At 66.6% G+C, this 55,296-nt stretch carries 51 protein-coding genes and 2 pseudogenes (2 of these 53 running past the window's edge); 24 read left to right on the top strand and 29 right to left on the bottom strand.

Annotated elements, in window-relative coordinates; translation table 11 throughout:
• Both ASE66_RS07830 and ASE66_RS07825 read right to left on the bottom strand, forming a co-directional pair.
• Window positions 1-882, bottom strand: partial view of an esterase-like activity of phytase family protein gene (locus ASE66_RS07830; protein WP_057189057.1) — the 5' portion only. The gene continues 477 nt to the left of window position 1, outside the view; 882 of the gene's 1,359 nt are visible here — the first part of the coding sequence; its start codon is at window positions 880-882; the stop codon falls past the left edge of the window.
• 96 nt (window positions 883-978) lie between these two features.
• Complete coding sequence (locus tag ASE66_RS07825; protein WP_057189056.1) at window positions 979-1,428, bottom strand: tetratricopeptide repeat protein; 450 nt, start codon at window positions 1,426-1,428, stop codon at window positions 979-981.
• Window positions 1,429-1,508: 80 nt separating this feature from the next.
• Here ASE66_RS07825 and ASE66_RS07820 point away from each other — a divergent pair, with 80 nt between their 5' ends.
• On the top strand, window positions 1,509-1,727 hold the full coding sequence (locus tag ASE66_RS07820; RefSeq protein ID WP_057189055.1) for a DUF2945 domain-containing protein: 219 nt from the start codon (window positions 1,509-1,511) through the stop codon (window positions 1,725-1,727).
• Entirely contained in the window at window positions 1,705-2,007 is a 303-nt protein-coding gene (locus ASE66_RS07815) for a hypothetical protein (RefSeq protein ID WP_057189054.1), read from the top strand. The genes ASE66_RS07820 and ASE66_RS07815 overlap by 23 nt, the downstream gene beginning before the upstream one ends.
• Window positions 2,008-2,010: 3 nt before the next feature.
• Here ASE66_RS07815 and ASE66_RS07810 read toward each other — a convergent pair whose 3' ends face one another.
• Window positions 2,011-5,448 (bottom strand): class I SAM-dependent DNA methyltransferase, encoded by a 3,438-nt coding sequence (locus tag ASE66_RS07810; protein WP_057189053.1) that lies wholly within the window; start codon window positions 5,446-5,448, stop codon window positions 2,011-2,013.
• Window positions 5,449-5,589: 141 nt separating this feature from the next.
• Between ASE66_RS07810 and uvrB the strand changes: the two genes are divergently transcribed.
• On the top strand, window positions 5,590-8,268 hold the full coding sequence (uvrB, locus tag ASE66_RS07805) for an excinuclease ABC subunit UvrB (protein WP_057189244.1): 2,679 nt from the start codon (window positions 5,590-5,592) through the stop codon (window positions 8,266-8,268).
• A gap of 3 nt (window positions 8,269-8,271) precedes the next feature.
• Here the strand turns inward: uvrB and ASE66_RS31975 are convergent, their stop codons facing one another.
• The 4 genes from ASE66_RS31975 to ASE66_RS07785 form a co-directional block, all read right to left on the bottom strand.
• The gene (locus tag ASE66_RS31975) at window positions 8,272-9,570 is read right to left on the bottom strand and encodes a hypothetical protein (protein WP_156412060.1); all 1,299 of its coding nucleotides are present in this window, start codon (window positions 9,568-9,570) and stop codon (window positions 8,272-8,274) included.
• A gap of 492 nt (window positions 9,571-10,062) precedes the next feature.
• Window positions 10,063-10,440, bottom strand: a complete 378-nt coding sequence (locus tag ASE66_RS07795) for a GIY-YIG nuclease family protein (RefSeq protein WP_413814252.1) — start codon at window positions 10,438-10,440, stop codon at window positions 10,063-10,065.
• Window positions 10,441-11,315: 875 nt separating this feature from the next.
• Window positions 11,316-11,612, bottom strand: coding sequence for a hypothetical protein (locus ASE66_RS07790; protein ID WP_057189050.1), 297 nt, complete (start codon window positions 11,610-11,612; stop codon window positions 11,316-11,318).
• A 95-nt stretch (window positions 11,613-11,707) separates the two neighbouring features.
• Window positions 11,708-12,094, bottom strand: coding sequence for an STAS/SEC14 domain-containing protein (locus ASE66_RS07785; protein ID WP_057189049.1), 387 nt, complete (start codon window positions 12,092-12,094; stop codon window positions 11,708-11,710).
• On the opposite strand from ASE66_RS07785, the gene ASE66_RS33150 reads away from it, so the two are divergent.
• Window positions 12,093-12,431 carry a hypothetical protein gene (locus tag ASE66_RS33150; protein ID WP_244494833.1) on the top strand — a complete coding sequence of 113 codons (339 nt, stop codon included), beginning with the start codon at window positions 12,093-12,095 and terminating at the stop codon, window positions 12,429-12,431. The two genes, ASE66_RS07785 and ASE66_RS33150, sit on opposite strands and share 2 nt — an antisense overlap.
• A gap of 3 nt (window positions 12,432-12,434) precedes the next feature.
• Here the strand turns inward: ASE66_RS33150 and ASE66_RS07775 are convergent, their stop codons facing one another.
• Window positions 12,435-13,154, bottom strand: coding sequence for a hypothetical protein (locus ASE66_RS07775; protein WP_057189047.1), 720 nt, complete (start codon window positions 13,152-13,154; stop codon window positions 12,435-12,437).
• Window positions 13,155-13,622: 468 nt separating this feature from the next.
• Here ASE66_RS07775 and ASE66_RS07770 point away from each other — a divergent pair, with 468 nt between their 5' ends.
• From ASE66_RS07770 to ASE66_RS07745, 6 genes are read left to right on the top strand one after another with little or no spacing between them, the layout of a single operon-like run.
• Window positions 13,623-13,868: a hypothetical protein gene (locus ASE66_RS07770; protein WP_057189046.1), complete on the top strand. Its 246-nt coding sequence runs from the start codon at window positions 13,623-13,625 to the stop codon at window positions 13,866-13,868.
• A gap of 11 nt (window positions 13,869-13,879) precedes the next feature.
• On the top strand, window positions 13,880-14,074 hold the full coding sequence (locus tag ASE66_RS07765) for a hypothetical protein (protein WP_057189045.1): 195 nt from the start codon (window positions 13,880-13,882) through the stop codon (window positions 14,072-14,074).
• Window positions 14,075-14,081: 7 nt separating this feature from the next.
• A complete protein-coding gene (locus tag ASE66_RS07760) occupies window positions 14,082-15,191 on the top strand; it encodes a methionine ABC transporter ATP-binding protein (RefSeq protein WP_057189044.1) in 1,110 nt (369 codons plus the stop codon).
• The gene (locus ASE66_RS07755; RefSeq protein WP_057189043.1) at window positions 15,181-15,846 is read left to right on the top strand and encodes a methionine ABC transporter permease; all 666 of its coding nucleotides are present in this window, start codon (window positions 15,181-15,183) and stop codon (window positions 15,844-15,846) included. Before ASE66_RS07760 ends, ASE66_RS07755 begins: the two co-directional genes overlap by 11 nt.
• Before the next feature lie 38 nt (window positions 15,847-15,884).
• Window positions 15,885-16,685 (top strand): MetQ/NlpA family ABC transporter substrate-binding protein, encoded by an 801-nt coding sequence (locus ASE66_RS07750; RefSeq protein ID WP_057189042.1) that lies wholly within the window; start codon window positions 15,885-15,887, stop codon window positions 16,683-16,685.
• A 47-nt stretch (window positions 16,686-16,732) separates the two neighbouring features.
• The gene (locus ASE66_RS07745; protein WP_057189041.1) at window positions 16,733-17,524 is read left to right on the top strand and encodes a MetQ/NlpA family ABC transporter substrate-binding protein; all 792 of its coding nucleotides are present in this window, start codon (window positions 16,733-16,735) and stop codon (window positions 17,522-17,524) included.
• A gap of 221 nt (window positions 17,525-17,745) precedes the next feature.
• Here ASE66_RS07745 and ASE66_RS07740 read toward each other — a convergent pair whose 3' ends face one another.
• The 10 genes from ASE66_RS07740 to ASE66_RS07695 form a co-directional block, all read right to left on the bottom strand.
• Complete coding sequence (locus tag ASE66_RS07740) at window positions 17,746-18,450, bottom strand: ABC transporter ATP-binding protein (RefSeq protein ID WP_200964568.1); 705 nt, start codon at window positions 18,448-18,450, stop codon at window positions 17,746-17,748.
• Window positions 18,447-19,208, bottom strand: a complete 762-nt coding sequence (locus ASE66_RS07735) for an ABC transporter ATP-binding protein (RefSeq protein WP_057189039.1) — start codon at window positions 19,206-19,208, stop codon at window positions 18,447-18,449. Before ASE66_RS07735 ends, ASE66_RS07740 begins: the two co-directional genes overlap by 4 nt.
• Complete coding sequence (locus ASE66_RS07730) at window positions 19,205-21,097, bottom strand: ABC transporter permease (protein WP_057189038.1); 1,893 nt, start codon at window positions 21,095-21,097, stop codon at window positions 19,205-19,207. Before ASE66_RS07730 ends, ASE66_RS07735 begins: the two co-directional genes overlap by 4 nt.
• Window positions 21,098-21,202: 105 nt before the next feature.
• Window positions 21,203-22,411, bottom strand: a complete 1,209-nt coding sequence (locus ASE66_RS07725) for an ABC transporter substrate-binding protein (RefSeq protein ID WP_057189037.1) — start codon at window positions 22,409-22,411, stop codon at window positions 21,203-21,205.
• 233 nt (window positions 22,412-22,644) lie between these two features.
• Window positions 22,645-23,769, bottom strand: coding sequence for a TIGR03364 family FAD-dependent oxidoreductase (locus tag ASE66_RS07720; RefSeq protein ID WP_057189036.1), 1,125 nt, complete (start codon window positions 23,767-23,769; stop codon window positions 22,645-22,647).
• Window positions 23,770-23,868: 99 nt separating this feature from the next.
• Entirely contained in the window at window positions 23,869-24,624 is a 756-nt protein-coding gene (locus ASE66_RS07715; protein ID WP_057189035.1) for an SDR family NAD(P)-dependent oxidoreductase, read from the bottom strand.
• Complete coding sequence (locus ASE66_RS07710) at window positions 24,597-25,637, bottom strand: ketopantoate reductase family protein (RefSeq protein ID WP_057189034.1); 1,041 nt, start codon at window positions 25,635-25,637, stop codon at window positions 24,597-24,599. The genes ASE66_RS07715 and ASE66_RS07710 overlap by 28 nt, the downstream gene beginning before the upstream one ends.
• On the bottom strand, window positions 25,634-26,581 hold the full coding sequence (locus ASE66_RS07705; protein WP_057189033.1) for an isoaspartyl peptidase/L-asparaginase family protein: 948 nt from the start codon (window positions 26,579-26,581) through the stop codon (window positions 25,634-25,636). Before ASE66_RS07705 ends, ASE66_RS07710 begins: the two co-directional genes overlap by 4 nt.
• A gap of 157 nt (window positions 26,582-26,738) precedes the next feature.
• Window positions 26,739-28,343 carry an ABC transporter substrate-binding protein gene (locus ASE66_RS07700; RefSeq protein WP_057189032.1) on the bottom strand — a complete coding sequence of 535 codons (1,605 nt, stop codon included), beginning with the start codon at window positions 28,341-28,343 and terminating at the stop codon, window positions 26,739-26,741.
• Window positions 28,340-28,891 carry a MarR family winged helix-turn-helix transcriptional regulator gene (locus ASE66_RS07695; RefSeq protein ID WP_057189243.1) on the bottom strand — a complete coding sequence of 184 codons (552 nt, stop codon included), beginning with the start codon at window positions 28,889-28,891 and terminating at the stop codon, window positions 28,340-28,342. The genes ASE66_RS07700 and ASE66_RS07695 overlap by 4 nt, the downstream gene beginning before the upstream one ends.
• Before the next feature lie 94 nt (window positions 28,892-28,985).
• Here ASE66_RS07695 and ASE66_RS07690 point away from each other — a divergent pair, with 94 nt between their 5' ends.
• The 5 genes and pseudogenes from ASE66_RS07690 to ASE66_RS07670 all read left to right on the top strand — a co-directional run.
• Entirely contained in the window at window positions 28,986-29,687 is a 702-nt protein-coding gene (locus ASE66_RS07690; RefSeq protein WP_057189242.1) for a creatininase family protein, read from the top strand.
• Window positions 29,688-29,709: 22 nt separating this feature from the next.
• The gene (locus tag ASE66_RS07685) at window positions 29,710-30,684 is read left to right on the top strand and encodes an ABC transporter permease (RefSeq protein WP_057189031.1); all 975 of its coding nucleotides are present in this window, start codon (window positions 29,710-29,712) and stop codon (window positions 30,682-30,684) included.
• Entirely contained in the window at window positions 30,681-31,559 is an 879-nt protein-coding gene (locus ASE66_RS07680; RefSeq protein ID WP_057189030.1) for an ABC transporter permease, read from the top strand. The genes ASE66_RS07685 and ASE66_RS07680 overlap by 4 nt, the downstream gene beginning before the upstream one ends.
• The gene (locus ASE66_RS07675) at window positions 31,556-33,277 is read left to right on the top strand and encodes a dipeptide ABC transporter ATP-binding protein (protein ID WP_057189029.1); all 1,722 of its coding nucleotides are present in this window, start codon (window positions 31,556-31,558) and stop codon (window positions 33,275-33,277) included. The genes ASE66_RS07680 and ASE66_RS07675 overlap by 4 nt, the downstream gene beginning before the upstream one ends.
• Window positions 33,278-33,297: 20 nt before the next feature.
• Window positions 33,298-34,117 (top strand): annotated as a pseudogene (locus ASE66_RS07670) (polysaccharide deacetylase family protein); the annotation flags it as partial.
• Between the two features lie 2,423 nt (window positions 34,118-36,540).
• Here ASE66_RS07670 and ASE66_RS07665 read toward each other — a convergent pair.
• The 4 genes and pseudogenes from ASE66_RS07665 to ASE66_RS07655 all read right to left on the bottom strand — a co-directional run.
• Entirely contained in the window at window positions 36,541-40,065 is a 3,525-nt protein-coding gene (locus tag ASE66_RS07665; protein ID WP_057189027.1) for a molybdopterin cofactor-binding domain-containing protein, read from the bottom strand.
• Entirely contained in the window at window positions 40,062-40,553 is a 492-nt protein-coding gene (locus tag ASE66_RS07660; RefSeq protein ID WP_057189026.1) for a (2Fe-2S)-binding protein, read from the bottom strand. Before ASE66_RS07660 ends, ASE66_RS07665 begins: the two co-directional genes overlap by 4 nt.
• A gap of 247 nt (window positions 40,554-40,800) precedes the next feature.
• Window positions 40,801-41,061, bottom strand: a pseudogene (locus ASE66_RS33145) (Enamidase); the annotation flags it as partial.
• Window position 41,062: 1 nt separating this feature from the next.
• Window positions 41,063-41,934, bottom strand: an 872-nt coding sequence (locus tag ASE66_RS07655) for an Enamidase (RefSeq protein ID WP_244494841.1), incomplete at its 3' end; no start/stop codon positions are given.
• Between the two features lie 152 nt (window positions 41,935-42,086).
• Here ASE66_RS07655 and fdxA point away from each other — a divergent pair.
• From fdxA to ASE66_RS07640, 3 genes are all read left to right on the top strand, one after another.
• Window positions 42,087-42,416: a ferredoxin FdxA gene (gene fdxA / locus ASE66_RS07650; RefSeq protein ID WP_057189024.1), complete on the top strand. Its 330-nt coding sequence runs from the start codon at window positions 42,087-42,089 to the stop codon at window positions 42,414-42,416.
• Window positions 42,417-42,476: 60 nt separating this feature from the next.
• Window positions 42,477-43,250 (top strand): ferredoxin--NADP reductase, encoded by a 774-nt coding sequence (locus tag ASE66_RS07645; RefSeq protein WP_057189023.1) that lies wholly within the window; start codon window positions 42,477-42,479, stop codon window positions 43,248-43,250.
• A gap of 141 nt (window positions 43,251-43,391) precedes the next feature.
• The gene (locus ASE66_RS07640; protein WP_057189022.1) at window positions 43,392-43,634 is read left to right on the top strand and encodes a DUF3297 family protein; all 243 of its coding nucleotides are present in this window, start codon (window positions 43,392-43,394) and stop codon (window positions 43,632-43,634) included.
• Here the strand turns inward: ASE66_RS07640 and ASE66_RS07635 are convergent.
• Entirely contained in the window at window positions 43,613-44,116 is a 504-nt protein-coding gene (locus tag ASE66_RS07635) for a DUF1772 domain-containing protein (protein WP_057189021.1), read from the bottom strand. The genes ASE66_RS07640 and ASE66_RS07635 overlap by 22 nt on opposite strands.
• Window positions 44,117-44,200: 84 nt before the next feature.
• Here ASE66_RS07635 and ASE66_RS07630 point away from each other — a divergent pair, with 84 nt between their 5' ends.
• Entirely contained in the window at window positions 44,201-44,644 is a 444-nt protein-coding gene (locus ASE66_RS07630; protein WP_057189020.1) for a MarR family winged helix-turn-helix transcriptional regulator, read from the top strand.
• On the opposite strand, the gene ASE66_RS07625 is transcribed toward ASE66_RS07630, so the two are convergent.
• Window positions 44,641-45,174, bottom strand: coding sequence for a GNAT family N-acetyltransferase (locus tag ASE66_RS07625; RefSeq protein ID WP_057189019.1), 534 nt, complete (start codon window positions 45,172-45,174; stop codon window positions 44,641-44,643). The two genes, ASE66_RS07630 and ASE66_RS07625, sit on opposite strands and share 4 nt — an antisense overlap.
• 242 nt (window positions 45,175-45,416) lie before the next feature.
• Between ASE66_RS07625 and ASE66_RS07620 the strand changes: the two genes are divergently transcribed.
• From ASE66_RS07620 to ASE66_RS07610, 3 genes are all read left to right on the top strand, one after another.
• Window positions 45,417-46,184, top strand: a complete 768-nt coding sequence (locus ASE66_RS07620) for a YiiX/YebB-like N1pC/P60 family cysteine hydrolase (protein WP_057189018.1) — start codon at window positions 45,417-45,419, stop codon at window positions 46,182-46,184.
• Window positions 46,185-46,245: 61 nt separating this feature from the next.
• On the top strand, window positions 46,246-48,051 hold the full coding sequence (gene lepA, locus ASE66_RS07615; RefSeq protein WP_057189017.1) for a translation elongation factor 4: 1,806 nt from the start codon (window positions 46,246-46,248) through the stop codon (window positions 48,049-48,051).
• Between the two features lie 97 nt (window positions 48,052-48,148).
• On the top strand, window positions 48,149-48,478 hold the full coding sequence (locus tag ASE66_RS07610) for a hypothetical protein (RefSeq protein WP_057189016.1): 330 nt from the start codon (window positions 48,149-48,151) through the stop codon (window positions 48,476-48,478).
• Between the two features lie 76 nt (window positions 48,479-48,554).
• On the opposite strand, the gene ASE66_RS07605 is transcribed toward ASE66_RS07610, so the two are convergent.
• Window positions 48,555-49,166, bottom strand: a complete 612-nt coding sequence (locus ASE66_RS07605) for an HAD family hydrolase (RefSeq protein ID WP_057189015.1) — start codon at window positions 49,164-49,166, stop codon at window positions 48,555-48,557.
• 126 nt (window positions 49,167-49,292) lie between these two features.
• Here ASE66_RS07605 and ASE66_RS07600 point away from each other — a divergent pair, with 126 nt between their 5' ends.
• Window positions 49,293-50,180 (top strand): sulfite oxidase heme-binding subunit YedZ, encoded by an 888-nt coding sequence (locus ASE66_RS07600; RefSeq protein WP_057189014.1) that lies wholly within the window; start codon window positions 49,293-49,295, stop codon window positions 50,178-50,180.
• Window positions 50,181-50,199: 19 nt separating this feature from the next.
• Here the strand turns inward: ASE66_RS07600 and ASE66_RS07595 are convergent, their stop codons facing one another.
• The 3 genes from ASE66_RS07595 to ASE66_RS07585 all read right to left on the bottom strand — a co-directional run bounded on the left by ASE66_RS07595 (window position 50,200) and on the right by ASE66_RS07585 (window position 53,836).
• Entirely contained in the window at window positions 50,200-51,459 is a 1,260-nt protein-coding gene (locus ASE66_RS07595; RefSeq protein WP_057189013.1) for an allantoate amidohydrolase, read from the bottom strand.
• Window positions 51,460-51,529: 70 nt separating this feature from the next.
• Window positions 51,530-52,276, bottom strand: a complete 747-nt coding sequence (locus ASE66_RS07590) for an SDR family NAD(P)-dependent oxidoreductase (protein ID WP_057189012.1) — start codon at window positions 52,274-52,276, stop codon at window positions 51,530-51,532.
• A 102-nt stretch (window positions 52,277-52,378) separates the two neighbouring features.
• On the bottom strand, window positions 52,379-53,836 hold the full coding sequence (locus ASE66_RS07585; protein WP_057189011.1) for an undecaprenyl-phosphate glucose phosphotransferase: 1,458 nt from the start codon (window positions 53,834-53,836) through the stop codon (window positions 52,379-52,381).
• 323 nt (window positions 53,837-54,159) lie between these two features.
• Here ASE66_RS07585 and ASE66_RS07580 point away from each other — a divergent pair, with 323 nt between their 5' ends.
• On the top strand, window positions 54,160-54,990 hold the full coding sequence (locus ASE66_RS07580) for a WecB/TagA/CpsF family glycosyltransferase (protein WP_244494832.1): 831 nt from the start codon (window positions 54,160-54,162) through the stop codon (window positions 54,988-54,990).
• A 6-nt stretch (window positions 54,991-54,996) separates the two neighbouring features.
• Here the strand turns inward: ASE66_RS07580 and ASE66_RS07575 are convergent, their stop codons facing one another.
• A protein-coding gene (locus ASE66_RS07575; protein ID WP_082613276.1) for an AbrB family transcriptional regulator crosses the window boundary here: on the bottom strand, window positions 54,997-55,296 show its end. It continues 822 nt past the right edge of the window; 300 of the gene's 1,122 nt are visible here — the last part of the coding sequence; the start codon falls outside the window, past its right edge — the gene reads right to left on this strand; the stop codon is at window positions 54,997-54,999.

The following is a 55,296-nucleotide window of genomic DNA, read 5'->3' as shown; positions in this document are numbered from 1 at the left end:
GGTCCACTTCTCGTTCTGCACGTCGAATTCGAGGATGCGCAGCACTTCCTTGCCGTCGACCTCTTCATTGTCCTTGGTCTCGGCATTCCACAGCGGGCCTTCCAGCAGCGGGTAGAGGAAGCGGCCATCCGGCGACTGCGCCATGCCCTCATAGCCCTTGGAGCGGCGGACATTGAACTCGACCGGCAGGTTGGGCGCAGCCGGCGTGGTCACGGCGTAATGGTCGGGCGAGCGGGCCGGCTTGCCGCCGACCGTGGTCTCGAACACCGCCTCGACCTTGCCGCTGGCGTCGACGCGGATCAGGTAGGGGCCGAATTCCTCGCCGATCCAGTACTTGCCGCCGATCGGCTGGATCGACTCCGGGTCGAAATCGGCGCCGGTCAGATAGCGCTTCTCGGTGCCCTCATGAACGATGCGGAACGGCACCTTCTTGTCGGGGTCGTGCAGGAAGGTGGTCGACAGGCGCTCGACCGCGCCGGTGTTGAAGTCGGCCTTGAGCTTGTGGAAGAACAGCATCGCGTCCGGCGAGTTCGCCTTGGCGCCGAAGCCGTTGTCGGTCAGTACCAGGAACTCGCCATTCCCGAGCGAGCGGATGCCGGAGAAGCCCTGCACCGGCTGGCCGGCGAAGGGAGTGGAGAGGCTGGTCGGGCGGCCGCCCGAGGTGCCCATCACCGTGCCGACCTGCTCGACGCGCTTGCCGGGGGTGATGAACTTGCCGGAGACCTTGAGGTCGGCCGGCGCATCGGCCGGGGCCGGGATGATGGTGTTGGCCGGCAGCAGCGCGTGGCCGACAAGCTTGGCCGGGAACTCCTTTGGCGCATCCTGTGCGCCGGCGAGCATGGTGGACGACAGAAGTAGGGCGGCGGCGAGGCGCAGACGCATGGCGTGGAGCTCCGGTTGCGGAAAAACGGGACGGCCCCCGCTTCGCGTTCTCCCGTGGCACTCGCGCGACAGCGTCGTGACGCTTGGATGACGGCGCTATTTCGCCTCCGCCTTGCGGATCGCCTGGTCGAGATCCTGCCATTCATGGCAACGGCCGCAGAGCTTGGCGAGCTTCTCCAGATTGGCCTTGGCCGACGCCATGTCGCCGGTCTCGATGAACCATTCGCCCTGGTATTCCAGCGCCGGCAGATAGGTCGGGTCGCGCAGGAGCGCGGCGTCGTAGAATTGCTTCGAGACCGGATAGTTCTTCAGCTTGCGCTGCGAGAAGGCGATCCAGTTGAGCAGCACCGGCGAGTCCGGTTGCCGGACGAGGATAGCCATCAGCTTGTCGATCGCCGGCTGATAGTTCTTCTCCTCGATCCAGCGCCGCGCCTGGCGATAATCGGGGTCCTCGTCGAGATAGGTCCAGTCGGGGCCGACGCCCTGGGCCGCGCTCGCCGAGATGAGCAGCACCAGCGCGCCGCCGAAAAAGCCGCTCCGGCGCATCCTGACCTCCCTGCTTTTCGCCGAAACCAAATCATGGCCGCGACGTTTCCACCAGCAGGAGAGCACGGAGCCGCGACGCGATGACGACATTCAAGACAGGCGCCGAGGTGACCTGGCGTTGGGGCGCTCATACTGCCAAGGGCCGTGTTGAGCAGGTCTTCACCAAACCCGTGACCCGCACGATCAAGGGCACGGAGGTCCGCCGTAACGCCTCGCCGGAAAACCCGGCCTATCTGGTGACGCAACCGCGCGGCGGCTACGCGCTGAAGTCGCACAGTGAACTCGGGGAGAAGCGATGAGCATCCCCATGTCGACCTGACACCGCCGCATCGCGTCGCCGAGAACGCCGGCAAGGGCCTGCGCCTGGAGTTCAATCGGGGCGGCACCGAGACGATCGAGTGCATGGTCAGCTACTTCGCCCGCCACGCTGTCGACAAGCAGGCCAAGAGTTTCGACGACGGAAAGGAGCCTTCGGCCGGGTACATCGCCTGGCTGCTCTGGGGCGGTGGCGAGGGCCGAGACTGGACCCGGCGCAAGAAGGCCGAGATCACAGGGGAGGACGAGCGCAAGCGGGCGTGATCGTCAGCCCGTCGCGACGAGCCGCCGCGCGAAACTCGCGCCACTGTCGCCGGTCGAGACCTCGCCGACACGGGCCAGCGAGATCAGAATCCCCTGCACCGCCGCTCTGATCCTCAGCCCCTGACCAAAGCGCAAGGCAATCGTCTCCGCGTCGAGTGGCACGGCCGAGACGGCCAAGAGCGCGAGCACGGCGGCGACCCTTTCGACCGGGTGTGCCGGGAAACTCGGCTTCCTGGCTGGGGCCGGCATGACAAGCAGCTCTGCCGCCGTCATCTGTTCGCCTGCCACGCCCTTGCGGCCGAAACGCGGTCGCTGATAGTCCGGCCGCAGCCAGCGCATCTCGCCGCGCGTCTCCTGTTGCGCCCGTTCGGAGTTGAGCGTCACGAGCGCAGCAAGAATCGCCTCCTCCTCGGCGTTCGCCGGTATCCCATAGGCGGCAGCGACCGCGGCATCGATCGTCTCGTGATGCTCGTTCAGGATCAGCACGAGGCCACGGTCGCGGATATCGGCCTCGGAAGCGGAGAGGGGCGTGCCGGCCAGGATCGCCTCGCGGACATTGTAGAGCTTGGTCAGCGTCAGGTCTGGGTGTCGCTCCAGTACCTCCTTGCGGAGGGCGTCGAGTGCTTCGGCAGAAGCACGGATCGCCTGCTTTTGCGCTTCGCCGGCATCGGGAAACGGGAACGGATCGAAGCAGCGCGATTTGGAGTAGCGCGGGTCATTGCCGACGCCGAGCCAGCCACCGGCGCGCAGGGCCCAGGTGCAATGCATGCGCGATGACAGCACGCCGAGGTGGAAGGCGTCCGACAGCGCGACCGCGACCAGCATGTTGTCCGGCAAGATGCTGACATCGAGAAACTGGAAGACCCGGTGCTTGGCCGTCTCGACGGTCGCGATATAGCGCTGCAGTCCCGCGAGAGCCGGGCGCAGCTCCTGCCGTGGCTTTCCGAACAGCCACCAATGGGCCAGGTAGGAGCGCGCATCAGCCGTCGGCGACAGCTCGAACTGTGCTTGCCGGTCGCTCGCCACCGTCAGCCGCAGATGCTGATAGACCTCCGGAAAGCGTTCGCGCACCTCGGCGGCGGTCAGTCCGAACAGATCGATCGCCAGGACGCCGCGCGAGCGCGCGGTGAGGTCGCGGCCATTGCGGTAGTGGCGGATGTGGTTGTCGAGCCCTGGCCGGTGGCCGAGCCCGAGCGCCTCCGCTGCGGCTGGGGTGACGAGGAAGCCGGCCCCGTGGAGCGACACACCGCGAGAGCTCAATCCTTCGTTCGCACGCAAAGGGGTCGTCCGCGTCATGTCCGGACCCGTCGAGAGGTCCGAACCGATCCGCCCCTGCCGCTCGCGCAATTCGATCCGTGGCTGATCGGTATCGAGCGCGGCCTCCGAGACGACGTCGAGCAGCCGACCCTCGTGCTGGCCAAGCACCGCGACCGTCATCGCGATCCGCACGGCCGCGGCATCCTTGCCGGCCTTGGTCCAGGGATGGTCGGCGATCGCGAGCAGCAGCGAGATCGGCCGCCTGGCGCTGAGGTGCCGCTCGACCACGCGGCGCTGGAACAGCTGGGTGATCGAATTGGTCGTGACGAAGCCGAAGCGCCGGAGCTTCGTGTCGGGCAAGGCCAGCAGTTCGGCGGCGCGATCCCACCAGTACATGACGAGGTCGGCACTCTCGTTCATGTGAGGGTAGGCGGCACGCAGCGCGCCGACATAGCCCTCGCCGAGGCGCCCGCGCAGATCCTTGCCGCCGATGAAGGGCGGATTGCCGACGATGAACTCGACCTCCGGCCAGTCCGGCCGGCGCGGATTGCGCGGCACGACCTCGCGGCCGCCTTCGACTGCCGGCACCGGCCAGTCATCCCAGTCGAGCAAGGCGTCGCCGGGGACGATCTGGGCGAGTTGCTCGAGAATCGGCTCCTGCGGGGCGAAGGCGCGCGTGCGCAGATGCCATTGCAGATAGCCGATCCAGAGCATCAGGTCGGCGATCGCCACGGCGCGGCGGTTGAGGTCCATGCCGAAGAATTGGCCGGGCCCGACCCCGCGTTCCGCGAAGCCGCCGAGCTGCTCGGCTGCGCCGAGTTCGGCCGCGACTTCGAGCACCTCGCCCTCCAGCCGCTTCATCAGATCCTGCGAGACATGCAGGAAATTCCCGGTTCCGCAGGCCGGATCGAGCACGCGCGTCTTGCTGAGCTGCCGGTGGAAGGCTTCGACCAAGGCGAGCGCGGCTTTGCCGTTGCCGCCGTCACGCGCCTGCTGGGCAGCGGCGAGCACCGCGCGCCAGTCGTCGCGCAAGGGGCCGATCACGGTCTCCACGACCAGCCGTTCGACATAGGCGCGCGGCGTATAGTGCGCGCCCAGCCGCGCGCGCTCGGCCGGTTCCAGCGCCTGCTCGAGCAAGGTACCGAAGATCGCCGGCTCGACCAGGCTCCAGTCATGCTCGGCGGCGGCGAGCAGTTCGGCGATGCCGTCCCTGCCGAGCGCGAACACTTGCGGCTCGGCGAACATGCGGCCGTTGAAGCGCTTGATCTCGGCATGCACGGCCGCGGAATAGTCGCCCTTGTCCATGGCGCGCCAGAGATCCTCGAGCAGCGGCTTGAAGCTCTTCGGCGCGCTGAGGCAGTCCCGCAGCATTCGCTTGAAGCTGTCGGCCGGGATCAGCCGGACATCCTCGGCGAACATGGTGAAGACACAGCGCATCAGGAACAGCGCGACGTCCTCGGCGTCATAGCGGCGCTCCAGTGCCTTCGAGACGGCGGCAAGCCGTTCGGCGATCTGGCGCGTCGCCAGCGCCGCCTGGCGGGCGGGGTCGAGCGAGGCCGGATCGTGCCAGATGCGGGCGATCCGGGCCCGGATGGCAGGATCGCGCAGGTCGTCGAGATAGACCCGGAAGCGATGCCGATCCGGAAATTGGGCGTAGTTCTTCCCCTGCCCGGAGAAGTCCGCATAGAATTCGAAGCAGTGCCCGACATCGCAGAGGATGATGAAGGGCGGCCAGCCATGCGAGGCCGGCAGAGCGCGGGCGTAATGCTCGGCCTGGCGCTTGGCGTGCAGCATCTTGACGTCGAGGCCGCGGTCGGCGCCGCGCCGGCCGCGCGGCGCGACGATGGGCTCGTCGACCTTGTCGCCCGCCGGCAGGATCTCCTTGATCTGACCGTGCAGGCGGCTCTGCTTGGCCTCCAGCACGAAGCCCGATTTCTTGTAGAGGTCGATCCGGCCGGTCGACGCCGCGCCGCTTTCGTCGCGGAAGGCGACGGGATACTCGAAGCGGTAGGTTACCGCCTCGGCGTCGCTCGTCGGTGGGTGCGGCGGCTCGACGCCGATCAGCCGGCAGAACTCGCTCAGGAAGAGCGCATAGGCAGCCCGCTCCGCCCCTTCCGAGGCGCGCCAGCGTGCAATGAAGGCTTCGACAGCGTCGTCGCCCTCTCCGACCCCGCCCCCCGACATGGTCGCCGCCTTATGGTTGATTGTTAGTTATTGATGCAATTAATGCGAGCAGCGCGGTTACTGTCAACTCCTGTCACCAGAATGGCGCTTTCGGCGCCTCGCCCTCTCGCATCGACGGCCAATCGCGCCCATATTCCGGCCATGCCCAAGAGCACTGACAAGACGCCTGACAGCCCGCCCGCCGCCGCCAAAGCCAAAGCGGCCAAGAAGCCCGCCAGCGCCCGCACGCCCAATTCCAAGGCGACCAAGCCGGATCTCAAGCCGTTGGAAGGCTATCTCGCCGACCTGCTCAACCCGGCGATCAACCGTGGCAAGGCGGTGCCGGGCGGCGCCTCCGGCTTCAGCGACTCGCCGCAGGCCGGCTACGAGGCACGCCCGGGCGACGCCGGCGAGTCAAAGCCGCGCAAGCTCTCGAAGAAGGCCGATGCCGCCTTCGATCCCGACAGCGACAGCGCGGCCTCGCTGACGGCGAAGTCGCTGCAGGCGCTGCTCGAAACCGGCAGCCCGTTCATCGAGCCCGGCAAGCCCTGGACACCGCATCGGCCCGAGCGTCCCGAGAAGTCGGAAGGCGGGGTGCGCTTCCGCATGCAGTCGGATTTCGAGCCGGCCGGTGACCAGCCGACCGCGATCGCCGATCTCGTCGACGGCGTCCGCCGGCAGGAACGCGATCAGGTCCTGCTCGGCGTCACCGGCTCGGGCAAGACCTTCACGATGGCGCAGGTGATCGAGAAGACGCAGCGTCCGGCGCTGATCCTGGCGCCGAACAAGACCCTGGCGGCGCAGCTCTACGGCGAGTTCAAAAGCTTCTTCCCCGACAACGCGGTCGAGTACTTCGTCTCCTATTACGACTACTATCAGCCGGAGGCCTACGTCCCGCGCTCGGACACCTATATCGAGAAGGAATCCTCGATCAACGAGCAGATCGACCGGATGCGCCATTCGGCGACGCGTTCGCTGCTCGAGCGCGATGACGTCATCATCGTCGCCTCGGTCTCGTGCATCTACGGCATCGGCTCGGTCGAGACCTATACGGCGATGACCTTCTCGCTGAAGCTCGGCGAGCGCATCGAGCAGCGCCAGCTGATCGCCGACCTGGTGGCGCTGCAGTACAAGCGCACCCAGCATGATTTCGCGCGCGGCTCGTTCCGGGTCCGCGGCGACACGGTCGAGCTCTTCCCGGCCCACTATGAGGATCGCGCCTGGCGCATCGGCCTGTTCGGCGATGAGGTCGAGAGCATCTCCGAGTTCGATCCGCTCACCGGCCAGAAGACCGGCGAGCTCGAATTCATCAAGGTCTACGGCAATTCGCACTACACCACGCCGCGCCCGACGCTGAACCAGGCGGTGAAGTCGATCAAGCAGGAGCTCAAGGGCCGGCTCGACGAACTCAACCGCATGGGCCGTTATCTGGAGGCGCAGCGGCTCGACCAGCGCTGCACCTTCGACATCGAGATGATCGAGGCGACCGGCTCCTGCAACGGCATCGAGAACTATTCGCGCTATCTCACCGGCCGCAAGCCGGGCGAGCCGCCGCCGACCCTGTTCGAGTACCTGCCCGACAACGCCCTCGTCTTCACCGATGAGAGCCATGTCACCGTGCCGCAGATCGGCGCGATGTACAAAGGCGACTTCCGCCGCAAGGCGACGTTGGCCGAATACGGCTTCCGCCTGCCCTCCTGCATGGACAACCGGCCGCTGCGCTTCGAGGAATGGGATGCGATGCGCCCGTCCTCGGTCCATGTCTCGGCCACGCCCGGCGGCTGGGAGATGGACCAGACCGGCGGTGTCTTCACCGAGCAGGTCATCCGCCCGACAGGGCTGATCGACCCGCCGGTCGAGATCCGCCCGGCCAAGCACCAGGTCGCCGACCTCCTCGACGAGGTCAAGGAGGTCGCCGCCAAGGGCTACCGCACCCTCGTCACCGTGCTGACCAAGCGCATGGCCGAGGACCTGACCGAATACCTGCACGAGAACGGCGTGCGCGTGCGCTACATGCACTCCGACATCGACACGATCGAGCGCATCGAGATCCTGCGCGACCTGCGCCTCGGCGCCTTCGACGTCCTCGTCGGCATCAACCTGCTGCGCGAGGGCCTCGACATCCCCGAATGCGGCTTCGTCGCCATTCTCGACGCCGACAAGGAGGGCTTCCTGCGCTCCGAGACCTCATTGATCCAGACCATCGGCCGTGCCGCCCGCAATGTCGACGGCAAGGTCGTGCTCTATGCCGACCACATCACCGGCTCGATGGAGCGGGCGATGGCCGAGACCAATCGCCGGCGCGAGAAGCAGGAGGCCTATAACGCCGAGCACGGCATCACGCCGCAGACGATCAAGCGCGCCATCGGCGACATCCTCGGCTCGGTCTATGAGCGCGACCGCGTCACCGTCGACAAGGGCCTGAGCGACATCCCGGCCTCTGGTCACAACCTCAAGGCCGCGATCGCCGATCTCGAGAAGCGCATGCGCGAGGCCGCCGCCGATCTCGAATTCGAGACCGCCGCCCGGATGCGCGACGAGATCAAGCGCCTGCAGGCGACCGAGCTCGCCATCGCCGACGACCCGCTCGCCCGCCAAAGCGATGTCGAGGCCTCCGCCGGCAAGTACCGGGGCGAGCGCAGCTACGGCGCCTCGGCCAATCTGCCGACGCGCGCCCGCAAGCCGACCGACGCCGATATGGGCCCGCACAACTGGGGCGGCGGCGAGGGCAAGCCGAAGGCGAGCGTGGCAAGACCGCGCAAGCCGACGCTCGATGAGATGGGCCCGGTGCCGGAGGCGCGGCCGAAGGGGGCAGGAGAGAGGCGAGGGCGGCGGAGGTAGACCTCAGTCAATGCTTTTGTCGATTTGCTTTTTTAATAGCTCCGCAGCCTGTTGAACCCACGGCGCGCCCGCTCTCAATGCTGCTGGGGCAATCCCAGTTGCTCCCAATAAGGCTATGCCTAGTAATCCTATTATAAGTTTTGATGCTACGGCTGATAGGCCTTCTATCGTTTTACTCGTTGTCTTTTCGATCAGATTTGAGGTGTGATGTATTATGCTAGAAACGAGGTTCTCAATCGTCTTAAGAAGTGCAAACGCTGCTTTTTTAGCACCGGAACCTGGAGATTGAATAAATGATCGAATTTTTTTGATTGTCTGTGGTACGTTATCATCAGAAATATCATTTTCTTGAGAAAGCTCGTTAGCGATATTATCAGCTGTAATTTCGATATCAGAAATATCACTTGGAGAAAGTTCAACATTATTTGCATTTGATACAAACTTCTCCCATTCTGGAAATTGAGCAGCGTACATAGAGATACTATTATTATAAGCATAAAACATGGATACTACAGCATCTGGAAGCTCTTCTTTAAATTGACTTGACATAATATTACAAGCAATATTTGTTAACCCAATCTGAATGATATTATCGTTTGCAGATAAAGATTTATTCAATAAAGAGACTTGCTCTACGAGACGATTGTCGCAATTCGAATTTTTGAGAGTATCAATCAGATTCTGACCAGAGTTGATAATATGATTTAGAGCTAGAGAGATGTTTGAGATATCTTCTTTTCTCGGGGCAGGTTGACTGCGTTTAACGGAGATTTTTCCATTACGAATCTCGAATTGAGCAGGCGCCAACTGCTGCCTTGGAATAATTGAAGGGGCGTTCTGAAAATCCAATGTCCCTTGTGAAGGTATTCCTCCATCTATCGCTCGAATTATAAGATGACGAAACGCCTGCAGCGCGTCACCAATGGCAAGGCCGTTCCATTCCTCCATTTCAAGGAAAATGGGTGGTTTGTTGCGTTCGCTTGACGGGTAAGGCGGAGCTATGCGGAATCTTCGAGCCAGAAGATTCGGGTCGACAATTTTTGAACTCAGGAAAGAATCTATAAAAACTAACAGCTCTCGGCAAACAAAGCTGAGATCATTCGTGTTTAGATCGCTCTTGAATCGTACAATGCTATTGAAGCGGATGCGGGCTTCTTCTATAAGGAGCATGGTTTTGGTGTATCGATCACGCTCTACCTCTCTGGATGGGTGCCAGTCTCTGTAAGGGCGGTCTATAGAAATTCTTAAAGAGCCGAAAAAATTTATTATTGCGCGGCGGAAGCTATCCTGATCGTAAATCATGAATCTCTACTATCAGCTGACTTTGGAAATTGACTAATAAAGATGCGTTGCATGAATTGCGCAGTAAGTCAAAATTCTTGAGTAGCGTAAGGGCAACCCCTCTCCCAGATGGGAGAGGGGCAGGGGTGAGNCCCGCCGCTGATCGTCTGAACGCAACGGCGCCGCTACCACCTATATCGGATAGGGCAGGCCCTCATCCGGCGCTCCGCGCCACCTTCTCCCATCCGGGAGAAGGCTGGGTCGAGGTTCCAGTGCCTCCCACCGTCATGCTCGGCCTTGTGCCGAGCATCCACGTCTTGCGACGCTGCTGATGCGCTGCTCGCAACGAAAGCTGCGGCCAGCCTCCACCGAGCAAAGACGTGGATGGTCGGGACAGGCCCGACCATGACGCGGTTCTGACAGCTGCTTCGCCCGGCCCGACTGGCGCAAGACGTGGATGGTCGCCACAAGGGCGACCATGACGGGGTGAGCGTGGGATAGCACTCAGCGCATTCACGCCAGTTCGTCGTAGAGGTCGTTCCAGTCCGGGTTGTGCGCCATGATCGTGCGTGTCTTCCAGGCGCGGTACCAGCGCTTCATCGAGGTCTCGCGCTGGATCGCGGCCCCGATCTCGTCATGCCATTCGTACCAGACAAGCCTCTTGAGGCCGTGGGTTTTGGTGAAGCCGGTCACCAGCCCCTCGCGATGCTCATGGACGCGGCGCGCCAGATTGCTCGTCACGCCGAGATAGAGCGTGCCGTTCGGCCGGTTGGTCATGATGTAGACCCAGCCACCCTTGCGCTTCATGCCAGCAGGATGGTGGGCGGTCCGGTCACCGGCAAGGGCGCGAATGCCTCTCCCGTCATGGTCGCCCTTGTGGCGACCATCCACGTCTTGCGCCGGTTCGGCTTGGTGGTGACATGGCCTCGGGGCGAGGCCTGACCTCCCGCCGTCATGCTCGGCCTTGTGCCGAGCATCCACGTCTTGCGGCGCTGATGACATACTGGCCAGCGCAGTACCGGTCACTCGGGTGCAAAGACGTGGATGGCCGGGACAAGCCCGACCATGACGGGGAGGGTCGGACGGGGATAGACACGAGAACAATCCCCGCCCTCCGCGCCTCCCGTATACTCGCGCTNNNGGTGGGTGCGGCGCCTGCGGGCGAGGGTTGCGCCTCGCTCCCGGGAGGCTTCGGGAACCGACCAAAGCCGCCGCCTGCGGCGGCGTCTTCCACTTTTGAGTCTCGCAGACTGCGCAAGCTTGTCTGCGTGGGGTACTACGGCCCCTGCGCGAGGAGCTCGCTAGCTGGACTTACCCTCGATGACCAGCCGCCCGAACGCCGACGCGGCGACCCGATGAGGGGCACTGGCGAAGGTGGCGGGCGGGATCGGTGGTGCGTCCGAATGAAGCGCGGCCCGGGGCTTTAAAATCGTCGATGGCGGAGCGCCACGGGGCGTGCGGAGGGTGGCTCAATCCCTTCGCGCCGCTTCCTGGCTCAATGGAAGCGGATCACCAAACGCGCCTCGCGGCGCTCCGCTGCCCCTCGATCGCGATAACGCCCGCAGGCTGAGCCTGCGGGCGGGGAAATCCCATGCGTCATTCTCGGGCGAAGCGCAGCGCAGACCCGAGAATCTCGGGACCAGTGGGCGCTGATTAGAGCCTCATCGGCCTGAGATGCTCGGGTCAAGCCCGAGCATGACGCGCGTGAATTGGAAGTTCTGCGCCCTTCGCCCTGGGGACAGGGAAGCGAAGGGCGCGGCGACCGCTTAGAAGCGGTCGTAGCGATCGTGATGGCGGCGGCCATGGGCCGGGGCCCAGGGCGGCGGGCCGCCACGGTGACGGCCATAGCCGTAGCCGCGGTCATAGCCGCGATGGTAGCCGCCATAGCGGTTCTGGCGCTCCATGTTGCGCTGGATCTCCCAGTGCCGGTGCTCGCGGGTGTGGCGGGTATAGGTCGCCTCGACCTTGTCGAGGGCGGCAGCGCCGCTGAAGCTCTCGCTGGCGGCGGCCGGAGTGACGGCGGCGCCGAGCGCGATCGCCGCGGCGATGAGAAGGTGTCGCATGGGCATCTCCTTTTCGAGTTGTCGCCATTGAAGCGCATCGCGTTGCAACCCCGCCTGAACGCGATAGTCGGCTGCCGTTCATCTTGGCGGCAGGCTCAGGCGTTCGGCCCGCCCTCGATCTCGCTCGCCCAGGCGAGCGCCGCGTCGAAGGCATCCGGCTTGAAGCTCCGGACCTCGACGAAGGGCACGAGCGGGCTCGCGATCGCGACCAGCGTCTCGATCCAGCCCTTGTCGGTGACGACGGCCTCGCGCGGAAAACGGTGCCATTGCAGGATCTTGCCGAAGCCGTAGCGCGCATCCTTCAGCCCGGCGCGGAAGGTCATGTCCTCGAAGCCGCTGAGATCGGCGAGGATGCCGAGCTTCTCATGGCGTTCGAGCTTGCTCTCGATCTCGGCGATCAGGGTGTCGAAATCCGGCTCCGAGAGCGTGCCGGTGATGCGGAAAGCCGCGACATGGTCGGCGGCGGGAAGGATGTCGAGCATGGGCGCCTCCTGGCTTGCATCGGGAACAACGCGGCGACTGGCCGCAAGGTTCGGGCGCGAACCATCGTCGAGCCGAGGCGTTGGCAAGGCATGGGGCTCGACGCACGCAAAGGAGACGATGATGGCCAATGCCGGCGGGAAGCTCGGTCCGAGCATCAAGGGCAAGGGAGACGGAACCGGCGCGACGAGCACGCGGCCGGCCTCGCTGCCCGATCACAAGGTGCTCTCCAATCGCGATAAGACGCAGCTCAATCGCGGCCGCGGCCTCGACGGCAAATGGATCGAAAACGAGCAGGTCTTCGAAACGCAGGGAAATCGGCGCTCGCAGGACGAATGAGCCCTATTTCAGCGCGATGATCAGCATCAGGAAGGCAAGCACGATCAGGACCTGCTTCAGGCTCCAATTGATCCGCCTGAGCTGCTCGGCGACCGGGTCTTCCGACGGCTCGGCTTCGGGCGCCTGATCCGGCTGTCCTGCCAGAAAAGCGGGGCCGCCGGCAGTGTCCGACGGCCCGGCTCGCCAGCTGATGCTCTGCACCCGGCCATGCGCCTGCGCCTTGCGGCCATCGATCTCGGGCGCAAGATGGAAGACCGGCGGCTCGTCATCGCCGGCGCCGTCGCGCAGCCAGAGATTGGTCGTCGCCGCGAAGGAGAGCGATCCGGCGCGGCCGTCGGTTAGGTCCTGCCGCAGCCCGGCGAACAGCGGTTGCGGCAGGAAGAGCTCGGCGGCGAGCCGGTCGTCGAGATCGCCCTGCGCCCCGGCGGGAAGGCTGAGCCGCAGCAGCGGCGCGCTCTCGCCGGCAAAGGATCGGATCGTCAGGGCGAGTTCCTGCGCCGGTCCCGGCTGGTCGATTCGCGCGAGCCGCGCGCCATCCGGCCGCGCCCGAGCCTCGATCCGGCCGGCATCATGCAAAGCCCCGTCGCGCCAGTCGTACCCGGCGACCGGAACGAGTCCTTCCGCCGTGAAGGCGAGCACCTTCGTCGGGTTCTGCACGAAAGTGCCGCCCGCCACCGTCATCCGGCCGTCGACAATGCCGGCGCTGTCCGTCCTGTCGTTCATCCCGCCCCGCCTTGAGTCGGTGCGGACGATAGCAGGTCGGCCCGGCGATGCCAGATTGGCAGGTTGTTCTACGCCGGGGGTGGTAGGGGCTGCGCCGGAAAAGAAAATTTCCTTCTATGCCGGTTCGGCGAAAGGCTCTTCCCAATCGCCCTGTACCTTTAAAAGAACGTTTGGATTGACATGCAGAACGGTCTTTCCTAGATTACGGATGCCGTCGGGTGACCGATGGCCGCGGAGATTTGAGCGAGCAGCTTGCGCCGCGTCACCAAACGCTAAAGCGCCACGACGTGGTCGTGGGCTCCTGGCTTTGAGGAGATGAACATGACCGGTTTCCCGCTCCGCCCTGTCGAACCGCTCCGCCGTTCGATGATGTGCTGTTGTCGCCGCTGATCCAGCGCTGAGGCCGTTTACCGGCATCACCTCCGACATCGCTACAGTACAGGGCGCCGCAACGCGGCGAAGATCGTCATGTCGTTCCAGTCCCAGACCGCCTCCACCGCCCCCGCTCGTCAGGCCTATGTCATCGAGGTCGGCGAGACCCAGGCCGGGCTCGTTGCCCGCGGCGCCGATGAGCGCTTCTTCACCTTCATCTCCGCTTCGGCCGCTTTCGACCGGCTCGAAGGCCAGCGCTTCGCGACGCCGGTCGCGGCCGAACTCGCGGCGCGCCAGCTCGTCTCCCGGCGGCGCCATGGCGCTGCCCGGTTGGCGGCCTGAGGGGCGCCCCGGTGCACGTATTCGAAACCCTGCGCGCGCTGGTCGCGTCCTGGTTCGGGCGGGCGGTGCCTGCCGACCTCGGTGAACCGCGCTGGCAGGAGCGCTCCTTCGCCGAGCTCGGCGCCGAGGAGCGCCGCCGTTCGATCCGCGAGGTCACGCTCGAGCAATTGGGCATTGCGCACTGGTCGTGCCACACGCATTTCTGAGGTCATGATGAACGCCCCCGTGAAGCCCGATGCATTCCGCATCGACGGCCTTGTTCCCGCGCCACCGTCCGAAGCGATCATCCGCTTCGAAGCGGTCGGCAAGACCTTCGCCGGCCGTGACAGCCAGGAGCCGGTGACGGCGCTCGCCGGCATCGACCTCGTCGTACCGCGCGGCGCCATCGTCGGCGTGATCGGCCGCTCCGGCGCCGGTAAGTCGACGCTGATCCGTCTCGTCAACGGGCTGGAGCGCGCCACCTCCGGCCGTATCCTGATCGAGGGCGAGGACGTCACCAATCTCACCGAGGCCGGTTGGCGCGAACGCCGCCGCGCCACCGGCATGATCTTCCAGCATTTCAACCTGCTGTCGTCGCGCACGGTGTTCGACAATGTCGCGCTGCCGCTGGAGATCGCCGGCGTGCCGCGGGCGAAGATCGAGAAGCAGGTCAGCCGCCTGCTGGATCTGGTCGGGCTCGCCGACAAGCGCGAGCGCTATCCGGCCGAGCTCTCCGGTGGCCAGAAGCAGCGCGTCGGCATTGCCCGTGCGCTGGCGACCGAGCCTAAAGTGCTGCTCTGCGACGAGGCGACCTCGGCGCTCGATCCGGAAACGACTCGCGCGATCCTGGCTTTGCTCAAGCAGGTCAATCGCGAGCTCGGCATCACCATCCTCCTGATCACCCACGAGATTCCGGTGATCAAGGAGATCTGCGACCGCGTCGCGGTGATCGAGGGCGGCCACATCGTCGAGGAGGGCGAGACCTTCGAGGTGATGACCCGGCCGCGCCATCCGACCACGGCGAGCTTCGTCGAGGCCGTGACCGGCGTCGAGGTGCCCGAATACCTCGCCGGCCGCATCCATGCGCAGGCACTGGCCGGCGACAGCGCCGTGCTGCGCATCGCCTTCACCGGCGAGAACGCGACGACGCCGGTGATCAGCCGCCTCAGCGCCGTCATCGGCGTCGACGTCAACATCCTCGCCGGCCGCATCGACGCGATCGGCGAAAAACCCTTCGGCAGCCTGCTGGTCTCCGTGCCGGCGAGCGAGCCCGAGCTCGCCGCCGTCTTCGGCGCGCTGAAATCCCTCGACCTCAAGGCGGAGCTGGTCGGCCATGTCTCCTGAACTCATCCGTTTGATTGTCGAGGCGACCGGCGACACGCTGCTGATGGTCGCGATCGCCGCCGGCATTGGCACGGCGCTCGGCCTGCCGCTCGGCGTCTTCCTGGCGACCAGCAAGAAAGGCGAGCTCTTCGCCGCTCCCGCGGTCAATGCGGTGCTCGGTGCGCTGGTCAACGCGACGCGCTCGACACCCTTCATCATCCTGGTCGTCGCGATCATCCCGTTCACCCGGCTGATCGCCGGCACCTCGATCGGCACCTTCGCCGCGACCGTGCCGCTGACCGTGGCGGCGACGCCCTTCATCGCCCGCCTGATCGAGGGCGCCATCCGCGAAGTCGATCAGGGCCTGGTCGAGGCGGCGCGCTCGATGGGCGCGAGCCCGCTGCAGATCGTCCGCAAGGTGCTGGTGCCCGAGGCGCTGCCGGCGATCGTGCTCGGCCTGACGCTGGCGCTGGTCAGCCTGCTCGGCTTCTCGGCCATGGTCGGCGCGGTCGGTGGCGGCGGCTTGGGCGATCTCGGCATCCGCTATGGCTATCAGCGCTTCATGCCGGATGTGATGGCGATCGTCGTCGCCGTGCTGATCGTCCTCGTCCAGACCGTGCAGAGCGTCGGCGACCGCCTGTCGCGCCGCCTCAACAAGCGCCTGCGCCACGCCTGAGCAACCGCTTACCCACGACCGAATACTGGAAACAGAAGATGCCTAGGTTCCTCTCCCGCCGCAGCCTGCTCGCTGCGGCCACCGCCCTCTCCTTGTCCGCTGGTGGCGCCTTCGCCCAGCAGAACCAGGTGATCCGCATCGGCGTCACGCCCGGCCCGCATGCCGAGATCGCCGAGCAGGTCAAGCCGATCCTCGCGAAGAAGGGCTATGACCTCAAGATCTTCGAGTTCTCGGATTTCGTCATCCCGAACCAGGCGCTCGACACCGGCGATCTCGAGGCCAACGCCTTCCAGCATCGGCCCTATCTCGACAACCAGGTGAAGGACCGCGGCTTCAAGATCGTCAGCGCCGCGACCACCGTGAACTTCCCGATGGGGATCTATTCGTTGAAGTACAAAAGCTGGGCGGAGGTGCCGGAGGGCGCGACCGTTTCCATCCAGAACGACCCGACCAATGGCGGCCGCGCGCTCCTTCTGCTGCAGGACAAGGGCGTGATCAAGCTGAAGCCGGGCACCGGCTTCAAGCCGACCGTCCTTGACATCACCGAGAACCCCAGGAAGCTCAAGGTCATCGAGATCGAGGCGGGTCAGACGGTCCGCTCGCTCGCCGATGTCGCCGCTGCCGCGATCAATACGAGCTATGCCGTCGACGCCAAGATCGACCCGAATTCGGCGATCCTGCGTGAGGAGCCGAAGGGCCCCTACACCAACCTGATCGCAGTGCGCGGCGTCGACAAGGACAAGCCTTTCGTCCAGGCGCTGGTCGAAAGTTATCGCTCACCCGAGATCAAGGCCTTCGTCACTGAGCGCTTCAAGGGCTCGATCCTTCCGAGCTGGTGAAACCTAAAGCCTTTCCCCCAATCCCTCTTCGTAACGGAGCTTCTCCCATGACCACTCGCAGGATCATCCTCGCGACCGCGCTCGCCGCCGTCGCCTTCACCGTCCCGGCGCTCGCCCAACAGAACCAGGTCGTCCGTATCGGCGCCTCGCCCGGCCCGCACGCCGAGATCCTCGAGAAGGTGAAGCCGATCGCCGCCAAGAACGGCCTCGACCTCAAGATCATCGAGTTCTCCGACTATGTCGTGCCGAACCAGGCGCTGGCGGCCGGCGAGCTCGAGGCGAACTCGTTCCAGAACCAGCCCTATCTCGACAACCAGGTGAAGGATCGCGGCTTCAAGCTGGTCAGCGTCGGCCTGACCGTGAACTTCCCGCTCGGCATCTACTCGTCGAAATACAAGAGCTGGACCGAGGTGCCGGATGGCGCCACCGTCGCGATCCAGAACGATCCGACCAATGGCGGCCGCTCGCTCCTCCTGCTGCAGGACAAGGGCGTGATCAAGCTCAAGGATGGCGTCGGCTTCAAGCCGACCGTCGCCGACATCGTCGGCAACCCGAAGAAGCTGAAGATCATCGAGATCGAGGCGGCCCAGACGCCGCGTTCGCTCCCCGACGTCGCCGCCGCCGCGATCAACACCAACTACGCCGTCGACGCCAAGATCGAGCCGACCTCGGCGATCCTGCGCGAGGATCCGAAGGGGCCTTACGTCAACCTGATCGCCGTGCGCGAGGCCGACAAGGACAAGCCCTGGGTCAAGGCGCTGCTCGCCTCCTATCACACCCCCGAGATCAAGGCCTTCGTCGCCGAGCGCTTCAAGGGCTCGGTCCTCGCCGGCTGGTAAGGCTCCTCCCCCCAGGCCGTGGTCACGGCCGGGCACCTGCCCCGGAAGCGCAAGCTTCCGGGGTTTTTCGTTTCAACTTCCATCTTTGTCATCCCGGACAAGCCGCGAAGCGGCGCCGATCCGGGATCCATTCCTGAATATCCATTGGAAAGGTTCCGGAATGGATCCCGGGTCTCCCTTCGGTCGCCCGGTATGACCAGGGAAAGGGTGGTGCTAGGTAGCTAGACCGAGAGGTACTGCGCCCGCACCGCCTCGTCGGCCTTGAGCTCGGCCATCGTGCCGGTGAAGCGGATCAGGCCCTTCTCGATGATCGCGGCGCGGTCGGCGACCGAGCCGGCGAAGTGCAGGTTCTGCTCGGAGATCAGCACCGAGAGCCCTTCGCCCTTCAGCGCCAGGATGGTCTTGGCCATCTCCTCGATGATTACCGGTGCGAGGCCTTCCGAGGGCTCATCGAGCAGGACGAGCTTGGGATTGCCCATCAGCGTGCGGGCGATGGTCAGCATCTGCTGCTCGCCGCCGGACATCGCCCCGCCCGGCCGGTCGCGCATGCGCCCGAGATTGGGGAAGAGCTGGAACAAGCGCTCCGGCGTCCAGTGCGGCGCGCCTTCGCGCTTGGGCCGCTGCGCCACGGAGAGGTTCTCCATCACCGTGAGTTCGGAGAAGACCCGCCGTTCCTCCGGCACATAGCCGATGCCGAGGCGGGCGATTTCGAAGGGCTCGCGCCCGACGATCGTGTGCCCCTCGAAGACGACGCGGCCCGCCTGCGGCGGCACCAGTCCCATCACCGCCTTCATCGTCGTCGACTTGCCGGCGCCGTTGCGGCCCATCAGCGCCAGCACCTCGCCGCGCCCCATCGAGAAGCCGACACCGTGCAGGATATGGGCGCGGCCGTAATAGGCGTTGAGCCCTTCGATCTCGAGCATCAGTGGCCTCCCGAGGTCGCGCCGGAGCCGAGATAGACCGCGCGCACGGCCGGATCGTTGCGGACCTCCTCGGCCCGGCCCTTGGCGATCAGCTTGCCGCGGTCGAGCACCAGAATCGCGTCGGAATGGGCGAAGACCACGTCCATGTCATGCTCGGTGAACAGCACGGCGATGCCGCGTTCCCTGGCGATCTCGGCGGTCAGCGCCATCAGCGCGATGCGCTCGCGCGGCGCCATGCCGGCAGTCGGCTCGTCCATCAAAAGGAGCTTGGGCTTGTTGGCAATCGCGACCGCAAGCTCGACGCGCTTCAGGTCGCCATAGGCGAGCACGCCGCAGGCACGCTCGGCCTGATCGAGCATGCCGACTTGGCTGAGCAGTGCATCGGCCTCTGCGACATGGCGGTCCTTGGCTCGGCCGAACAGCGTCCAGGTCTCGCCGGCATGCGAGATCAGCGCCATCTGCACGTTCTCGCGCACGCTCATCGAGGCGAAGGTCGCGGTGATCTGGAAGGTGCGGCCGACCCCGAGCCGCCAGACCTCGCGCGGTTTCAACCCGGTGATCGTCCTGCCGTCGAAGATCACCTCGCCGCGGTCTGAGGGCAGCTGGCCGTTCAGCATGTTGAAGCAGGTGGTCTTGCCGGCGCCGTTCGGGCCGATCAGCGCCAGCAACTTCCCGGCCTCGACCGAGAAGCTGACATCGTCGACGGCGCGCACGCCGCCGAACGACTTGCCGAGATTGCGGACTTCGAGGACCGGCGTCATCGGGCGGGCTCCGGCGCAGCGGGGACGGGGGCGGCGGGCTCAGCCTCGCGGCGCCGTTCGGCGAAGGCTAGCGCCGTGCCGACGAGTCCGCGCGGGAACAGGATGACGAGCAGCACGATCGAGGCGCCCAGGACGAAGCGCCAGTACATCGTCGCCTTCATCAGCTGCTCCTGCAGGCCCATGAAGGCGAAGGCGCCGATGATCGGGCCGGAGACGGTCTGGACGCCGCCGAGCAGCACCATCAGAAGGCCGTCGACCGAACGCGGGATCGCCATGTAGGTCGGGAAGACCGAGCCCTTGAAGAAGGCGAAGAGGGCGCCGGCGATGCCCGCCGCGAAGGCGGCGATGATGAAGGCGATCCACTGGATGCGCATCACCGGCAGCCCGATCGCCTCGGCCCGGAGCGGGCTGTCGCGCCCGGCCCGCAAGGCATAGCCGAAAGGCGCGAAGACGACGACGCGAAGGCAGAGGATCGCCGCGACGCAGATCGCCAGCGCCAGATAGTAGTAGACCAGCTTCGAGCTCGCCCAGGCCGCCGGCCAGACGCCGAGAATGCCGTTGTCGCCGCCGGTGACGTCGACCCATTGGAAGGCGGTCGCCCAGGCGATCTGAGCGAAGGCCAGCGTCAGCATGGCCAAATAGACGCCGGACAGCCGGACGCAAAACCAGCCGAAGACGAAGCCGGCGATCCCGGCGAGGAAAGGCGCGAAGGCGAGCGCCGGCAGCATCGGCATGCCCAGCCATTTCACCGCCAGCGCCGCGCCATAGGCGCCCAGCCCGAAATAGGCGGCATGGCCGAAGGAAGCCATGCCGCCCGGCCCCATCATGAAGTGCAGGGACGCCGCAAAGAGCGCGAAGATCGAGAGCTCGGTCAGCGTCAGCAGCCAGTGGTCGGCGACGATGAAGGGCGCGAGCAGCAGCACGGCCAGCGCGGCCAGGCCGATCAGCTTGACGTTGGCGCAGGCGGGCAGGAGCAGCGGCTCGACCGGGCCGTGCGCATGGGCGCTGCCGACCGGGCGCTTGCCCATCAGCCCATAGGGCTTGATGACGAGAACGATGGCCATCACCAGGAAGACCAGCACCAGCGTGATCTTCGGGAAGACGAGGATGCCGAAGGCGTGGATGATGCCGATCAGCACTGCGGCGAGATACGCGCCGGTGACGCTGCCGAGCCCGCCGACGACCACGACGACGAAGGCCTCCGCGATCATCGACAGGTCCATGTGCAGGTTCACCGCCTCGCGCGGGAGCTGCAGCGCGCCGCCGAGAGCTGCCAAGCCGGCGCCGAAGGCGAAGACCGAGGTGAAGAGCAGGCGCTGGTTGACGCCGAGCGCGCCGACCATCTCGCGATCCTGCGTCGCGGCGCGCACCAAAGTGCCCCAGCGCGTCTTCTGGAACAGGAACCAGAGCAGGCCGAGCATCAGCGGCCCGACCACGATCAGGAACAGCTCGTAGGTCGGGAAGCGGCTGCCCATCAGCACGACGAAGCTCTTGAAGCCGGGTGCGCGCGGGCCGAGCTTGTCCTCCGGCCCCCAGATGCCGAGCGCGATGTCCTGCACCATCAGCACCAGGCCGAAGGTGGCGAGCAACTGGAACAGCTCCGGCGCCTGGTAGATCCGGCGCAGGATGACGATCTCGACGAGCGCGCCGAGCGCCGCGACGATCAGCGCCGCCACGAGCACCCCGCCCCAGAAGCCGAGCACGTCGGCAGGGCCGAAGCGGGAGACCAGCGTGAAGGCGAGATAGGCGCCGAGCATGTAGAACGAGCCGTGCGCGAAGTTCACGATCCGCGTCACGCCGAAGATGATCGACAGCCCACAGGCGACGAGGAAAAGCGACGAGGCCGAGGCCAGGCCGTTGAGCGTCTGCGCGAAGATCAGGTCGATCATGCCGGGTTCCGTTGAAACAGCCGAAAAAGGGCGCAACTCTCCCGCGGCCGCAGCGATCTGCCGCGGCCGGGTAGCCTAGTCTAGATCAGGTCGAACTCCGGCGCTTCAGCCCGCCGGGCGAAGCGTCTTCACCTCTGCATCCGAAGGCAGGTACTTGGCGCCGTCGGCATAGCGCCAGTCGACCATCACGCCCTTGCCGTCCTTGACCGCGGTCTTGCCGACATAGGCGCCGAGCGTCGACTGATGGTCGGAGGCGCGGAACTCCACCGGGCCGAAGGCCGAGGTGAACTTCAGCCCCTTCAGCGCGTCGATCAGCTTCTCGTTCTCGGTCGTGCCCGCCTTGGCAAGGCCCGCGGCGATGGCGTTCATGGTGTCATAGCCGACGACCGAGCCGAGGCGCGGATAGTCGTTGTACTTCGCCTTGTAGGCGTCGCGGAACTTGACGTGGTCCGGCGTCTGGATGTCGGCGTGCGGATAGCCGGTGACGATCCAGCCGACCGGCGTCTCGGCGCCGAGCGGATCGAGATATTCCGGCTCGCCGGTCAGCATCGAGACCACGGTGCGACCTTCGAAGAGACCGCGGGTGTTGCCCTGGCGGACGAAGTTCGAGAGATCGGCTGCGAAGGTGACATTGAAGATCGCTTCGGGCTTGGCCGCTTCGAGCGCCTGCACGGTCGCCCCCGCATCGATGCGGCCGAGCGCCGGGAACTGCTCGGCGACGAACTCGACATCGGGCTTGGCCTTCTTCAGCAGCTCCTTGAACCACTTCACCGCCGACTGGCCGTATTCGTAGTTCGGCGCAACGAGCGCCCATTTCTTGGCCGGGAGCTTGGCCGCTTCCTCGACCAGCATCGCCGCCTGCATGTAGGTCGAGGGCCGCAGGCGGAAGGTGTAGCGGTTGCCCTTGGCCCAGACGATCGCGTCCGAGAGCGGCTCGGAGGCGACGTAGAGTCGCTTGTTCTGCAGGGCGTAGTCGGCGATGGCGAGGCCGACATTGGAGAGGAAGCCGCCCGAGAGCAGGTCGACCTTCTCGGCATTGATCAGCTCGCCGGCGAGGCGCACCGAATCCTCGGGCTTGCCGGCATCGTCGCGGAACAGTGTCTCGACCTTGCGGCCGAGCACGCCGCCGGCGGCGTTGACCTGCTCCAGCGCCAGCTCCCAGCCCTGGCGATAGGGCTTCAGGAAGGCCGGCTGCGAGGTATAGCTGTTGATCTCGCCGATCTTGATCGGCGCGCTTTGGGCGCGCAGCAGCGACGGTGTGGCCAGCGTGACGGCGCCGAGCGCAGCTCCGCTGACGAATTGGCGACGGTCCATTCGATGGCTCTCCCGTTGATCGCTCGACTTACGCATCCACAGCCCCTCGCTGCGCGATTTCCTACCCTAGGCCAGTGCAGCGCAATGCAACAAGCCAGGGTGGAAATTCGTTTGTATGCGTATGAAATCTCGACTGCGTTTCGCAGTTTGTCAATCGTCGAAAAACAGGCGGCGCTGCCATGAGATCGAGCAGTTGCGAAGTGTCGCCGCCGATCAGGGGCGATAAAGGGCGTTCAGCCGAACATCTCCGCAATGGTCTCCTCGCCGATGGCGAAGGCGGTCGATGCTCCCGTCCCCGAGGTGACGATGACCAGACGGACGCGGCCTTCGATCCTCTCGCGCAGCATCGGCCGGTCGGGCAGGCTGGCATAGGTGCCGAGCCAGCGCGCCTCGACCGGCGGGCGAGTGCCGAACACGGCCTCGTATTCGTCGAGCATCAATTCGTCGACATCGGTGTCGCCGAACGGGTCTGGCGTTGCGGCATAGTGATGGGAGTCGCCGACGACGCGCGTGCCGTCGGCCGAGGCGACGACGATCAGGTGGATGCCGTTGGCGAGCTGCTCCGGCTGCTCGCGCTCGATGCGGGCGCGCAAGGCTGCGGATTCCGGCAGCTCGGCATAGCCGAGATAGCGCACCACCGAGAGGTCTGACATCACGGCGCAAGGCAGGTCCGGGCCGGCGGCAGCGGTCCGCACCCGCAGCATCTGCAGCTTGCAGCGGGTCAGCTGGGGATAGGCGGCCTTGAGCTCGTCGGCATAGAGGCCGGTGAAATCGTCGCCCGGGCAGATGATCGCGGCGTCCGCACGCAAGCGTCCCGCCGAGGTCTCGATTGCCGGCAACGCGACACCGTGGACCGTCGTCCCGCGCAGGATGGTGACGCCCCAGTCGCATTCGAGATGAGCGGCCAGCAGCGGGATCGCCTCGCGCGATTCGACGCGCAGCTCGTGCGGGCTCCACAGCGCCGCCTGCTGACCGACGAGGAAGGGAAAGCGCGCGGCGAGCGCCGGGCCGGCGACCAGCTCGCAATCCTCGCCCATCTGCGTCGCAAGGAAGGCTTCGAGCGTCGCGACCGTCTCCGGCCGGCGGGCGGTGACGCAGACCCCGGCATGGGTGACGGCGATGCCGGCCTTCGGCGCGATCTCAGCCCAGATGTCGCGCGAGCGCCGCGCCCGCTGCCAGGTCTGGCCGGCCTGCTGACCAGTTACCGAGACGAAGCCGAAATTACGGATCGAGGCGCCGTTCGCCCGCGTGTCGCGGTCGACGACGACGACCTTCAGCCCACGCCGCGCCGCCGCGAGCGCATGGGCGAGGCCGACAATGCCGGCGCCGACGATGGCGAGATCGAAACTGCGCTCCATTGATGCTCCTCCCGGCGCCGCGATTCAAACGTCGCAGTCGGCACCTCGCTTATTGCACGCGCAGGCTTGTTGCACGCACAGACTTGCGTCGCGATGCGCTCAGGAGCGCCCGCCATCGACCGAGAGGATCTGTCCGGTCACCCAGCCTGCCTGCTCGGTGAGGAAGAACAGGCTGGCATGGGCGATATCCTCGGCCGTGCCGAGCTTGCGGGTGTGGATGCCTTCGATCAGCCGTTTCTGGCCTTCCGGACCATAGGATTCCCATTGCCGCTCGGTCGCCGGGTTGGAGCGGACGAAGCCGGGCGCGACCGAATTCACGGTGATGCCATGCGGCCCGAACTCCCAGGCGAGCTGCTTGGTCAGGCCGACGAGCGCATGCTTGGCGCTGGCATAGGCCTGGATGCCTGTGAGGCTCGGGCGCAGGCCGGCGCCCGAGGAGATGTTGACGATGCGGCCATATCCGGCCTGCTTCATCGCCGGCGCGGCCGCCTGCGACAGGAAGAAGGCGGCGTCGACATTGGCGGCGAAGATGGCGCGCCAGTCGCTCTCGGAGATCTCCTCGATCGGCCGGCCGACCTGCCCGCGCACACCACCGGCGGCATTGACCAGGAGGTCGAGCCGGCCTTCTCTCGCGAGGATCGCAGCCGTCAGTTCCTTAGCAGTCTCCGGGCTGCCGAGATCGGCGACATGCGGGCTCGCGCCGATCGCCCCCGCGCTGGCCGCGACACCCTCGGCATCGAGATCAGCGAGATGAACGCGGGCGCCGGCCTCGGCAAGTGCGGCCGCAATGGCACGGCCGATGCCCTGGGCTGCGCCGGTGACGAGGGCTACGCGGTCGTCGAAACGGATCTGCATTGCTCGATCAGGACCTTCAATGTGTCTGACGACATCGGGCGGCGCCCGTCCTCGATGTCCTGGATCAGGGCAACCAGCATCTCGAGCGCCGGCGTGGCGACGCCGACTTCGCGGCCGAGCCGTGAGATGATGCCGATCTGCGCCTGGCCTTCGGTCTTGCGCTTGCGCACGGCGAGGTCGCGCCAGATGCCGGAATGGGTCTTGGCCGTTTTCGAGGTATAGTCGGCGAGCCAGGCGATCGTTTCGACCTGCGGACCTTCCGGCGCGCCCGGCGCGAACACGGCGGGGTTGAATTCGCCGAAGCCGAGCGATTTTACCCCACGCGCCGCTGCGACGGCGCCGACCTCGCGACCGAGCGCCAGCCAGACCGGCAGCCGCTCCGGGGCAGCGAAGTTCGCCGACATCGAGTCATTGGTCAGCGCTGTCCCGAACAGCATCGCGCCATAGGCGAGCTTGCCCCAGAGATAGCCGTAGATGTTGTCGGTCAGGATCGCGTCCGGCTCGAACAGCGCGAGCAGCCGGTGCATCTCGCGCACGCGGTCGGTCATCGCCCCGTCGAGCTCGCCGACGACCACGGCGCCACGATTGCCGTAGAGGATCTCGCCCGGCCCGTGCCAGTCGGCGCCGAAATTGACGAAGCAGCCCATGGTCCGCGTCTCGCCGACAGCCTTGGCGATGGTGATCTCGTTGAGCCCGTTCTGGGCCGAGAGCACGAAGCCATCGGCGGCGAGGTGCGGCTTCAGAGCAGCGAGCGCGGCTTCCGTCGCACCAGCCTTCACCGCCAGCACGATGCGCGAACAGGTGCCGGTCAGCTCCTGCGGCGTCACCGCCGGCACGACCTGCCGGAACTCCTTGACCGGTCCGGTGATCGAGAGTCCCGATGTCCGGCAGGCCTCGACATGCTCGGGCACGATATCGACCAGCAGCACCGGCACCCCGGCCCGCGCCCAATAGGCGCCGAGCGTGCCACCGATCGCGCCGGCGCCCCAGATCAGGATGGGTTCGTCGCTCATGCCTGCCCCATCACCTCGACATCGGCATGGGTTCCGACATGGACGAGCCCGTCCGGCGTCACCCAGCCGCGATACATGCCGTCAGTATTGTGCGGCGCGACGATCGTGCCATCGGCCCCGACGGCGACGAGGCCGGCTCCGATCTTGTGGGCGGTGAGCTCGGCGATGGCGCGATCGGATGCTTCCTTCAGTGAGAGGCCGGCATAGCCGATCAGCGACGCGATCTCGTGGCCGATGCAGTAGCGGATGAAGAACTCGCCCTTGCCGGTGCCCGAGACGGCGCAGCGGCCGTCGCGGGCATAGGTGCCAGCGCCGATGATCGGGGAATCGCCGACGCGTCCAACCGGCTTGTTGGTGTAGCCGCCGGTCGAGGTCGCGGCGGCGAGATGGCCATTGGCGTCGCGCGCGACCGCGCCGACGGTGCCGTGCTTCTCGGCCTCGCTCGCCTCGCCAGCGGTGCCGACGAGCTCGCGGATCTTCATCGATGCGAGGTTCTTGCGGCGCCGCTCGGTCGAGAAATACTCGTTATCGACGATATCCAGCCCTTCGGTCTGGGCGAAGGCGTCCCCTGCGGGCCCGGTCAGCAGCAGCGGATCGCCCTGATGCATCAGCGCCTTGGCGGCGCTGATGGGATTGCGGATGCGCTTGACCGCGCAGAGCGCGCCGGCGGCCAGCGTCGAGCCGTCCATGATCGAGGCGTCGAGCTCGTGCTCGCCATCGGCATTGAAGGCGGCGCCGTGGCCGGCGTTGAAATGGATGGAATCCTCCATCACCAGCACGGCGGCCTCCACAGCGTCGACCGCGCTGCCGCCCTTGGTCAGGATCGCCCAGCCGGCCCGTAGTGACTTGGCGAGATGGGCCTTGGCCTCGGCCCATTCGGCGTCGGACATCTCGGCCTTGGGCAAGGTGCCGCAGCCGCCATGGATGGCGAGGGCAATGGTCATACTGTCGTTCCGAGCGTTGGTTGTTTGCCGAAATAGGCGCCGCCGTCATGCTCGCGCTTGTGGCGAGCATCCACGTCTTGAACACCGCATTCGATTAGCAAAGCGAAGACGTGGATGGTCGGGACAAGCCCGACCATGACGGGAAAACGTGGTTGGCTTACTTCACAGGCTTGATGTCCATCGCCAGCGTGTCCTCGTCGACGCGCGGGCGGATCGTCACCTTGGCCTTCTGCATCGCCCAGGCCGAGCCGACGGCGACGATCGGCAGGCGCGGCCGGTCCTTGGCGACGATGGCGTTGGCCTGCGCCAGGAGGTCGTTGCGCTTGGCCTCGTCCATCTCGATGGCGGCGTCCTCGATCAGCTTGTCGAGTTCGGCGTTCTTGTAATTCAGCACGTTGAAGGCGCCGAGCTTCTTGGCCGGGTCGTTCGAGTGGACGACCGACGAGAGCGTGTAGTTCGCCTCGCCCGTCAGCGTGCCCCAGCCCGACATCGACATCGAGAAGTCTCCGCGCAGGCGCGCCGGGAAGAAGACCGCGCCAGGCTGGGCGTTGGCGTTCACCTCGATGCCGATACGCGCCAGCATTTGCGCGATCGAGGTGCCGACCTGGCGGTCTCCCGGCAGGCGGTCATTGGTGAAGGAGAACGAGACCTTGAAGCCACCCGGATAGCCGGCCTCCTCCATCAGCTTCTTCGCCTTGGCGAGATCCGGCTTCAGCGGCGGCAGGCTCTTGTTGTAGCCGGCGATGTCAGGCGTCACCAATTGGTTGACCGGTGCGCCGAGGCCCTCCATCGCGACCTCGACCAGCGCCGGCCGGTCGATGGCGAGGTCGATCGCCTCGCGCACCTTGGCGTCCTGCAGCGGGTTCTTGGCCAGGGCCGAGCCGTCCTTGGCGCTGACCTGCGGGGACTTGTCCCGCATGTCGAGCTCCATGTTGAAGACATAGACCGTGTCGATCGTGGCGACCGAGAGCTTGGTGTCCCGCTTCAGCGTCGGCACGTCGGAGGCCGGTGCACGCACGATGAGGTCGACCTGGCCGGCCTTGAGCTGGGCGACGCGGGCGGCGTCGTTCGGCAGTTCCTTGCGCAGCACGCGCTGCCACGGCTCCTTCTCGCCCCAGTAGCCGTCGAAACGCTCGAGCACGAGCTGGTCCTTCGGCGTCCAGGACACGAACTTGTAGGGGCCGGTGCCGATCGCCGCCTTGCCGGTGTTGAAGGCGTCGTTGGCATTGTCCTTGGTCAGCCCGGCCGCGGCCTTGTGCGAGACGATGAACAGGCGGATGAAATCGTTCGGCAGATTCGGCGCCGGCCCGTCGGTGACGATGTGGACGGTGAGCGGATCGACGATCTTCACCTCCTTGACGCGCCGGACATAGATCGTGGTCGGGTTCGGGCCGGCGACGACCGGAATGCGCTCGATCGAGAACTTGACGTCCTCGGCGGTGAAGTCGGAGCCGTCATGGAACTTGACGCCGGGGCGCAGCTTGAACTCCCAGACCGCGGGTTCGATCGCCTTCCAGCTCGTGGCGAGGCGCGGCTCGATCTGCAGCTTGTCGCCCGACCAGGTCAGCGTGTCGAAGACGTGCTTCAGTGCCTCGGCATGGGTGCCGGTCGCGGTGAAATGCGGATCGATCGATTCAGGTCCCGCCCGCACGCCGATCGTCAGCGTCTGCGCCATCGCGGCGCCGGAGAGCGGCAATCCGATCAGGGTTGCGAGTGCGGCGGTCCGCCAAAGCGGGGACCGATGCGACAAAGGCTTGGTCATGTTGAGGTCCCTTCGGGTTCCAGATCGGCAGGCCAGGTCGGGGAGGCGATCACCATCTTGTCCATCAGCTCGCAGAGCTGCTTCTGCTCGGCTTCTGTGAGGACGGAGAGCATCACGGTCTGCTGCCCGACCATCATCGGCATGGTCTCGTCGAAGATGGCGCGCCCGGCCGGCGTCAGCGCCAGCACATAGCTGCGCAGGTCGTCCGGGTCGGTCTCGCGCTTCAGCAGCCGCCGCTGCAGCAGCTTCTGGATCGCACGCGACAGCGTGTTCTTCGGCAGGCCGGAGGAGGAGACGATGTTCTTGGCGGCGACGCCGCCCTTGAGTCCGACGGCATAAAGCGCGACGAATTCCGGCCGCACCAGCCCGTAGCGCGTCTCGATCCAGCGATAGACCGGATCGTTGAAGCGGAAGGCGATGAAATTGAGCCGGAACGACAACCAGCAGGGATTGTCCCAGAGCTTGGTGACCGTGAGCGGATCGAGCTCGCGCAGGGCCGCCTCGCGGCCTGGATCGAGCCTGGACAAGGTGGTTGGAGCGCGTGCCATCTCGGGCATCCCATTTAGTTCCATATGGAACTTGACGGTCACTGATGCGACTGTCAAGGATGACGCGGTTTCGCCGAAACGCAAGGATCAGGCCGTGCTCGTCGCCCGGATGAACTGGATGCAGATCGAGGAACAGGCGAAGCGCGACGATCGCTGCGCACTGCCGCTCGGTTGCGTCGAACAACATGCCTATTTGAGCCTCGCCACCGACGCCATCCTGTCGGAGCGTGTCGCGGCGGAAGCCGCCGAGCCGCTCGGCATCCCGGTCTTCCCAGTGCAGGCCTATGGCATGACGCCGGGCTTCACCGCCTATCCCGGCACGATCTCGCTCCGGATGACCACCTATATCGCGCTGCTCGAGGACCTGCTCGAAGGCGTCTACCGCTCCGGCTTTCGCCGCATCGTGCTGGTCAACGGCCATGGCGGCAATGCGCCGGTGATGACGGCGGTGACCGAATGGATGGGCCGGCGCCCCGATGCCAGCGTCAAAATGCACAATTGGTGGGCGGGGCCGCGCTTCCAGGCGGCGGTGAAGGCGGTCGACCCGGCCGCCTCGCACGCCTCCTGGATGGAGAATTTCCCCTGGACCCGGCTCGAAGGCGTGAGCCTGCCCGATGCGGTGAAGCCGCCCTTCGACACGGCGCTCTATCAGGCCGCCAATCCGCAGCGGAAGCGCGAGATCCTCGGCGACGGCAATTTCCACGGCCGCTATCAGCGGCCGGACGAGGAGATGCTGGCGCTCTGGGCGGTCGGGGTCGAGGAGACACGCGCGGTGATGGTCGAGAGCTGGCCGTGAGCCTCGCAATGGGACGGCACCGATGCTGACCCATATCGTCGAGCGCATCCTGCAGGCACTCGCTGTCATGCTGGTCATGTCGGCGCTGGTCTTCGTCGGCGTCTACGCCATAGGCAATCCGATCGACGTTTTGATCGGTCCCGATGTCAGCCAGGACATCCGACTCGACACCATCGCCCGCTATGGGCTCGATAGGCCGCTCTGGGAGCAGTATTTCACCTTCCTCGGCCGCGTCCTGCACGGCGATTTCGGCCGCTCCTTCGTCTTCGGCATGCCGGTGCTCCAGCTCATCCTGTCGCGCCTGCCGGCGACGCTGGAGCTGACGCTGGCGGCCGTGCTGAGCGCGGCGCTGATCGGCATTCCCGCCGGCATCTATGCCGGCTACCGGCCGGAGAGCGTCCTCTCCAAGGCGATCATGGCGCTCTCCATTCTCGGATTCTCGGTGCCGACCTTCTGGATCGGCCTCGTCCTGATCATGACCTTCGCCGTCGAGCTGCAATGGCTGCCGGCCGGTGGGCGCGGCGAGACCGCCTCGCTCTTCGGCGTCCAATGGAGCTTCCTGACGCTTAACGGCCTCTCGCACCTTCTCCTGCCGGCGCTGAACCTCGCTTTCTTCAAGCTTGCTTTGATGACCCGCCTGGCGCGGGCCGGTACGCGCGAGGTCATGCTGACCGATACGGTGAAGTTCGCCCGCGCCGCCGGGATCCCGGAGGCCGTCATCCTGCGCCGGCATGTGCTGCGCCTGATCTCGATCCCGCTCGTCACCGTCTTCGGCCTCGAATTCGCCTCGACGCTCGCCTTCGCGGTGGTGACCGAGACGATCTTCTCCTGGCCCGGCATCGGCAAGCTGATCATCGACTCGATCCAGTCGCTCGACCGGCCGGTGATGGTCGCCTATCTAATGCTGGTCGCCTTCGTCTTCATCATGATCAACTTCCTGGTCGATCTGACCTATTTCGCGCTCGACCCGCGCTTGCGGAAGGGCCGGACCGGATGAAGACGGAAACGCCGATCGCCCGCTTCTGGAGCGAGTTCCGCGAGAGCCGGGTCGCGGTCGCGGCGCTCGTCGTCGTCGTCCTGATGATCGGCGTCGCCCTGCTCGCCCCGCTGATCGCGCCGCAGAACCCTTACGATCTCGCCAATCTCGTTCTCTCAGACGCGCGCCGCCCGCCCGGCTATGTCGGCGCCCGCGGCTATACCCACTGGCTCGGCACCGACGCGCAGGGGCGCGATCTGCTCTCCGCCATCCTCTACGGCCTGCGCATCTCCCTGCAGATGGGGCTTGTCGCCGGTGCGGTTGCCTTCACCATCGGCGTCACGCTCGGCATTTCCGCCGCCTATCTCGGCGGCCGGCGCGAAGCCTTCATCATGCGCGTCATCGATCTGCAGCTCGCCTTCCCGGCGATCCTGCTGGCGCTGGTGATCTCGGCGCTGCTTGGGCAGGGCAAGGCGCAGCTCATCACCGCGCTCGTCGCCGCGCAATACGCCTATTTCGCCCGCACCGCCCATGGCGCGGCCTCGGCCGAGCGCGGCAAGGACTATGTCGAGGCGGCGCTCTCGACGCCGCTGCCGGCGCGGCAGGTGATCTGGCGCCATATCCTGCCGAACTGCCTGCCGCCCTTGATCGTGGTTGCGACAGTGCAGGTCGCCAGCGCCATCGCGCTAGAGGCGACGCTTTCCTTCCTCGGCGTCGGCCTGCCGGTGACCGAGCCCTCGCTGGGATCGCTGATCGCCAACGGCTTCCAGTACATGCTGTCGGGGCGCTACTGGATCTCGATCTATCCCGGCCTCGCTTTGATCCTGCTGATCGTCGCGATCAACCTCGTCGGCGACCAGATCCGTGACCAGGTCAATCCGAGGCTGAAGCGATGAGCGCTGGCGCGGCCACGGCGCCGCTGCTCGAGGTCAGCGACCTCACCACGCAGTTCTTCACCCGCGCCGGCGTGGTCAAGGCGGTCGACGGCGTCTCCTTCTCGCTTCGCCGCGGCGAGGTGATGGGGCTCGTCGGCGAATCCGGCTCGGGCAAGAGCGTCACCGGCTTCTCGATCATCGGCCTGATCGACCCGCCCGGCCGCGTCGCCAGCGGTTCGGTGAAACTCGACGGCCGCGAACTCGTCGGCTTGCCGCCGGGCGAGTTGCGCAAACTGCGCGGCCGCGTCGTCTCGATGGTCTTCCAGGACCCGTTGATGACGCTGAACCCGGTTTTGACCATCGGCGAGCAGATCAGGCTGGCGCTGGAGGCCCATGAGACGGTCTCGGCTGCCGAGGCACGCCAGCGCGCCATTGCCGGCCTCGCCCAGGTCCGCATCCCGCGTCCCGAGGCGACCGTCGACTTTTACCCGCACCAGCTGTCCGGCGGCATGCGCCAGCGCGTCGCCATCGCGATCGCGCTGCTGCACCGGCCGAAGCTGATCATCTGCGACGAGCCGACGACGGCGCTCGACGTCTCGATCCAGGCCGAAATCCTCGTCGAGATGAAGGAGCTCGTTGCCGAACTCGGCACCGCGCTGATCTGGATCAGCCACGACCTCGCGACCGTCGCCTCGATCGCCCAGCACGTCGCGGTGATGCGGCTCGGCAAGATCGTCGAGGCGGGCCCGACACTCGACGTGCTGACGCGCCCGCAGCACCCCTATACCCGCGCTCTGCTCGACGCGCTGCCTTCGCGCGCCAAGCCGGGCGAATTCCTGCTGCGCGGCGGCGGCGTGCCCGATGCCGTGCCGCCTGCGCGCAAGCTCGCATCAGCCACTGCTGCGCCGGTGCCCGGCGCGCCCTATTTCATCGCCGATCGCGTCAGCAAGCGCTTCGAGTCACGGCCCGGCGCCCTGCGCGCGCTCGGCCAGAAGCTCGGCCTCGTGCAGCCGCCGCCGGCGGTAATGGCCGTCGACGAGGTCAGCCTGACCGTGCCGCGCGGCGAGGCGCTCGGATTGGTCGGCGAATCCGGCTCGGGCAAGTCGACGCTCGGGCGCATGGCCGCCGGCATCTACGCGCCATCATCGGGCACGGTCCGCTTCGAGGGCTGGCCGGTGATGAGCGAGGGCAACGAGCCGAAGAAGCTCACCACCCGCATCCAGACCATCTTCCAGGACCCTTTCGCCTCGCTCGATCCGCGCATGCGCATCGGCGAGGGGATCGCCGAAGGGCCACTCGCTCATCGTCTTGTCGATAAGGCCGGCGCTCGCGACTATGTCCGTGACTGGCTCGCCGCGGTCGGGCTCGATCCGGCCTTCGCCGACCGCTATCCGCACCAGTTCTCCGGCGGCCAGCGCCAGCGCGTCGCGATTGCCCGGGCGCTCGCCATGCAGCCCGACCTCGTCGTCTGCGACGAGCCGGTCGCCTCGCTCGACGTCTCGATCCAGGCGCAGATCATCAATTTGCTGATGCGCCTGCGGGCCGAGCTCGGCCTGACCCTGATCTTCATCTCGCACGACCTCTCGGTGGTCAGGCATCTCTGCGACCGGGTCGCGGTGATGTATCGCGGCCGCATCGTCGAGGAGGGACCGGCGGGCGAGGTCTACGACAACCCGCAGCACGACTACACGAAGCGGCTGCTCGCGGCGGTGCCGGTGCTGCCTGAAGCGACAGCGTGAACGACGACCGGAGGAACGCGATGAGCGAACTGCAGCCCTGGCAATGGCCGGAAGAGACCTGGCGCGGCAAGGTCGAGCAGGTCCGCGCCGGCCGCAATCTCAAGCCCAAGAGTTGGCCGGGTGGCGCGCGCTGCGCCGTGGCGCTCTCCTTCGACGTCGACCACGAGACCAACGAGCTGCGCGATGGCGGCAAATCGGTCGGCCGGCTGTCCTGGGGCCAGTATGGCAACCGCGTCGGCATGCCGCGCATCCTGTCGATGCTGGCGCGCGAGGAGATCAAGGCGAGCTTTTTCGTGCCGGCCGTGACCGCGCTGCTCTATCCCGACGAGCAGCGCCGCGTCGTCGCGGAAGGCCACGAGATCGGCCTGCATGGCTGGATCCACGAGGTCAACACGGCGGTGCCGCCGGAGCAGGAGCGGGAGCTGCATCTGCGCTCGGCCGATACACTCGAGACGATCACCGGCGTCAGGCCGGTCGGCATGCGCACGCCATCCTGGGATTTTTCCGAGGTGACGCTCGCCGTCGAGCGCGAGCTCGGCCTGATCTACGATTCCTCGCTCTTTGCCGATGACGATCCCTACGAATTGATCGAAAAGGGCGAGCCGACCGGCATGGTCGAACTGCCGGTCGAGTGGATCCGCGACGATGCGGTCTATTTCAACATGAACCGTTTCCAGGCCCTGCGGCCTTACACTGCGCCCGAGGCGGTGTTCGACATCTTCAAGCGCGAATTCGACGGCGCCTACGCCGAAGGCGGGCTCTTCCTGCTCACCATGCATCCGCACATCATCACCTATCGCTCGCGCTTCTGGCTCCTCGAGGAGCTGGTGCGCCACGCCANGGGACTCTAGATCCCGCGCTGAATCGGGCCGGTTGCCGCTTGTCAGCGGAACCCTGCCCGATTTCGGCCGTTTTCGGTTCATTCGGAATTCAGGGCGCGGGGGCGTTCATGTCCGGAAGAACAACTGGAAACGGATGTCATGATGCGCACGAAAAACCTGCTCCTGCTCGGCACCCTCATCCCCGCCATCACGCTGTCGCAGGGCAGTTTCGCCGCTCCATCGCTCCAGCTCGCCCAGGCCCAGTCGGGCGATGACGACCGGCAGGACCCGCGCCGTCCTCGGCCCCCCGGTGGTCAGGAGCGCCCCGCTCCCGGCGCTCGCCCCGCGCCGGGACAGCCTCCTGCACCGGGCCAGCCGCCGGCGGCCCGCCCTGCTGCTCCGGAACGCCCGGCCGGAGCGCCCCCGAGCGCTCCTCGTCCGCCGGCTGTGCCGCAGGCTGCACCCCCCGCCAACCGGGCCGAGCCCGAGCAGCCGCGTCGTCCGGCGCCGCCTCCGGTTCCCGCACCCGGGCAGGTCGCTCCGCCCGCTCCGCAGGGCGTGCCGCGTGCGCCCTCGGCGGCACCGAGCGCGCCGCCGCGGCCGGCCCCCGGCCAGATCGCGCCGCAGCCTTCGCCCACTCGCCCGGCTGCGCCGCCGGCCTTGCCCAACGCCTCCGGAGCCCCGTCCGGCGACAGCGGCCCGCGCCGCCCGGCACCTCCGCAAACGGCCCCAAGCCAGCCGCCCGCCGCCGCACCATCGGCGCCGGCAGCGCCCCCTCGCCCCGCGCCGGGTCAGGCGACCCCCGGCGGTAGCGGTCAACCTCAGCCCGGCCAACCTTCCACCGCGCCTGGCGGCGGCCGGCCGCCGGGAGCTTCGCCGCAGCCCGGAGCTGCTCCGTCGCAGCCGACGCCAGGTCCGAGCCGCCAGCCCGGCCAAGCGGCTCCAGGCCAGCCCCCCGCAACCGCGCCATCGACCCCCGCGACTCCCCCTCGCCCTGCGCCGGGCCAGGTGGCCCCTGGCGGCAGTGCCCAGCCTCAGCCGGGACAGCCTTCAGCCGTGCCGCCGGCCGGCCGTGCCCCCGCAGCCCCGGCGCAGCCCGGCACCGCGCCTGCGCAGCCCGGCACTGCCGCACCCGCGCCGACGGCTCCGTCCCAGCCCCCAGCCGGACCCGGCCGCCAACCCGGCCAGGCGGCACCGGCCCAGCCCGCGCCAGGACAGGCGGTGCCTGGCCAGCCGCCCGTCGCCCCGAATGCCGGTCGTCCGCCGGGCGCTCCGGCCCAGCCCGGAACGGCGCCCTCGCAAGCCGTGCCCGGCGTCGGCCAGCAGCCCGGCGCGCCGTTGCGGCCGGGCGTTGCTCCCGGACAGGTGCAACCTCCGCAAGGCCTGCCGCCGGCCGGCCAGCCCATGCCTGACCGCCAGGGTCGCCGCGGCGGCATCGGCCTCGGCGGCGCGGCCGCGATCGGCCTCGGTGCCGCCGCGATCGGCGGCATCATGGCGACGCAGGGCGCGAGCCGGCTCGACGATGTCCGCAGCCGGCGGCAGGAGACGCGCGAGGGCGACGTCACCATCATCCGCGAGCCCGGCCGCACCATCATCCGCGGCGACGATGACCGCGTCATCATCCGCCGCGACGAGACGCAGCGCTTCCGCGATCTCGGCCTCGACACCCGCAGCGAGCGCCGCGGTGAGGAGACCGTCACGGTCTATGACCGTCCAGACGGCACGCAGATCGTCACGGTGACAGACGCCGACGGCCGGCTGATCCGTCGCTCACGACGCGAGCGCGACGGCGGCGAATTCGTCATCATCGACAATGTCCGCCGCGACGGGCCGCAGGCCCGCTTCGCCGAGGAGGTGGTGGTGCTGCCGCCGCCGGAGCTGCGCATCCCGCGCGAGCGCTACATCGTCGATGCCGAGCGCGCCGACGAGCGGCTGATCTACGAGACGATCACCGCTCCGCCGGTCGCCCCGGTGCCGCGCCGCTACACGCTCGACGAGGTCCGGTATTCACCCGATCTGCGCGCCCATATGCGCAGCGTCGACATCGACACGATCAACTTCGAATCCGGCTCCTGGACGGTCACCCCCGATCAGGCGGGGCGCCTCCGGGTGATCGCGCAGGCGGTGCGCCAGGCGGTCGAGCGGGCGCCGAACGAGGTCTTCATGGTCGAGGGTCACACCGACGCGGTCGGCTCCGATGTCGACAATANGGCGGGCGCAGTCGGTCGCCGAGATCCTGACCCGCGACTTCGCGATCCCCGCCGAGAACCTGACGACGCAGGGCTATGGCGAGCAGTATCCAAAGGTGCAGACACAGGGCGACTCGCGCGAGAACCGGCGTGTGACCCTGCGCCGGATCACCCCGCTGCTGACCGGCCAGAACCAGCAGTGAGAGACATGGCGAGAGGCTGCGCGCCAGCCTCTCGCCATCTTGTTAGGGGTTCAACGCCCCGCCTTGCGGGCTCGTGCGACCGCTGCCTCGACCCCATCCCAGGCCGGTTTCTCCGGCGCGAAACGAGCGCGCAGATAGGCGGCGAGCTCGATGAGCTGCCGATCGTCGAGCGCGGTGGCGAAGGACGGCATCGAGCCGATGCCGTGCTGGCCGCCTTCGAGTAGCATGTTGATGAGATTGGCCGGCGTCGCCGCATGCAGCTTCGACGACAAGCTGAGCGCCGGCCCGGCATTGAGCAGCGGCGCGGCCCGGCCTGTCTCATGGCAGGCGGCGCAGGCGCCTTCATAGAGACGTGCGGCAGGCGAGGTCGCAGGATTGGCGGTTCGGGCCGTCTGTTGCCCGACACGCGCCGCCAGCGCTTCGGCTTCAGCTGCGGGTAGAGGCTCGTTCAACGAGGCGAGATAGGTCGCCATCGCCCGGATATCGGCATCGGGCAATTCCCGGAGCTCGGCGATGACAGGCGCCATCGGGCCAGCGGCTGCGCCATGATGCTGCGAGGTGCCGGTCTTCAGGTAGGCGTAAAGCTCGGCCTCGCTCCAGGGGATCGGCCCGGCCGAGAGCTTGGTCAGGGCCGGTGCCTCCCAGCCCTCAGCCTCGCCGCCAGTAAAATAGGCGCTGCCGCCCTTCTCCGCGCCGAGCGCATTGCGCGGCGTGTGGCAGGCGCCGCAATGGCCGAAGCCGTCGACGAGGTAGCGCCCGCGATTCCATGCAGCCGAGCGGGTCGCATCGGGCTTCAGCTCGCTCCCGCGGTTGAACAGCACGTTCCAGCCGGCCATCAGCGGGCGCAGGTTGAAGGGGAAGGTGAGCCGGCTCGGCTGGTTCTCCTGGCGCACCGCCGGTTGCGACATCAGGAAGGCATAGAGCGCCTGCAGGTCGGCCTCGCTCGTTTTGGCGAAGCTCGGATAGGGGAAGGCCGGGTAGAGCTGACGGCCGTCGCGATGCAATCCGGCGCGCATCGCCCGCTCGAAGGCGGCATAGGACCAGTTGCCGATGCCGGTCTTGGGATCGGGCGTGATGTTGGTGGTCATCACCGTGCCGAAGGGTGTCGGCAGAGCGAGCCCGCCGGCATAGGGCACGCCGTCCTTGCCGGTATGGCAGGTGGCGCAGGCGCCGAGCGCCGCGAGCTGGCGGCCGCGCTCGATCGTCGCCGCCGACCAGGTCGAGGGATCGGGCCGGGCGATCGGCGCGATCGATGGCGCAAATGCCAGCGAGATCGCGGCGAAGCTGGCGGCGCCGGCCACAGCGGCGCCGAGCTTGCTCCACCAGGGCAGGCGCTTGCTCGGCTCGCGCGGCGGCGCCTTCAGCAGTTTCGTGCCGTTGAGGCCGGCGAGCACCCGCTCCGGCGTCAGCGGCAATTCGCGGAAGCGCACCCCGGTCGCGTCGTAGACGGCGTTGACGATCGCCGCCGCGCTCGGAACCGAGGCGGACTCGCCCGCGCCCATCGGCGGCAGATGCTGCCGGTCCATCAACATGACGTCGATCGCCGGCAATTCCGGGAAGGTCAGCACCGGATACGAGCCCCAGTCGCGGCTGGCGACGGCGGTGGTCTGCGAGAACGTCACCTCCTCGCGCAGCACCCGGCTGGTCGATTGCAGGACATTGCCGTGGATCTGGTGCGTCACCCCGGCCGGGTTGACCATCATGCCGGTGTCCTGGCCGACGGTGACGCGATTGACGGTGACTTCGCCGGTCATGCGGTTGACCGCGACATCGGCGACCCAGGCCGCCCAGGCGGCGCCGACGCCCGGCCAGCTGCCATGGACATAACGCGCCTGGGCAAAGCCGCGCCCGCGCAACACCTCGCCATCGGCTTCCATGCGCGGGCCGACATGCGGCTGCCAGTTGGCGCGCTCGGCGGTCGCCCGCGTCAGTTCGGTGGCGCGCTCGTCATTGATGTGGCGCAGGCGGAACTCGACCGGATCGACGCCGGCCTCATGCGCCAGTTCGTCGATATAGCTTTCATGGGCGAAGACGTTCGGCATCGCCGAGACGCCGCGCAGCCAGGACGCGCGCACGATCGGCGGCATGTCATAGGCCGTCAGCCGCATGGTCTCGTAATTATACGACGGCAGCGCGGTGCGATCGCCCATCCGCAGCGTCGCCGGCTGGTTGGGAATGCGCCCGGTCAGCAGCAGCGCCAGGGTCGGGGCGGCGTTCGACGGGTACCAGGTGTGGAAGTCGTAGGCCTTGAGCGAGCCACCAGGCCCAAGCCCGCCCTTGATGTCGATCAGCTGTGCCGCGCCCTTAGGCTCCCAGAGATGCTCCTGCTCGCGGGTGAGCTGGACCCGCACGGGCGCACCGACCGCACGCGAGAGCAACACCGCGTCGGCGACGACATCGTCGGCGCAGTTGCGGCCATAGCAGCCCGCGGCCTCGAAGCGGATGACGTCGATCCGCTCCTTCGGCAGGCCGGTGAGCACAGCAAGATCGTTCTGCAGCGGATAGGGGTTCTGGCTGCCGGTCCAGACGGTGATCCCGTCCTCGCGCACATCGGCAACGGCGCAGGACGGACCAATCGAGCCATGCATGTGGTAGGGCCAGACATAGGTCCGGTCGAGCCGGGTCTCGAGATTACCCAGCGCCGTTTCGACATCGCCCTCCTCGGCCAGAAGGCGCGGCGTCGAAGGATGCGTGCGCAAAGCCTGACCGAGATCGGAGAGGTCGGGCGGCGTGAAGTCGCGCCACTCCGCCTTCAGCTTCAGCGCTGCTTCCGCCGCCTGTTCCTCGCGCTCGGCGACGATGCCGATGAAATCGCCCTCGACGACGACGGCGCGGATGCCGGGCACGTCGGCAATCGAGTCGCGATCGACCGAGATCAAGCTGCGGCCGACGAAGTCGCCGGCGTCCATGCCGGCATAGGGCGGGCGCACCACCCGGCCATGCAGCATGCCGGCAACGCGGACGTCGTGGACGTAAACGAAGCTGCCGGTGACCTTGGCCGGAATGTCGACGCGGGCGACCGAGCGCCCGACGAGCTTGTGTTGATCGACCTGCTTGAACGCGGCGCTCTCGGCCAGCGGCAGCAGGATGCGTTCATTGGCGAGCAGCGTATCGAGGGCAATGGCCGGCGCCGTCTCGCCCTTGTGCGAGATCACGCCGTCGCTGAGGCCGATCTCGTCCTCGCCGCAGCTCAGCGCCGCCGCCGCGAGTGCGATCAGCCTCGCCCGGATCTGCGTCGCTGCGATCCGTATAGCCAGCGAGGTGACCTGGATCGTCTCGCTGGCGATGGTCGGCCCCTGGTCGGGCGTCTCGGCGGTGTCACCGAGCACCATTTCGACCGCTTCGAAGGGGAAATCGAGCTCCTCCGCCACCATCTGGGCCAGCGCGGTGCGGATGCCGGTGCCGAGGTCGACATGGCCGTTGAAGGCGAGGACGCGGCCTTCCGCCGTCAGGCAGACATGCAGGTCGAGCCCGTCCTCCGGTGCTGCGTCGGCGGAAGCGCCCTTGCGCGGGGCGACAACGCCGATCACGCCGGCGCGCTTCAAGAGCGCCTTGCGGGAGAGGGGCTCGCTCATGATGCCGCCGCGTCCTGCCGCCCGCGCTCGGCGGCGAGCATCACCGCCTTGACGATCTCGACATGGGTGCCGCAGCGGCAAAGATTATGGCGCAGCGCCTCGCGCACCTCCGCCTCGCTCGGATTGGGCTGGGCATCGAGAAAAGCCTTCGCCGTCATCACCATGCCGGCGATGCAGTAGCCGCATTGCGCCGCCTGCGCGTCGATGAAGGCCTGCTGGATTGGGTGCGGCGCTTCCACGCTGCCGAGCCCTTCGAGCGTGACGATCTCGCGCTCCGCCACCAGCCGCACCGGCAGGGCGCAGGCACGTGCCGCCTGACCCTCGACCAGCACCGTGCAGGCACCGCATTCGCCGAGGCCGCAGCCGAATTTCGGGCTGTTGAGTGCGAGGTCGTTACGCAGGAAGAACAGCAGCGGCGTCTGGGCTTCGCCCGTAACCTCATGGCTCGCGCCGTTGACGCGCAGCGTAAAGCGCCGCGTCGCCCTCATGGCTCGCCCGAGCGGGGCGAGGCGCGCCTGATCGTCCTGATCGTCACGGCCACCGAGATCGTTCGTATACGAATGAGAATAATGACAAATAGAAGGAGGCTGCAAGCGGGAATTCGGGCGCGCCGTCATGCTCGGGCTTGACCCGAGCATCTCAGGCCGGAGGAGGTTCCAACCAGCGCCTTCTCGTCATGAAATTCTCGGGTCTGCGCTACGCTTCGCCCGAGAATGACGGCCAGCGCCGTTCGGCTCAGTGCTGCACCGACGGGATCTTCTCTGCCGGCGGGGTGTTGCGGCTGATGCCGTTGCGGACGATGCCGTCGATCACGATCATGCCGATGCCGGGCAGATCGCCGAGCTGGATCGAGTTGAGGAAATTCGTCCCGGCCGAATGCTGGGCCTTGTCCATGAAGACGAAATCGGCGGCGCGGCCGACCTCGATCAGGCCGCAATCGAGGCTGCGCATCCGGGCGGTGTTGCCGGTGGCGAAGCAGAACGCAACCTCGGCCGGNCCCGCGGGTCCGTCGGTGCCGAGGATGACGCGCTGCAATTCGTCCATCTCGCGGGCGACGCGGAGCGTATAGAGCGCGGCGCGCTCATTGCCGTTATGGACCAACTCGAGGCCGCGCTTGCAGCCCTCGCAGATGCAGCGAATCTCCTTGTCCGGCAAAGCGGTATGGCCGCCATTGATGTGGCCGACCACGTCGGTATCGGCTTCCAGCACGACATCGGCGCCGATCAGCCCGGAGCCGGGGATCGACGGCCCGCCGGTATGGATGGTCGACTGGATCCCGTATTTGCGGGCCCAGGCCACCATCTCCCTGGCCCGTGCGCCGTCCTTGACGCCGCCCAGCCCGACCTCGCCGAGCAGTCTCACCCCGGCATCGGCCAGGTCCTTGAAGTCCTGCTCGACCATACCGGGCTCGATCACTGGTGCGCCGGCATGGACCTTGACGCCGCCGGGGCGGAAGGCGGTGAAGGCGCGCTGCGCGTAGATCGCCATCGCTTTCAGGCCGACGATATCCTTGGGCCGGCCGGGGGTGTGGACCTCGCCGGCCGAGATCATGGTGGTGACGCCGCCATGCATGGTCGAATCGATCCAGCCGAACTGGTTCTGGCGCGGCGTCCAGTCGCCGGCGACCGGGTGGACATGGCTGTCGATCAGCCCGGGCGAGAGCACCGTGCCATTGGCGTCGATGACGGTGTCGGCCTGGTCGGTGTCGAGATCCTTGAAGCGGCCGACCGCGGCGATCCGGCCGCCGATGGCGATGAGCGTATCGGCTTCCAGAATCGGGCGCTCGATGTCGCCGGAGAGCATCAGGCCGATATTCTTCACCACCAGCTTGTGCGTGCTGCTGACCGTCGTCGCCTGCTGCTCAGCCATCGTATCCGCCCTGTCGTCCGTTGCTAAAAATCTGCCGTCATCCTCAGCGCCGGGAGCCCGATTGACAAGCGCGGTTGGACACGACATATTGTTTGTATACGAATGAATTTCTGCCCCGTCCGAACCCGGCTGTCAAGCAGCAAGGATCGCACATGCCTTACGCCGTCACCAGCGCCTGCATCCGTTGCAAGTACATGGATTGCGTCGAGGTCTGCCCCGTCGACTGCTTCTATGAGGGCGAGAACATGCTCGTCATCCATCCGGATGAGTGCATCGACTGCGGCGTCTGCGAGCCGGAATGCCCGGCCGAGGCGATCGTCGCCGACGGCGCCGACGGAGCCGAGCAGTGGCTGACCCTGAATGCACGTCTGGCACCGCTCTGGCCGAACATCACGCAGAAGAGCGAGCCGCCGGCTGATGCCGACGACTGGAAGGGAATACCGGACAAGATCGACCTGCTTTCCGAACGTCCGGCAATGTGATATTGGGTGGCTTGCATCCGATAATCTGCTAAATCGCTAGACTATCTGAGGATCGACGAGATGAGCAATTTCTACGAGGAGCGCGTCCTCTCCGTCCATCACTGGACCGATACGCTCTTCAGCTTCACCACGACCCGCGACACGACCTTCCGCTTCAAGAACGGCCAGTTCACGATGATCGGACTCAAGGTCGGCGAGAAGCCGCTGCTGCGGGCCTACAGCGTCGCCAGCACCAATTACGACGAGAACCTCGAGTTCTTTTCTATCAAGGTGCCGGAGGGTCCGCTGACCTCGCGCCTGCAGAACCTCCAGGTCGGCGACCCCATCATCATCGGCAAGAAGGCGACGGGCACGCTGGTGCTCGACAATCTCAAGGACGGCAAGCGCCTGTTCCTGCTCGGCACCGGCACCGGCCTTGCCCCCTTCCTGTCGCTGATCCGCGATCCCGAGACCTATGAGCGCTACGAGAAGGTCGTGCTCATGCATGGCTGCCGCCAGGTCTCTGAACTCGCCTATGGCGAGCGCATCCAGCAGGAACTGCCGAACGACGAATTCCTCGGCGAGATGATTCGCGAGCAGCTGGTCTATTACCCGACCGTGACGCGCGAGCCTTTCCGCAATCGCGGTCGCATCACCGATCTCATCACCTCCGGCCAGCTCTTCAGCGACACCGGCATGGGCCCGTTCGACGCCGAAGGCGACCGCTTCATGCTCTGCGGCAGCCCGCAGATGCTGGTCGATCTCAAGCAGATCTTCGACGAGCGTGGCCTTCAGGAAGGCAATCACGGCGAGGCCGGCGACTACGTCATCGAGAAGGCCTTCGCCGAACGCTGAGACCGGGCGAATATCGCATAGAGCGGCCGGCCTGCCCCTGCAGGCCGGCCGCTCCGTTTTCGCGGTCCGCCCTGCGTCTTTGCCGCGGCGCCCCGAGCCTGCTACCTGTCCGGCAAATCACCGCAACCGACGAGCAGCGCCATGACCGACACCCTCCCCGACCGGCTGTCCTCCAACCCCAACAGCCCGTTCTACAATGAGGAGCTGCTGGCGCGGGATATCGGCGTCCGCTTCAAGGGCGTCGAGAAGACCAATGTCGAGGAATACTGCGTCAGCGAGGGCTGGGTCCGCCTCACCGCCGGCAATGCCAAGGACCGCCATGGCAACCCGATGACGGTCAAGCTCAAGGGCGCCGTCGAGCCTTACTTCCGCAACGCCGAGTGATATCCGCCGCGGGCGGTCGCCAGCATGAAGGCGGCGATCGCCAGCACTGACAGCCCGGCGCGCACGCCGTGCAGTACGCCCCAGCGCTCGATCAGAGCCCGGCTCGCCGCTGACGCCTGCTCGGAACCGAGCGCCAATAATGCGTCATTCACTGGCGCGATCACGATCAGCGTGAAGGGCAGATTGGCGAGCATCAGCGTTGCGCCGACCAGCCAGAGCCGGCCTCTCGCTCGCCAGTAGGCGATCGTCCCGACGAGGCTGGCCAGTACGGCGAGCCCGGCCTGCATCCGCGCCGCGCGCGGGTAGCTTTCCTGCCATTGCAGCAGAAGCGAGCGATCCTCCAGCGCGAGCCGCGCCGGCTGCTCGGCGACGAGGATGTAGATCGCAGCACCGGCGAACAGCGTCGCAAGAATCAGCGCGACGAGGCCCGTGGCGGAAGCACCGCTTTTCTGCGCGGTCGCATCGAGACTGGAGGCAGGCATGGCCATCTCCTCGAAATGAACAGCATGCTATATATCATTGCATAGCATACTGTTCAACTACAAACTTTCCGGATCGAGCCCTGCATGACCAGCTTCAAGACCAACTCCGCCGGCTATCTCGCCAATCATGTCGCCCGCCTGTTCGCGCGCGAGCTCGCCGAGGCGGTGCGCCCGCTCGGCCTCGCCCCGGCGCAGTTCATGGTGCTGCTCGAACTCTGGCGCGAGGAAGGGTTGACCCAGAAGGACCTGGTCGGCCGGCTCGATGTCGAGCAGGCGACGATGGCAGCGACGCTCGCCCGGATGGAGCGCGATGGCTTGATCGAACGCCGCCCCGACCAGGCCGATGCCCGCGCCCGCCGCATTCAGCTCACCGCGCGGGCCAAGGCGCTGCAGGAGCCGGCCCTCGCCGCCGCCAAGGGCGTCAATGCGCGCGCTTTGGCCGGCTTTTCCGAAGCGGAACGCGAGGCGCTGCTGACCGGCATGCGCCGGATCGTTGGCGCGCTCTCGCGCGGCGCCGAGCTCGGTTAGCCCAACTCCTTATAGAAGAAGGTCGAGCCGCAATCGCGCCCGTCGGGCATCAGCGCATAGCGCGGGATGGTGCCGACTTCGGTCCAGCCCAGACGGCTGTAGAGGCGGCGTGCTGCCCCGCCCTCGTCGGTGTCGAGCACCAGGAGGTCGCGCCCGAGCGCCAGCGCCGCCGCCTCGGCCGCCCGCATCAGCGCTTCACCGATGCCGCGGCGGCGCGCCTGCGAATGCACCAGCACCTTGGCGATCTCGGCGCGATGCGGCTGGTTCGGCTTTCCGACCGGGTGGAGCTGTGCCGTGCCGACGATGCCGCTTTCGTCGCGGGCGACGAAGAGCAGGACGCGTTCGACAGCGACCTCGGCCGCGATGCCGTGCCAGAAGCTCTCGAAATCGGCCTGCGTATTCCACTCCATGAAACCGACCGAAGCGCCGTTCGCCACGGAGTCGCGCAGGATTTCCGCCAGCGCCGGCAGCGCTGCCCGTACGCCGTCCCCGTCAAGCTGCTCGATGGTCACGCTGCCCGGCTCCGTCATCACCTGTCTCCTCGCGCCGCTCAATCGGCGGCGCTATCCACTATGCAAGATTAATTCCAACATAGTGGACCATCTGGAACAAGGTTGCCGCGGCCGGCCGTCAACCCTGATTTTACGACGTTTGGCGAATTCCAGTCTCCCTTGCCCAAATCAGCCAGGTGATTTCCGAAAAAGTCACGGGCTCGCGTTTTACTCGGGGCCGGAAGACGCCGGGAACGGCGCCGGCGCAAGGGGAGGCGTCGATGAACAGGGGACTGGACTTCATCGGCCGGTCGGTGGTCCGCTTCATCACGCGCGGCAAGCCGCAGGCAGGTCCGGTCGACGCGAAGGCGCTGGCCCGGCTCAAGGCGGCGCTGCGGCCGGGCGATGTGCTGCTGGTCGAAGGCCACATGAAGGTCTCGGCCGCAATCAAGTACCTGACCCAGTCGACCTGGTCGCATGCGGCGCTTTATGTCGGCGACACCGGCAAGTTCAGCCCCGAGGGCGAACCGCTAGTCCTTGCCGAAGTCGAGATGGATGTCGGCTGCGTGCTCTCGCCCTTGTCGAAATACGGCGCTTTCGGCACTCGTATCTGCCGACCCCAGGCCCTGGACCGCGAAGGCCGCCAGATCGCCGTCGACTACGTGCTCGAGCGGCTCGGCACGCAGTATGACCTCAAGAACATCCTCGATCTCGCGCGCTGGCTGATCCCAATTCCCTGGGCACCGGCCGGCTTCCGCCGGCGCATGATCGCGCTCGGCTCCGGCGATCCGACTCGGGCGATCTGCTCGACCCTGATCGCCCAGGCTTTCGAGACAGCACGCTATCCGGTGTTGCCGACCGTCGAATATGCCAGCGCAATGGACGAGCAGGATTTCGAGGAGATCCTGCACATCCGGCATCATTCGCTCTATATGCCGCGCGATTTCGACATCTCGCCCTATTTCTCCGTGGTGAAGCCGACCTTGGAGGCCGGTTTCGACTATAAGAGGCTGAATTGGGCGCAGGAGCGCCTGCTCGCGGCAGAGTGAAACGGCGGCCGATCTGTCTCGCGCCCTTGGCGCAGGGGGCGCGCACTGCTATGGCGCGCGCATGAGCACCCGCAGTTTCGACAACATTCGCAATTTCTCGATCGTGGCGCATATCGACCACGGCAAGTCGACCCTCGCCGACCGGCTGATCCAGCAGACCGGTACGGTCGCGGCGCGCGACATGAGCGAGCAGATCCTCGACTCGATGGATATCGAGAAGGAACGCGGCATCACCATCAAGGCGCAGACCGTCCGGCTCGACTATCTAGCCGAGGATGGCAAGAGCTACATCCTCAACCTGATGGACACGCCCGGCCACGTCGACTTCGCCTATGAGGTCTCGCGCTCGCTCGCGGCCTGCGAGGGCTCGCTGCTGGTGGTCGACGCCTCGCAGGGTGTCGAGGCGCAGACGCTGGCCAATGTCTACCAGGCGCTCGACGCCGGCCACGAGATCGTCACCGTCCTCAACAAGATCGACCTGCCGGCGGCCGAGCCCGAGCGGATCAAGCAGCAGATCGAGGACGTGATCGGCCTCGACGCCTCCGAGGCCGTGCCGATCTCGGCCAAGACCGGCCTCAACATCGAGGGCGTGCTCGAAGCCATCGTCAAGAAGCTGCCGGCGCCGAAGGGCGATCTGGAAGCCCCGCTCAAGGCCCTGCTGGTCGACTCTTGGTACGACGCCTATCTCGGCGTCGTCGTGCTCGTGCGTATCATCGACGGCGTGCTGAAGAAGGGCATGACGATCCGGATGATGCGGGCCAACGCCAGCTACGGCGTCGACCGCGTCGGCGTGTTCAAGCCGAAGATGCTGGAGGTCAAGGAACTCGGCCCCGGCGAGGTCGGCTTCTTCACCGCCTCGATCAAGGAGGTCGCCGACACCGCGGTCGGCGATACCATCACCGACGACAAGAAGCCGATCGCCGAGCCGCTGCCGGGCTTCAAGCCGGTGCAGCCGGTCGTGTTCTGCGGCATCTTCCCGGTCGACGCCGCCGAATTCGAGGTGCTGCGGAGCGCCATGTCGCGGCTGCGCCTGAACGATGCCTCGTTCTCCTATGAGATGGAGACCTCGGCGGCGCTCGGTTTCGGCTTCCGCTGCGGCTTCCTCGGCTTGCTGCATCTGGAGATCATCCAGGAGCGGCTCGAGCGCGAGTTCAACCTCAACCTGATCTCGACCGCGCCATCGGTCGTCTACCATCTCAAGCTGCGCGACGGCACGACGCTCGAATTGCACAATCCGGCCGACATGCCGGACGTGATGAAGATCGAGTTCATCGAGGAGCCCTGGATTCGCGCGACGATCTTCACCCCGGACGAGTATCTCGGCTCGGTGCTGAAGCTCTGCCAGGACCGGCGCGGCCTGCAGATCGACCTCAACTATGTCGGCTCGCGTGCCAAGGTCGTCTACGATCTGCCGCTGAACGAGGTGGTGTTCGACTTCTACGACCGGCTGAAGTCGATCTCGAAGGGCTACGCCTCCTTCGACTACCAGATCACCGACTATCGCGAGGGCGACCTCGTGCGCATGTCGATCCTGGTCAATGCCGAGCCGGTCGACGCGCTCTCCATGCTGGTCCACCGCTCGCGCGCCGATGCCCGCGGCCGGGCGATGTGCGAGAAGCTCAAGGAGCTGATCCCGCCGCACATGTTCCAGATTCCTGTCCAGGCTGCCATCGGCGGCAAGATCATCGCCCGCGAGACGATCCGGGCGCTGCGCAAGGACGTGACCGCGAAGTGCTATGGCGGCGACGCCTCGCGCAAGCGCAAGCTCCTGGACAAGCAGAAGGAAGGCAAGAAGAAGATGCGGCAGTTCGGCCGGGTCGAGATCCCGCAGGAAGCCTTCATCGCCGCACTGAAGATGGACGACTGAGCCAGGAGGCTGAGCTCCGGCGGACGCTACTTCAGGGAACCATCCCGGCAATCACGGTGTTGATCCACAGCCCTGCACGTCAAGGGAGGACAGCACCGTGGACAGACGTTCCTTCATCGCAAGCCTGATCGGCGGCCTGGCTGCCGCAAGCTTCGCCTCGGCGGGATTGGCGGCGCAACCGTCGAAGATGCCCCAGCTGGGAGACCGGCGCCGGCCTGACGACGCCCCCCAGGTCGACCCCGAGACCCTCGACAAGACCGACGCCGACTACGCCCAGTATTATTATTACGGGCCGCGGCGGCGCTACTGGGGTCCGCGCTATTATCGGCCGTACCGGCCCTACCCGTACTACCGGCCTTATCCGTATTATCGGCCTTACGGCTGGGGGTATCGCCGGCGCTATTGGGGCCCGCGCTATTACTGGTAGTAGGTTCGGCCAAGGCCTGATCGCTCGAAACGGATCCGCGCAGGGATAGCCCTGCGCGGGCGTTGCCGTGAACGGCTCAGAGGTTCGCGCCGAGCCCGCGCAGCTCGGCCTTGAGGTCGATCGGCTCGACGAAGTGAACCGCCTGCATGCCGACCGAGCGGGCCGCTTCGATGTTCCTGGCGCTGTCGTCGACGAAGATGCACTCCCCGGCGCTGAGTCCGTAGCGCTCCAGCAGCACATTGTAGATCGCTGGATCGGGCTTGAGCAGCCGCTCATGCGCCGAGACGATCACGCCGTCGAAGCTCTGCAGGAACGGGAAGCGGATCAGGCACTCCGCCCATTTCTCGCGCGAGAAATTGGTGATCGCGTAGACCTGCTCGCCCTTGGCCTTGAGGTCGGCCAATACCGCGACGCTGTCCTCGATCGTGCCCGGCACGGTCTCGTGCCAGCGCTCGTCGAAGGCCTTGATCTCGGCCTCCCACTCGGGATGGGCAGCAATCAATGTCGCCACGGCCTCGGTCCAGGGTCGGCCGCGGTCCTGTTCCAGGTTCCAGGCCGATGTGCAGACGTTCTGCAGGAACCAGCTGCGCTTTTCGTCATTGGGGATCAGGTCGCGATAGAGATGGAAGGGGTCCCAGCGCAACAGGACGTTGCCGACATCAAATACGACCTTGCGATTGGCAGGCATCGGTAGGCTTCTCCACTCCGTTGCGGCGACGGGGTCGGCGCGACTCACGCCCTTGTGTGTGGGCTAGCGTAACCTTCCCACCGATTCTGGCGTATTCGCGTTAGGGGTCGACAATCAAGGTGACGGATGGCTTTGGCAGCAACAGGCAGTTACTGGCCCTGGAACGACCGGCAGGGGCGCTTCTCCGCCTTGCGCGCCGGCTGTTTCGCGCTCGTGCTCGTCCCCGCTCTGATCCTCGCTTTCCAGGCCTGGAGCCATCAGCTCGGCTCGAAGCCGTGGACGCAGGCCGTGCACGACACCGGCACCTGGGCCTTGCGCATCCTGGTCATCACCCTCGCGGTGACGCCGCTGCGCCGAATCCTCGATTGGAACAAGCTGATCGGCATCCGCCGCATGCTCGGCCTCTCGGTCCTCGCCTATGCGCTCGGCCATCTCACGCTGTATTGCATCGACCTCGCCTTCGACTGGGGGCTGATCCTCTCAGAGATCGTCAAGCGCTTCTATCTGATCGTCGGCATCACCGCGCTCATCGGCCTCGTCGTGCTCGGCATCACCTCGACCGACGGCATGATCCGCCGCCTCGGCTCGGGACGCTGGCAGCGCCTGCACAACCTCGTCTATCCGATCGCCTGCCTCGGCCTGTTCCATTTCGCGCTGCAGTCGAAGATCGACGTCACCCAGCCGGTGCTGTTGACCGGCCTGTTCGCGCTATTGATGGCGTATCGCGGGCTGAATCGCCTCGGCATTCCCTTGAGCTTCGGCTCGCTGGCGCTGACGGCGTTGGCGACAGGTCTTGCCACCGCATTGGCCGAAACCGCCTGGTACGCCTTCGCCACGGGCGCCTCGGCCTGGCTGATCTTCCAGGCCAATGCCGATATCGTCGTCTACCAGGACTGGACGGCGCTGCGGCCGGGCCATTGGGTCGCAGCTGTCGGGCTTGCGCTCGCGGTTCTGCACCTCTTCCGCAAGCCGGCGCCAAGGCCGCAAGCAATCCGCCGTCATGCTCGGGCTTGACCCGAGCATGACGCCTTGATCAGCCCTCTTTGCGCGCCAGTTCCAGGATGGTCTCGATCAGCACGCGGATGGCGATGCCGGCGTCGAGCTCGGTCATGTTCTCCAGCGGCGAATGGCTGATGCCCTTCTCGCAGCGCACGAACAGCATGGCCGAAGGGCAAAGCTTCGCCATTTCCATGGCGTCGTGACCGGCCCCGGAGGCCAGGCGCCGCGCCGTCAGGTTCGAGCCGGTGCGGGCGATTCCAACCGCGAACGCCTCCTGCAGGCCCTCGTCCATCGGCACGGCGTCGCCGCGCGAATAGGGCGTGATGGTCAATCCCACACCGCGCCGCGCCGCAATCTCGGCAAAGCGGTGGTTGATCTCCCCATCCATGCTCGCAACGGTCTCACCATCGGGCGCGCGGTAATCGATGGTGAAATCGACCGCGCCCGGCACGACATTGGTGGCGCCGGGATCGGCCCGGAACACGCCGACCGTGCCGACGGCGCGCTCATGCTCCCCAGCGATCGCTTCCAGCGCCAGCGCCATCTCCGCCGCCGCCGTGAGCGCGTCCTTGCGTAGCCGCATCGGCACCGTGCCGGCGTGGCCGGCCTCGCCGCTGACACGGACGCCGGCGCGGCCTTGTGCGGCGATCGCCGTCACAATGCCGACCGCTTCGTTTTCCGCCTCCAGTACCGGACCCTGCTCGATATGGACTTCGAGATAAGCCTTGACCGAGCCCGGCTTGCGGGCGAGCGCGGCAATCCCCGCCGGATCGCCGCCGAAGGCGATGAGCGCATCGCGCAGCACGACGCCATCGGCGTCGCGCGCCGAAAGCCAGTCCTGGTCGTAGCGGCCCGTCAGCGCCGAGGAGGTCGAGACATTGGTTGGGAAGCGCACCGTCTCTTCGTCGCCGAAGGCGACGACTTCGAGCGCGAAGGGCAGGGCGATGCCGGTGTCGCGGATCGCCTGTACCGCCAGGATACCGGCGACGACGCCGAGATTGCCGTCGAAGCGGCCACCATCGCGGACCGTGTCGATATGGGAGCCGATCAGCACCGCCGGCAGCCCGGGCGTAACACCTTCACGCCGGCCCTGGACCGATCCGGCAGCGTCGATGAAGGCGGTCAGGCCCGAGACCTCCATGGCGCCCTTGACGTATTCCGCGCCCTGCCGGTGCGACGGCGAGAGATAGAGCCGGGTCAGCTTGCCCGGTTCGTCCGTGAACCGGTTGAGGCCGGCGAGAGCGGCGAAGGCACGGGCGCCGAGGACGGCGGGGGAAGGCAGGGTCGTGGTCATGGAATCAAACCTAGCGGGCCGGCCATGGGCATGGCCAGTCCGCTTTAGCGTGGCAACATCGATTTGGGTGTCAGTAGGTCGCCCGGCCGCCCGACAGGTCGAAGACTGCACCGGTGGTGAAGCTGTTCTCGGCCGAGGCGAGGAAGGCGACCATCGAGGCGACCTCTTCAGGTTGCAGGAAGCGCCCGCGCGGGATCTTGGCCAGCATGTAGCCGATATGCTCCTCGCTCATCTGGTCGAAGATGCGGGTGCGGGCGGCGGCCGGGGTGATGCAGTTCACCGCGATGTCCTGCTGCGCCAGCTCCTTGCCGAGCGATTTGGTCAGCGCGATCACCGCCGCCTTCGAGGCCGAATAGGCCGAGGCGTTGGGGTTGCCCTCCTTGCCGGCGATCGAGGCGACCAGCACGAGCCGCCCGTAATTGCGCTTGAGCATGCCCGGGATCACCGCCTGGCAGCAATGCAGCGTGCCGTCGACGTTGAGGCGCATGATCTTGGCCCATTCGTCGAGCGGATATTCCCAGGTCTTCAGGTTCGGCCCGGCGATGCCGGCGCTGGTGACGAGGATGTCGACGCTGCCATGGCGCTGCTCCAGCTCGGCTGTGGCGGCGTTCACGGCCCTGGCGTCGGTCACGTCGATCGAAAGCCCGCTCGCGGCCGGGCCGATCGCGGCGGCCGCCTCATTGGCGAGCTTGCCGTCGAGATCCCAGATCGCGACCTTGGCGCCGCTGGCGGCGAGACGTTCGGCAACGGCACGGCCGATCCCCTGCGCACCGCCGGTGACGATGGCGACCCTGCCGTTCAAATCGATTTGATTCATTGAAATGACGCCCCTCCCTGAAGCTGGCCGGCGAACTCTAGCGCAAAGCCGGCCATCGCATAGGCACGATGGCTTCAGGGGAGGGTTGCGTCGATCGGACGCTCAGCGCGCGTTGCGGAAGGCGCTGGGGCTGAACACGGTGCGCAGCAGGATGCCGATGTCGAGCCAGAACGACCAGTTGTCGATGTACCAGTGATCATAGGCGATGCGGCGGGCCATCTTGTCGTCGGTGTCGGTCTCGCCGCGCAGGCCGTTGACCTGGGCCCAGCCGGTGATGCCGGGCTTGACGTTGTGGCGCCGGGCATAGAGCGCGATCTTGCGCTGGAACTCGCGGTCATGGGCGAGCGCGTGCGGCCGCGGGCCGACCAGCGACATCTGCCCGGCGATGACGTTGAGCAGCTGCGGCAACTCGTCGAGATTGTAGCGCCGCAGGAAGCCGCCGATCCTGGTGATGCGCGGATCGTTGCGCGTCGCCTGCTTGACCACTTCGCCATCGTCCGTCGTCGTCATGGTGCGGAACTTGAAGATGCGGAACGGCTGCTGGTTGAAGCCGTAGCGGCGTTGCAGGAATAGCACCGGTCCCGTCGAATCGAGCTTGATCGCAAGTGCGATCAACAACAGAATCGGCAGGCTCGCGACGAGGATGGCGCTCGCGGCGAGGGCGTCGAAGACGCGCTTGAACAAGATCTGCGCGAAGGACAGCGCCGGGCGCGTCAGCCGCAGCGAGGCGAGCGAGCCGATGCGCACGATATGGGGATTGTCGAAACGGTCCATGACCCGCTCCGGCGTCAGATGGATCGCGATCGGCAGGTTCATGAAGGCATCGATACAGGCGTCGATCGTCTCCTGGTCCGACCAGGGCAGCGCGATGAAGACGGCGTCCGGCTTGAGGTCGCGGGCACGGGCCGAGGCGGTGACGAGGTCGGCGGCAAGTGCCGCCTGCGGATCGTTGATCCGGCGCGGATCATTGCTGCGCAGGAAGGCGACGTCGACGATCGAGAAGCCGATGTTCCAGGGCTGGTGGCGCGCGACGAAGGACATCACCTCGCTCTCGCGGCCGATCAGGAAGACGCGCTCGGAGGTGATCCGCCCGGTCTTCGACGCCATCGAGATGGTGCGTACGATCGCCGAGCGGGCGAGCGCGATCAGCGGCACGCCGGCGAAATAGGTGACGAGCACGACCGCACGCGAATACTGGTCGTTGACCTTGGCCATGAAGACGAGCGCGACGAAGGCGATCATCGTCAGGTTCCAGACCGCGAAGGCCGAGGTGATCTGGCCCTTGGTCGAAAGATAGTTTTCCAGCCGGTAGCGGCCGCGCATCAGATTGGTGAAGACGAAGATCGCGGCGATCATCGAGGCGAGCTCGGCGGTGACCTTGTCGTTGCCGAGATGGCGATAGGCGACGAAGTGATAGGCGATCGAGGTGCCGGCGACCACGGTCGCCACCGTCACCGCATCGACCAGCGCCGTGATCAGCCCGATCCAATGACGCAGCGCATTGGCGCGCTGGTCGGCCGCCGTGGCGACTTCGTAGTTCAGCTCGTTGACGCTCATCATGCCGCGCTCGCTCGGTCGCAGGCGGTCCGGTTTCGGCACAGGTGATGCGCCGGAGGCCGCCTACCCCCGCCGAAGTGGCAAGGGCGGTGCCGCGGCGGCATCGGGCGGTTTCGCGGGAAATGCGGGGGAATCGCCCCGGTTGGACCGGTATGGAATGCGACCGGGCAGAAGAGCGTCCCAGAACGGGACAGCCGGCGAGACAGAGAGCCGTTGGGCCGGCAAGACCGGTTATCGGATCAGGGAAAGGCAGCGTTCATCCTATGTCGGGGTTCCGCTTGACCCTCGGAAGAAACCCAACGAAGACAATGAGCTACGCCGTCAGCATGGCGACGTTCGTGCCAGCAGCGATCGAGATGAACGTCGTTCTCTTCCAGAACTCACAGCGACGGGCTGCCCTCGCCACCCCGCCCGAGCCGCCGCGCCGCGACATCGCCGGCGTCCCGGTCGCGGCCTTGACGCGGCAGGAGGCGCTCGCACTGGTCGATCACGCCTTCGACGGCGGCAACCATCTGCATCTGGCCTACTGCAACGCCAATCTCGTCAACATCGCCGCGCGCGATGCGGGCCTGCGCGAGCGCCTCGCCCGCTTCCTGATCCTGCCCGACGGGATCGGCGTCGACATCGCCTCGCACCTGCTCTATGGCGCGGCCTTCCCGGCCAATCTCAACGGCACCGATTTCACACCGGCGATCCTCGCCGCGCGCAAGCAGCCGCTCTCGGTGATGCTGCTCGGCGGCCGGCCAGGCGTCGCCGAGAGCGCCGCGGCGAGGCTGCGCGCCGACTACCCGCAGCATCGCTTTGCGGTGCTGAGCCATGGCTATTTCTCGTCGCAGGACGAGCCCGCCCTGCTGACGCGGCTCGCGCATGAACGGCCCGATCTTCTGCTGGTCGCTTTCGGCAATCCACGGCAGGAAAAATGGATCGCCGACCGGATCGATGCCCGCCATTGCGCGGTCGCGGCCGGCATCGGCGCGCTGTTCGATTTCCTCGCCGGCGAGGTGGCGCGGGCGCCGGACACCTTCCGCACCCTGCGGCTCGAATGGGTCTACCGGCTCTGGCTCGAGCCGCGCCGACTCTGGCGGCGCTATGTCGTCGGCAACCCGGCCTTCCTCATGCGCGTGTTGCGCCAGAAGCTGGTGCAGCGCCGCGCCTGAAGCCGCCTACGGTTTCTTCCCGACGATGAAGCCGAAGAGCGGGCCGGCGCCGATCATCACCAGGAAGACCCGGATGATGTGGTGGGCCGCGACGAAGGCGACTTCGGTGTGCAGCGCCAGGGCGATCAGGCTCATCTCGGCGAGGCCGCCCGGCGAATAGGCCAGGATCAGCGGCACCGGCTTGTAGCTTGAGACATGCGCCACCGCGAAGGCGAAGACCAGCGTCAGCGCCACCAGGATCACGGTCGAGCCGAAAGAGATCAGGAGGATGCGCAGGATCGCCTGCGGCGGCGTGCCGACGAAGCG

It is taken from the genome of Allobosea sp. Root483D1 (assembly GCF_001429505.1).
GTDB lineage: Bacteria > Pseudomonadota > Alphaproteobacteria > Rhizobiales > Beijerinckiaceae > Allobosea.
This window is presented reverse-complemented; position numbering and strand designations above follow the sequence as displayed.

What these genes read in the sequence shown, in the direction of transcription:
- ASE66_RS07825 (WP_057189056.1), bottom strand. Translation starts at nt 1,428, where the DNA reads ATGCGCCGGAGCGGCTTTTTCGGCGGCGCGCTGGTGCTGCTCATCTCG.
- ASE66_RS07820 (WP_057189055.1), top strand. Translation starts at nt 1,509, where the DNA reads ATGACGACATTCAAGACAGGCGCCGAGGTGACCTGGCGTTGGGGCGCT.
- ASE66_RS07810 (WP_057189053.1), bottom strand. Translation starts at nt 5,448, where the DNA reads ATGTCGGGGGGCGGGGTCGGAGAGGGCGACGACGCTGTCGAAGCCTTC.
- uvrB (WP_057189244.1), top strand. Translation starts at nt 5,590, where the DNA reads ATGCCCAAGAGCACTGACAAGACGCCTGACAGCCCGCCCGCCGCCGCC.
- ASE66_RS31975 (WP_156412060.1), bottom strand. Translation starts at nt 9,570, where the DNA reads ATGATTTACGATCAGGATAGCTTCCGCCGCGCAATAATAAATTTTTTC.
- ASE66_RS07790 (WP_057189050.1), bottom strand. Translation starts at nt 11,612, where the DNA reads ATGCGACACCTTCTCATCGCCGCGGCGATCGCGCTCGGCGCCGCCGTC.
- ASE66_RS33150 (WP_244494833.1), top strand. Translation starts at nt 12,093, where the DNA reads ATGGGCGCCTCCTGGCTTGCATCGGGAACAACGCGGCGACTGGCCGCA.
- ASE66_RS07785 (WP_057189049.1), bottom strand. Translation starts at nt 12,094, where the DNA reads ATGCTCGACATCCTTCCCGCCGCCGACCATGTCGCGGCTTTCCGCATC.
- ASE66_RS07775 (WP_057189047.1), bottom strand. Translation starts at nt 13,154, where the DNA reads ATGAACGACAGGACGGACAGCGCCGGCATTGTCGACGGCCGGATGACG.
- ASE66_RS07770 (WP_057189046.1), top strand. Translation starts at nt 13,623, where the DNA reads ATGTCGTTCCAGTCCCAGACCGCCTCCACCGCCCCCGCTCGTCAGGCC.
- ASE66_RS07760 (WP_057189044.1), top strand. Translation starts at nt 14,082, where the DNA reads ATGAACGCCCCCGTGAAGCCCGATGCATTCCGCATCGACGGCCTTGTT.
- ASE66_RS07755 (WP_057189043.1), top strand. Translation starts at nt 15,181, where the DNA reads ATGTCTCCTGAACTCATCCGTTTGATTGTCGAGGCGACCGGCGACACG.
- ASE66_RS07750 (WP_057189042.1), top strand. Translation starts at nt 15,885, where the DNA reads ATGCCTAGGTTCCTCTCCCGCCGCAGCCTGCTCGCTGCGGCCACCGCC.
- ASE66_RS07745 (WP_057189041.1), top strand. Translation starts at nt 16,733, where the DNA reads ATGACCACTCGCAGGATCATCCTCGCGACCGCGCTCGCCGCCGTCGCC.
- ASE66_RS07735 (WP_057189039.1), bottom strand. Translation starts at nt 19,208, where the DNA reads ATGACGCCGGTCCTCGAAGTCCGCAATCTCGGCAAGTCGTTCGGCGGC.
- ASE66_RS07730 (WP_057189038.1), bottom strand. Translation starts at nt 21,097, where the DNA reads ATGATCGACCTGATCTTCGCGCAGACGCTCAACGGCCTGGCCTCGGCC.
- ASE66_RS07725 (WP_057189037.1), bottom strand. Translation starts at nt 22,411, where the DNA reads ATGGACCGTCGCCAATTCGTCAGCGGAGCTGCGCTCGGCGCCGTCACG.
- ASE66_RS07720 (WP_057189036.1), bottom strand. Translation starts at nt 23,769, where the DNA reads ATGGAGCGCAGTTTCGATCTCGCCATCGTCGGCGCCGGCATTGTCGGC.
- ASE66_RS07715 (WP_057189035.1), bottom strand. Translation starts at nt 24,624, where the DNA reads ATGCAGATCCGTTTCGACGACCGCGTAGCCCTCGTCACCGGCGCAGCC.
- ASE66_RS07710 (WP_057189034.1), bottom strand. Translation starts at nt 25,637, where the DNA reads ATGAGCGACGAACCCATCCTGATCTGGGGCGCCGGCGCGATCGGTGGC.
- ASE66_RS07705 (WP_057189033.1), bottom strand. Translation starts at nt 26,581, where the DNA reads ATGACCATTGCCCTCGCCATCCATGGCGGCTGCGGCACCTTGCCCAAG.
- ASE66_RS07700 (WP_057189032.1), bottom strand. Translation starts at nt 28,343, where the DNA reads ATGACCAAGCCTTTGTCGCATCGGTCCCCGCTTTGGCGGACCGCCGCA.
- ASE66_RS07695 (WP_057189243.1), bottom strand. Translation starts at nt 28,891, where the DNA reads ATGGCACGCGCTCCAACCACCTTGTCCAGGCTCGATCCAGGCCGCGAG.
- ASE66_RS07685 (WP_057189031.1), top strand. Translation starts at nt 29,710, where the DNA reads ATGCTGACCCATATCGTCGAGCGCATCCTGCAGGCACTCGCTGTCATG.
- ASE66_RS07680 (WP_057189030.1), top strand. Translation starts at nt 30,681, where the DNA reads ATGAAGACGGAAACGCCGATCGCCCGCTTCTGGAGCGAGTTCCGCGAG.
- ASE66_RS07675 (WP_057189029.1), top strand. Translation starts at nt 31,556, where the DNA reads ATGAGCGCTGGCGCGGCCACGGCGCCGCTGCTCGAGGTCAGCGACCTC.
- ASE66_RS07665 (WP_057189027.1), bottom strand. Translation starts at nt 40,065, where the DNA reads ATGAGCGAGCCCCTCTCCCGCAAGGCGCTCTTGAAGCGCGCCGGCGTG.
- ASE66_RS07660 (WP_057189026.1), bottom strand. Translation starts at nt 40,553, where the DNA reads ATGAGGGCGACGCGGCGCTTTACGCTGCGCGTCAACGGCGCGAGCCAT.
- fdxA (WP_057189024.1), top strand. Translation starts at nt 42,087, where the DNA reads ATGCCTTACGCCGTCACCAGCGCCTGCATCCGTTGCAAGTACATGGAT.
- ASE66_RS07645 (WP_057189023.1), top strand. Translation starts at nt 42,477, where the DNA reads ATGAGCAATTTCTACGAGGAGCGCGTCCTCTCCGTCCATCACTGGACC.
- ASE66_RS07640 (WP_057189022.1), top strand. Translation starts at nt 43,392, where the DNA reads ATGACCGACACCCTCCCCGACCGGCTGTCCTCCAACCCCAACAGCCCG.
- ASE66_RS07635 (WP_057189021.1), bottom strand. Translation starts at nt 44,116, where the DNA reads ATGCCTGCCTCCAGTCTCGATGCGACCGCGCAGAAAAGCGGTGCTTCC.
- ASE66_RS07630 (WP_057189020.1), top strand. Translation starts at nt 44,201, where the DNA reads ATGACCAGCTTCAAGACCAACTCCGCCGGCTATCTCGCCAATCATGTC.
- ASE66_RS07625 (WP_057189019.1), bottom strand. Translation starts at nt 45,174, where the DNA reads ATGACGGAGCCGGGCAGCGTGACCATCGAGCAGCTTGACGGGGACGGC.
- ASE66_RS07620 (WP_057189018.1), top strand. Translation starts at nt 45,417, where the DNA reads ATGAACAGGGGACTGGACTTCATCGGCCGGTCGGTGGTCCGCTTCATC.
- lepA (WP_057189017.1), top strand. Translation starts at nt 46,246, where the DNA reads ATGAGCACCCGCAGTTTCGACAACATTCGCAATTTCTCGATCGTGGCG.
- ASE66_RS07605 (WP_057189015.1), bottom strand. Translation starts at nt 49,166, where the DNA reads ATGCCTGCCAATCGCAAGGTCGTATTTGATGTCGGCAACGTCCTGTTG.
- ASE66_RS07600 (WP_057189014.1), top strand. Translation starts at nt 49,293, where the DNA reads ATGGCTTTGGCAGCAACAGGCAGTTACTGGCCCTGGAACGACCGGCAG.
- ASE66_RS07595 (WP_057189013.1), bottom strand. Translation starts at nt 51,459, where the DNA reads ATGACCACGACCCTGCCTTCCCCCGCCGTCCTCGGCGCCCGTGCCTTC.
- ASE66_RS07590 (WP_057189012.1), bottom strand. Translation starts at nt 52,276, where the DNA reads ATGAATCAAATCGATTTGAACGGCAGGGTCGCCATCGTCACCGGCGGT.
- ASE66_RS07585 (WP_057189011.1), bottom strand. Translation starts at nt 53,836, where the DNA reads ATGATGAGCGTCAACGAGCTGAACTACGAAGTCGCCACGGCGGCCGAC.
- ASE66_RS07580 (WP_244494832.1), top strand. Translation starts at nt 54,160, where the DNA reads ATGGCGACGTTCGTGCCAGCAGCGATCGAGATGAACGTCGTTCTCTTC.